The sequence below is a fragment of the Priestia filamentosa genome, from assembly GCF_900177535.1.
Lineage (GTDB): Bacteria > Bacillota > Bacilli > Bacillales > Bacillaceae_H > Bacillus_I > Bacillus_I filamentosa.
This window is the reverse complement of the sequence record NZ_FXAJ01000011.1, coordinates 1-57671: the sequence shown is the minus strand read 5'-3', so window position 1 is coordinate 57671 and position 57671 is coordinate 1. Positions and strand designations below refer to the sequence as shown.

The following is a 57671-nucleotide window of genomic DNA, read 5'->3' as shown; positions in this document are numbered from 1 at the left end:
GCTTAAAAGCTTTAAGGACTGATACAAGGCAATGAAAAACGGTGTTACTGTTATATACGTACCTATTAAAAAGGGATACTGCAAGTAGGCAGTCTCTGGATGTGCTTCTGCATCTTTAGTAGCTAACCAAGGTAACCAAAATATACACAAAGCAAGAACTGGAATTCCAATAATAAAAACAGCTATTTTTAAAAAGAGTGTTGAACTTTGTTTCATAAAAGCACCTCATTCATAATATTTCTAGTGTGATTCTAACAAAAAATTTATTGAAAAACAATAAATAATTATTCCTTTTTATTTAATTTTTATTGCTAATGATTATAAATATTAATTTTATATAAAGATAAAAAGTATTTCTCACTAAAAAGAAATGCTCTATAATTTGTTCAACTAACCTGATTTGTTAGCTCAATAAGCCTTATTCCATTAAGTGACTCAATACAAAAAGGCAGCGTCTTGAAGACGCTGCCTTTTTGTATTGAAACTTATTGATGACGAAGATTATTAATTTCCTCTTGAGTGAGACCCGTAAGATCACTTATCGTTTCATTGTCTATTCCTTTATGAATCATACCAAGAGCCATATTTTTAATGGTTTCCTTTCTTCCTTCTTCCCTACCTTTTTCTTTTCCTCTGCTCTCAGCTCGTTTCAGTGCAGATTTTTCATCCAATAAAGCCTTTCGTCTTGCTTCATAAGCTAGTAAAACTTCTGGATCTTGACTCACACGTTCCCATTCATCTATTGCTTTCTTTAATACTTGATCTTCTTGCATCGCAATCTCCTCCAGTACTTGAGTGATTTCTTCATCTTCCGATGCTTCAAGTAATAATAACCATCTTACTAATTGATCTTCTCGTGGATCGACTTCTTTTCTCCGCCACTTAATAAGCAGTTTGGGAAGTTCCATAAAATGAATTTCTAACATGTCCGTTAGCAACAATCTTTCTTCACGCTCATATAACTGAAAGATGGAATGATAATGATTGATATGAGATAAATAACGGAAGTTTACAATGTTAATGGTGATGGTTTGGCACAGCTCACCATAGTCCATTCCTTCCTTCATCTGACTGCTATACATCTTAGACCAATAGTAAAGCGTTCTTTTTTCCATATCATGTTTATTATTAAGCTGAATTTCAATGTTTATACGAGTTCCATCTTCTAATTGAGCATGAACATCAAGAATGGATCGTTTATCTTCCTGGTTTTCTTTATTAAAATGCGGATCTAATAAGTGAACGGTCGCAATTTTCTTTTCTTCTTGTAAATGTAGAGCTGCATTTAAAAAAGCAGCTAAAATGGATTCATTTCCATGAGTCCCAAAAAGAGATTTAAAGGCAAAATCGACACGTAAATCTAATCGCTTTGTCATTATACCCTCCGTGATTTCTTCTTTTCTTTTAGTATAACATGGGTTTTACTTTTTCCTCTTAAGTATACTTTTACACATGATTTATTCCAGAAACAAGCATTTACGATATATAGATTTCAAAAAAAGATGGTTTTTGAGAAATGTCGAGACCGATATAATTGCTTATAAGCATCCTTTAATATTTATGACTTCATGGCACCAATTACATGACTATTAAAATACCTCTATACACATTTCCCTTTTTTGCTTCACCAAAAAGATAAACAGCCAATCATGTTATAAATCAATCTACCTGTTATTATAATATTTATAAATAAATACCTATAAAAGGGAACCCTGAGATAATCCAAAACTGTAATTAATCTAAAATTTCTAGTAATATTAATTAGGAACGTATTATCTAGGAAAGGGAGAAGTATAGTGAATACAATTGATTTTCTAGAGTTTAATCTCAAAGAAACAAGAAGAAGAAGTAAAATTGTGTGGAACGCTATTCCTGAAGACAAACTTAATTGGAAGCCTGATAAAGAGGCCATGACATGTATAGAAATGGTACGTCATGTGCTAGAAGCAGAGCATTATTATTGTTTAGCTATCAAAAATAGGGCTAGTATTGAAAACTTTGATTCCCCCTTTGATAAACGTCCTTTTATTTCAATTAAAGATGAATTGGATTTTGCGGAACCTTATCACAGACAATTTATAAATAGTCTTCAATTTTTCTCTAGTGAAGATCTAGAGAATATTAAGATTGATCGTTCTGATGAAGGATACATACGTTCATTAGGCGATATGTTAATGCGTATTGCTTATCATGAAGCTGTTCATGTTGGTCAACTTTTAGATTACCTTAGAACAATGGGTGCTCCTAGACCTAAAATTTGGGATTGACCAAGAAAATCTCTATAACTAAGGTTATAGAGATTTTCCTATAGGATAACCATTAGATAACTTAACACTTAATTGCGGTTAACTTCCATTCTATTAGCTAATTCTTTGTATGAAATTGTACCTTCATTCATATATTCAAGGTTACTGTCCTTCATAATGTGACGACTTATCTCTTTTAACAGGGTCACTGTTGCCCTAAAAGGAGCAGAACCACAGCTTACTCTCTCAATCCCAATATTAGATAACTCTTCTAACGATGGGGAACCTGATTCAGCTAGTAGATTAATAGGACAAGAAATCTCCTGTCTAAGTTTTTTAATAGAATCTATACCTCTCAACCCAGGGACAAATACGCAATCGGCCCCTGCCTCTTGATAAGCTCTTGTCCTCTCAATAGTGGAGTTTAACCGTTCATTAGGATCACCAATATTTAGCCAATATAAATCTGTTCGTGCATTAATAAACAATGGCTTATTCATAGATTGAGAGATTTCCCTAATTATCGCTATTTTCTCTAACTGTAGGGAAAGATCCGTTATAAGGTGCTGAGGATCTCCTGTTCCATCCTCAATATTAATTGCTACTACCCCAGTTAGGATAACCTGTTTAATTTTCTCCGTTAATTCTTCACCAGTTATTCCATATCCTCCTTCTATATCTGCACTTACAGGTACATTTACCGAGTTAACAATTAACTTGAGGGCACTTAACATCATTTCAAAAGGTAAATTTTCTCCATCCGGATAACCCAACGAGATTGAAATTCCTGCACTAGTCGTACCGACTGCTTGAAAACCTTCCTCCTGATAAGTTCTCGCGCTCATAGCGTCCCATGCGTTGGGTAATACAAAAGTAGAAGGTTGCTGATGAAGTTCTTTAAACTTCTGAAACTTTTTAAATCGTTTTTGAGTATCCATAAAAATTTCTCTCCCTTGTTATTGGATGTAGTATCTATTGTTATATTAAGAATTACAAGATGAAATGAAACAATATTAGATCTTTAACATATTGAATGAAAAATCTGAATTTTAATATAACATTAAAATGAAAAACCACTCTTAGCACAGCTTATTCAAAATAAAACTAGCTAATACAGGGGATAGATATAGTGACTGTTTCCATGATTCAAAAGGAGATAATATAGAAACTTAGAAAGGTGGCAATTTAATTTTAAAAATAAAATAATTATGTATGAAATTGATTATTACTATCAATAATAATCAATAAGAGCAACCATATGGAAGATGGTTACCCTTATTGATTAAGCTTCTGGTACAAATGTCTTGCAATCTGTCTCTTCACTGTTGGACGCTTGTTTGCCTTTATGACTAACTACGTAAATAGCATCAGCCTTACATTTATTCCCTTGTCCCCAGTACTTACAGTTGTTTACTTCACAAAGAACATCTTGAGCCATAATATCACACCTCCTATCTTGTTATAATTAACAAATTGGGGGTTTTTAATACTGTTCTTTTATATAGTTTTTATGAATCAGAAGGTTCAAAAGTTTTACAGCCTGTTTCTTCGGCTTCAGATGTTTGTTTTCCATCAAAATTTACAACATAAATGAAATCAGCAGTACATTTGTTTCCATTCTTCCAATTCTTACAGGTATTTACCTCACACAATACACCAGTTGCCATAGTATTCACCCCCCTTCAAATCTCATATAATTTGTTTATTAAAAGTTATTTCTACTCACCTAACAAAAAACCTTTTTAATATAAGAACTTGATTTATATAAATGGAAACTCTGTGTGCTTTTAAGCGAACTACTCAAAATAAGTAAGAGGAATACTCTCTACCTCAATAGAAAGTTTTTCTTTTTTTAACTGTACCCCCTATACAAACTTAGTTAACATGATATCCGTTAGGGAAGTTGGATATTTTCTAACTTCTAAAATCTCATAAACTTCCCTTCGTTCTCCAACACAAAAAGAGTGCATAAAAACCAAATGTTTTATGCACTCACTAAATATAAAAACTTCTTCTAATAATGTACAGGAACACAATCTAATTTTTTCTTTTTTGCGACATAATAACGACTATAACTATCTAGAAGTTCATATGTTTCAGGATTAATAATAATTGGTTTATCCACCGTTCCATTCTTCTCAATACTTTCCTCTACTGCCTTTTGTTTTGCAATTCCTGGGGTAAATTGAAGAAAAGATTCTGGAACCTTAATATCATCTAAAGACATCCATTCCCTCGTCCCTTTTGGAACAAGAAGAGGCTTTGGCTCTGGCTTTTTCTCTTGCTCTTGTTTACTTTCTTCTTGAGGTTTACTTTCCTCTTGGTTGTTAGCCCTTGAACCCTTTTTGGGTGTTTGTTTTGGTTGTTTTTTCTCTTTCCCTTTATCCTCTATTTCCTGTATCTGCATACAGATGACACCAATCTCACCTGTGCATTGCTCAAACGGAATATCCAAACAAGGCTCTCCTTGGACAAGAAAACGTCGTTGAGAAAATTCCTCTTGGGTTATATTTAATTTATTAAACTGTTTTTGACTAAGCACAATTGTGTATGTAATTGCATTACTTTTAAAAGGAATACCTTTAGGGGCATTAGGACTTCCCTTTTCCTCCATATCAAAAGCTAGGTACTTACCATAGTCTTGAATGGAGCTAGTCGGACGGCCAGTTACACTAATTTTATGAGCCATCGTTCTCCCTCCTTCTCTCTATCTTTCTAGTATATATACCCTTATATAAACTTGGGTAGGGGTAAAGTGCAAAAAACAACGAAAAAAAGTGATTATTCCATGTTTTTATTAAACTTCCACATTATTAAATTACCCACTGTATGCTCTTATCACTAAGCTTTTCCAGATGATGTTTTTGAGTTATTTGTTTACGCAAAAAAGTCAGGGTTAAATTTGTTTTTTAAAAAATTCTTCTCGTTGTATTCTTTTCTCTCTTGCTATTTCATTAACCTTTTTCACCGCAACTGGATTTATATTTCTTACTTTAATTTCCCTTTCATTCATTCTCTCTCTAAATGAAGTGCACTACCTTTTGAAAACCTGAAGAAGAGCATAAGGGGTTTTTGCCCCCACATAACGTGTGGGGTTAGGCAAAGCCTAACAAAACCGTGGGTACATGAAAAAGCCGAAAGTGTCGACCTAGTGTCGATATAGTGTTGATATAGTGCCGACCTACTGTTGAGGTAGTGTCGATATTAAAAAACCTTAGTGTCAATATACGGTCGACCTGACTTTTTTTAATTTTAGTGAATATCCTGCTCCTTTTCGTTTAACTTTTTGAGCTTTTCTTTTAACATTTTCTTCTCCTCTTTATAGAGCTGTATGCTCTCTTCTTTCATCCGAATCTCATCTTCTTTTAAAGAAATTTGAGCTTCCGTTTCAGCTTTTTCTGTTTCAATTTGATACTCCATATCGGCTTTTAATTCGCCAATTTCTTTTCGTAAAGCTCTCTGATTTTTCATCTCAACTCCAATCGCTTTTTCATAGGATTTCATTTTCTTTTTGATTTCTTTTTGCTGAATGTCGACTACTAACAACCCATAAGCTTACCTATTCTGAGATGATCTTTTTGGACTCGTAAGTGTTTTTATTTAATCAGAAGAGGTCGCCTGAATAGATTCACCTTCTGTTTCTTCCTCCTCTTTTTTCACTTCTCTCACCATCCCCCCTTTCTGCTGCCATTGATTTTCGAGATAAATCAAGCGCTAAGACTTCCTAATCTAAAGATAAGCGTTTCACCCTTACCCAGGACTGATATAAAGCTTTAATCTGTAAGTCTACCCTTGAATAGACTTTTTCCGGTTCTTAAAAGGAAACGCCTCTCCATTTTATTCATTGAATTTTTTCATCTTATTCCCTTATAAAAAATAGCCCTCACCTGATGTGGGGGCTGCATTATATTCCTTAAAAGTCATCAAAAAATTGATTTCGGGTTAACCTTTTGATAATTAACTTTACTTTTAGCTTCTGATTTATTCGGTTCTTCACTTACACGACGTTCATTTTGTACAGAGGAAGACGGCTTCTTGGGCATAGATACATTTTCGCCTGGAGATCCTCCTGAAAGGAAACTCTCTTTTACCGTTAAGGCCTCTTTTCCTCTAAGGACCTCTAAAATAAACATATCTCGACTCATTTCTTTATCAACATGATGATTTAAAACGCTCTCCGTTCCGTACAACTCAATCATATGGTATACAATCTTGCGTAAAGAAAGCGCGATGTTATCCTGGTTTTCAAACCATTCATAAAACTCATCGGTTTCGTTGTTTTTAAACTTCCAGTTGTACTGAGTTTTTCTCTTTTTTTCGTTCGTCATACCTTTACATCACCACAGTTTCTTCGTATTCTTCTGTAAATAGCATGTTGCGATTTAAAATATCTAATCCTTTCACGTTCATATCTACCGCATATTGTTCCGGAATCCAAAGGACTTTTGCATCCACAGAATCCGCAAATTCTTTCAGATACTTATACATATCTTCTTTAAACTCAATAGACCCTCCACCATAGCAAGCTAGATATTCCGGTTCACTAGAGAGTGTTGTCGTATATTTACGTTCTACATCTTCCAGGATGAAATCCACTTGATTGATACGAGCCTCACGTAAATAATGAACAGCTAAATCATGATCTTTTGGATACTCATCTGGTCGCTCAATATATTTCGCAAATTGCTGACGATTAATATTAAGACCTTTACGTTCCTCTTTCATCAATTGAATTGCTTCTTCGACCGCATGCCCTACTCCTCGTCTTTCTCCTGTACATTGTTCTGGTTGTGGATTCACGCCTACAGAATAAATGTACTCGGATGTGCCACTTCCGATATCAATATGCATGATCTTCGAGTTCATAAAGTAAGAACCATCAATACCCTTCATTCCATATTCTTTACAAAACTCTTGAAACATATCATTAGGTGCTTCAAAGATTGCGTATAACGCTGGAATCCCTTCTTTCGTCACCTTTACTTGTGAGAAGTTTAGCTCTACCGTTACTTGCTCTTGACCAACATACACAATCACTACATGAGAAGTATCCATGAAACGTTCTTCCAATTGTTTTGCTGTCTCCACATTATGTTGACTCGCTGGAATCGCACTACTCATACCGACTTCTACTTTTAAGGATTGAGGCAGTTCTCCTTCTTCTTCATATTGTTTCTGTACAGCTCTTGCTGCAGCATAACCTAACGTATTAATTAAAGGTAGATCACTACTATGTTTTTCATGAACGGCGATATCCATGTTACTTACGCCTTCTGTAGTTTGAATTGCTCTCTCTCCAATCATATATAAACCATCACGACGAATGGATGAGCTTGAAATATGTACAAGTAATTGATCGATAAGATTAACTATATTTTTCTTGACATCATTTTCATGAACGGAAGGTTTTCGATTAATTCGTTTATAAGCACTCGGAATCTTGACGACTTTTTCCATGCCTGGTTCAAGAATCTTCATTTTATCGTTTCCAATATCATTCGCAAGGATTATTTTCATTATTAAATCCACTCCTTTTTGTTATTCTATATCTATTTTACCATAATTTATATAATAAGTTAATAATAATTATATAATTTAATAACCAAAAAGAGATTTGAAACTAACACCAAAACGAATATAACTTATTATATATATAAGTTATATTTAATTTATATAAATTTAGCTAAAGATATTAAATTGGTACACCAAATTCTTTTTTCGCACAAAAAATAAACCCTTATTATATAATTTATATATAAGTGGAATATAAACAAAAATACTAACTTATCATCTAAATAATGCAAACCACGTTATACAAAACTACATAACGTGTATTTTCCTAGAAGCCTCTATAAAATAGCTATTTTAAGTAGCGTTATATCTCTCATAACGCTATAAGAGCTTATAAACATTGATACTAAAGGGTTTTTCACAACACAAACTCTTTTATGACGCTACCCGTTACAGCCTGACTTACTTGTTTATAACGTTTTCTACAGCGTTATATATAAGTAAGTAAAGTATATCCTGGTTTATATAAATTTAATTGTCTTTTATCTATCCATAGATTTTGTTTATATTCAAATTGAATTAAAACATTGATAAAAATAATCTTTGATATACTGTTTTTATAAATATAGTTACAATCTTAGTTAAAGGTCCTATTTAGATTGTCCAGAATTAAAATTGATAGAAAGTCTTGTTGCATCACAAAACACGTTATATAAAATTATATAGCTCATGTTTTTTCAACCCCCTCTATAAAATAGCTATTTTAAGTAGCGCTATATCTCTCGTAACGCCATAAAAGCTTACAAACATTGATACTAAAGGATTTCTTATAATACAAAAATCTTTTGTGACGCCACCCGTTATAGGCTGACTTACTCGTTTATAGCGTTTTTTACAGCGTTATAAACAAGTTAATAAAGTGCATCCTAATTTATATAAATTTAATTATTTTCCTCTATTCATACATTATGGCTATGTTCAAGTTTAATTGAGAGGTTTATAGAAACGAGTTTCGACATATCATTTTTGTAAGTATATCTACAAACTTAGACAAAGGTGTTATTTAGATCGCCTAGAATTAAGATTAATAGAAAGTCTTGTTATATGATAAGACACGCTATGCAAAATTACATAACGCGTATTTTCTCAAGGGCCTCTACGAAATGGCTATTTTTATTAATTTTAAATAGCATTATATTTCCCATAACGTTATAAAAGCTTATAAACGTTGATAATAAAGAGTTTTCTACAATATATTTTCTTTTATGACGCTACCCGTTATAAATAAGTGAAGTATACACTAGATTATATAAATTTAATTATCCTCCCTCTATCCATACATTAGGTTTACCTTCATGTTTAATTAAAACATTGATAAAATAATCCCTGATCTATTATTTTTATAAGTGTAGCTACAAACTTAAACAAAGGTGTTATTTATTTAAAATGTTCAGAATTAAAACAGATGAAAAGTAGTATTGCACCATAAAACACGTTATACAAAACTACATAACGCGTATTTTTTAGAAGCCACTATAAAATAACTATTTTGATTAATTTTAAGTCGCGTTATATCTCTCATAACGCTCTAAGACCTTATAAACGTTGATGCTAAAGGTTTTTTATAACACTCAAACTTTTATGACGCTACCCGTTATAGTCTTCATCACTTATGTATAACGTTTTATACAGCGTTATACATAAACAAGTAAAGTATGTCCTGGCTTACATAAATTTAATTATCTTTTATCTATCCAAACATTGTATTTATGTTCAAATTGAATTAAAACGTTTATAATTATAATCTCTGATCTATTATTTTTGTAAGCATAGTTACAAACTTAGATAAAGATACTATTTAGATTGTCCAGAGTTAAAATCTATAGAAAGTAGTGTTACATCATAAAATACGTTATACAAAACTACATAACGCGTATTTTTTAGAAGCCACTATAAAATAACTATTTTGATTAATTTTAAGTCGCGTTATATCTCTCATAACGCTCTAAGACCTTATAAACGTTGATGCTAAAGGTTTTTTATAACACTCAAACTTTTATGACGCTACCCGTTATAGTCTTCATCACTTATGTATAACGTTTTATACAGCGTTATAAATAGAATAATTGAACACATTTCGAGTATTAAAAAACTAAGAAAAATAAACTATTTTTGATAATTGAATGACATTATAAGAATGGAGGAATATACTATGGAAAACAGTACACTTGATCAAGAAAAAGCTTACTGGACAAGAGAAGTAGCTGAATTATTAGATATAAAAGAGGGAACAGTGCGTAAGTATGCTCGTCTTATGGAGGAAAATGGATATAATTTTCATAGAAACGAGCATGATCAACGTGGTTTTTTCGAAAGAGATATTTTGCTTATGAAACGTATTAAAGCTCTTAGCAAAACAAAAGGTGTGACGCTAGAGGATGCTGTAAATACTGTTACAAAAGGAATTGTGGTGCCAGAGAGAGAGCCTATGACGCATACCGTCATGAATCTTCAAGAGGAATTAGAGCGTTCTATAGAACGTCATAAACAAACTATGGAAGCTTTTATTGAATTAAAAAATGAAAATACAGAGATGAAGGAATTGTTAATTAACTTATCAGAACAGATGAAACAACAACAAACATATATTGAGAATAGTTTAGAAAAACGGGATCAAGTTCTGTTAGAATCTATCCAGAAGACTTTAGAACAGAGAAGAGAAGAAGAGAATACTGGATGGTTTAAAAAATTGTTCAAGTCTAAATAAGGGTTTACTTATAAAGTATGAGGAGGCCATTTTCGCATTACATATAACAGGTTAGTCTTTTCTCAATATTTAAATAATATGATTATTGACTATAATAGTTTATATAGAAGGCATAGAAATCTTAAGAAAACAATTAAGATTTCTATGGCTTTTCGCTGCTTTATTAGTATGAGACAAAAAGGGCATAGGTAGCTAAGCATTCTTATAACTCACTTTTTCATCTTCAACCCAGAGTGAATTATTGATTTCTAAAATCAAATTTATCATTAGGAACATTAAGTATATGTCCATTAATGGATGCTGTATTGTTATCTATCCATATAATATCCGCAGTGTCCTCACGATAATTCCAGTAAATATTTTTTGTCTTTTTTCCTTTATTGTTAAATACTAATTCACCACGTACGGCAAACGAAGTTGTGGCACCACCATTTGTTACATATGCTTTTAAAGTATACACTCCATCGGGAGACTTTTCCTCTGTGAGATAATCTCCTGTGGGCAATCTATCCATATCAAAGAATGCCCAGTATACTCCATATCCTATAAAGCCGATAAACAATAGGAAAGCAAAGAAAAATACTTTCAATCTCTTTTTACAGCTTTTTCTCTTACTATTTATCAAATTAGTATTCAAAGAATCCTCCTTAGGTAAAGCAGGTATGTAGTAGGGGGATAGCCTATTGTTTTAGTTAAGTATATAACGCTAAAATGGCTTTCATTTTTGCTATCTCATCTTCTGATGACGTTTCATACATGTCTTGTGCTTGTGCTTCTGCTAAAGTATCTTTCTTTTGTTGCTCCTGGAACCAATCAGGTAACATCTCTTTACGAACAATCTTACGTGGTGATGCTACAAAGTCTAGGTTACTATTTAGGTCTTCTGTTTGAACTAAATCATTAAACTTATTTAAAGCGATACTATACACTAATTTACATTGATCCTCAAAACTCATAGAACGTGTTTTTATGTATGTAAAAAGAATTTGAATAGATTCATAAGCTATGGAATGAATATCGCTCTTTGAAAGAGTTGTAGATAAAGTTTGACATACTTTTTTAGACGCTAAACGGATACGTAAATAGAGTTCTCTTAAAGAGTCTTTAAAAATATCTTTAAAGGTTTGATTAATTAATTTTGGAACGCCTTTGATAAAAGGAATCGTTTTATACATAAAATGATCTTTAATATAATTATTAGGTAAATAATAGGTAGAAACTTTTTTGGGCTCTTCATTCTTACTCTCACAAGGGATTTCAGGATTTTCTGCTTGGACATCAGTTTGGACATCAAAGTCAAAATATTGTTGCCAGTGTTCAAAATAAGGATGATTTACGAAAAAATAAACGGCAGCACCTCGACCATTATGTTTAGAAGAAGAACGATGAGCCTTCACGATCTTCCCAGCTTCTTCTAAGGCTTTCATGACACGACGAATTGTACGAGTAGAAACATTGTGTTTCTCAGCAAAATAGGTGTCTTTGGCATAAACAAAGCCTTTATCTGTTGCTAAAAAGCAAATCATATCGATAGCATCACGTGTTTCTAACTTCAAACGAGCAAAAGTGTCTCCAAAAACAGATTCTACAATCTCTAATAATTTGTATTTTATTTGTTTCTGTTGATTTTTTGTTTTCGTATAAGATTCATAGTTTTGCATACGGGCAAAATCATCACTGAAAATTAGCATATTTTTTCTCTCCTCTTTTCCTGCGGAAAAAGAAAAAGGACATGTTTACCGTTTAAAAATTCGGTAAACACACCCTTTAAAAAGAGAGTACAATAAACCCTTGCAATAATTAAAGTTTTGCTGTAAAATGCAGATAGAAACTTTAATTATGTGAACAAGGTTTGAGGTAAGTGTTTACCGTGGTTAGGACACGGTGAGCCGTCGTAGGATGCTTCCAACATCTCTACGATTGCCTTGAACCTTTTTTCTGTTCCGAACTGTCTAATTGCTGTTATTATAGCAAACTATGGCAATGAACACAATGTCAATTCGACCGAATTTTGGCCAAATCCCTTTAAAATGCTATTATTTTTTTAATTATTATTATCTTTTAGAACATGGTTCTAAAAGATAAATAGTGTTTTTTCTGGGCTAGTTGGACTTGTTTTTGGTCTATGATTAGAAATATGTTTTTTGTAAAGTTTATAGAAAATAATTTTCAAGGTCTTCAATTGTAAGAATTTCTGCATCAACTTTATACTCTTTGCACCATCTTAATATCCTTTCTTTCCTCACTGGTGTGGTCGTATAAAAGATGAGTAAAGCTTGTTGATGCCCTAAAGCTTGAAAGAGGGAACGATACAATTTTATTTTCTTTTTATTTTCAAGCATCTTCTGTTTGAGATCGACTTCTACAAAGCAAATAATATCCTGAAGGGAAAAGCGAGCATCACTAATGAGCTTATACCTTTCTCCTTGGATTCTCCATTCATTCGGGCGTTCCACTTTCCAATCCTTTGGACACCCATAATACAAATAAATATCATTCCGTCTCACTTTATGTTCTAACTGTGTTAAATGAGGTTTATTCTTCTCCGATCCAATGTGTTGACGTCCTTTCTTCGATAGATAATAGACGTTTTCATAGAGACGTTTGTGGTTTAAGAAGGGACTCATATTATAAAGAACACGATTGGCATTACGGACACTCTTCAACTGAAAGAGAGTTTGAAGTTGGGACCGACTCATACACTCTAATTTATCCAAGGCGTACATAATCTTCTCCTGTCTCGTTTGGCACAACTGTTTGTTTTGCAACTTCATAGCCTCCAATCCGTTTCCAGATTTCCTCATGATTGAGGTAGGGGACTTGCACTTCTTTCACTTCATGCGTTTTAATCAACGCACGCCCTTTAATATCTGAAGGTAATGTTTCCGCCCCATAGGCATCAATAGCCACTTTAGACGCATAATCACTTCCTAAGCGAAAACTAATCTTTAAATCCGCATTTTGCTTGATGGAGCCATTCAAGACATTCGAGGTAGGGTATTGGGTTCCATACACCAATCGAACGCCCAGAGCGCCTCCTAGGCGGGCAATTTCACTAAGGATCGATTGACACTGCGCTAATGTCTTCTTTTCTTCTTTCTCCATAAATTTTTCAGGGGTCAGTTGGGCGGCTTCATCAATCAAAACAAACAGACGTTGAGAGAGGGGAGAGTCTACAATATTGGACCATCCTTGACGTTTAAAACGGTCCATACGTTCTTTCATATCCTTCTGGACTTGTTTCAAGGCGTACAAGGCTTCTATTGGATTACTGGCTATACACTTGACTTGTTGAAGGCTTTGATACCGATTAAACTCTAATCCACCCTTTAGATCAATGATGATGAATTGAGCATCCCAAGGGTGATGCTCGATAAGATACGTCATCATGACTTTCATCATCACCGTTTTCCCAAAACGAGTCGTCCCGGAAATCGTGGTGTGCGGCGTATAGTCAAAATGATGAAATTGCCATCCCTGATGGTTTCTCCCTAACGGAACCATCCATCCTTTACGATAGGGAACGTCTTGGTAAGACACATAGGAAGGCATTTTATCTTTGGAAATCTCAATGATGAGCCATTTCTTAAAGGATACGTTCACTTCTTGATCTAATGTGACAGATAAAATCTGTTGTAAGGTTCGTAAGTTTTTTTCTTCTAAGGCTAAAGGTATACGGTAAATCAGCTTAATTTGTTTTGTGCTTTTGCATTCTCGAACCAGCTGAGGATATCGGTTGTCTTTACCATCTTTGGTGTAGATATGATATTGTTTGAAAATATGTTGGACGATTCGATGTTCCTCACTGAATGTATTCTTTCCAAACCACAAAGCAGCAGCCCCCGTTAAAAGAGGAATAGTCATAAGCTCCCACATCGTTCTCACTCCTTCTTCCTTATCTTTTAGAAATAGTTCCTTAAAAAAGGAAGCTTCCAAATGCCATCCTTATAGTGACTAGCCTATTCCTTTTTTCCTTCCAGCCTGGTCGGAATCCTGGTCATAAGAAAGGAAGGAAAGCAGACAAGGTATATAAAAAATAAAGCAAGCTCCCTAAGATACCAGCGTTCATTCCAACCTGCATGACCACTCTTACTTTCTCTTTGTCCACCCATCCTTTTTTCTCTGCATAAATCAGCGCAAATAACACCATGCTTGTTCCCAAGACTGTAACCATATGGACCTCCTCCTAAGTAGGTATAGTCGATTGTATGTTGCATGGCTTGTTCAACTTACCTTGTTTTAAAAAACTTTTTAATAGGATTAAGAAAACTTTGTTTGTGGATTCAAAAAATTGTTCATACTGATTGATAAAGATTAATACAATGGAGTGAACAGTGATGGCAAAAAAGCGTAGTAAAATAGGTAAGTGGCTTGACCAAAAGGGATTAAAACAGGAATGGTTGGTAATTGAAACAAAACTTTCCCGTAACACCATTAGTGATATTTGTGCAGGACGTAGAACTCCTACAACTCCTACTTTGAAGAGAGTTATGCAAGCAGTTAGAAAAGTAGATCGGAAAGCCAGAGTCGATGACTTTTTTGATATCTAGAAATATAGACTGGAATATTGTCGTGAAAAAGCGAATAATCATAAGTCATAAATATACATAAGACCGCCTTATACACTAATGGATATTGGGCGGTCTTTGCTATGGGTATGACTATTGTTTAAAGAAAGCTATTTATATAGAGTAATAGCAATTGATTTATATGCTAAAGAGAACTAAAAGTACGATAAGGACGTTTGTAGAAAGGGTAAGGAATACTCCAGAAAGCATTAGTTGTTATTTCAAAGAAGATAATTAGAAAAAGGAATAATGTGAAAAAGATATCAAATTTTATTTCACCCCTAAAAGCAATTGAGAATTTTTCTAATGATCTAGGTCATACTAAAAAGAAAAGAGTGATGGATAGATTGTAAATAACATTTCTAGCAAAATACAGGAGGAAAAGATGAAGCAAACCATTGCAGACTTATTGATTGAATCATTATTACAAGCTGGGGTTAAAAGAATTTACGGTATCGTAGGGGATTCACTAAATGCTGTTTTGGATTCTATAAGACGTTCTGAAAAAATTGAATGGATTGGCGTTCGTCATGAAGAGGTTGCAGCCTTTGCTGCTGGTTCCGATTCTCTACTCAGTGAAAGCATTGCCGTTTGTGCAGGAAGTAGTGGTCCTGGGAACCTTCATCTAATCAATGGATTATACGATTGTCATCGCAGCCGTATTCCTGTTCTAGCTATTGCTGCACATATCCCAAGTAACGAAATTGGAAGTGAATATTTTCAACAGACACATCCAGAGCAGCTTTTTAAAGAGTGTAGTCATTTCAGTGAAGTTATAACGAGACCGGAACAAATGCCTCGTTTAGTAACAATTGCATTGCAGCATGCTATTTCTAAACAAGGGGTTTCAGTTCTTGTTCTCCCTGGTGATGTCGCAGCATTACCTGATGAAGAATCTGTTCCAGAACAAGTGATGCATGTGACTCAGCCAGTCGTTCGACCATCTGATACTGAACTAAAAAAACTTGCTGAGTACCTTAATAATGGAAAGAAAATCACACTGTTATGTGGAGCTGGTTGTGAAGGTGCACATGAACAGTTAATGCAGTTGTGTGATAAACTAAAGTCTCCTATGGTTATTGCTCTTAGGGGGAAAGAATACCTTGAGTATGATAATCCTTACTCCGTTGGACTGACTGGTCTCATCGGTTATTCATCAGGATTTCATGCTATGATGGACTGCGATGTATTGCTAATGCTTGGTACTGACTTTCCATACAGGCAATTCTTCCCTAAGAAAGCTGCCATTCTTCAGGTAGATATTCGACCTGAGCATCTTGGACGGCGAGCAGCTTTAACCTTAGGCCTTTGTGGTGATGTTAAGTATACAATTGAATCATTACTTCCTTATCTAACTGAACAGCATGACTCTCATCATCTAGATAAATTTGTATCAAATTATCAGGATGTTCGTAAAGATCTTGATAATCTGGCAATTGGAAAGCCAGGACAAACACCAATCCACCCTCAATACCTCACAAAAATGGTAAGTGACCTTGCTGATGAAGATGCTGTATTTACATGCGATGTTGGGACACCGACTCTATGGGCCGCCCGTTACCTTGAAATGAATGGGAAAAGGCGGTTACTGGGTTCATTCAACCATGGAACAATGGCAAATGCAATGCCACAAGCTATCGGAGCACAATGTGCCAATCCAGAAAGACAAGTGATTGCTCTATCGGGTGATGGTGGTCTTTCTATGTTAATGGGGGATTTATTGACACTACGTCAGCACAAATTACCGGTTAAGATTATTGTTTTTAATAATAGATCTTTGAGTTTTGTTGAACTTGAAATGAAGGCTGCTGGTTATTTGGAGACAGGAACTGGGTTAGAAAACCCTAATTTAGCGTCTGTAGCACAAGCTATGGGGATTGAAGGAATTCGTGTAGAGGATCCAGCTGATCTTGAGAGTTCCATAAAACAAGCTTTTCAACATAAGGGGCCCGTTCTATTAGATGTTCTTGTAAACCGTCAGGAGTTGGCTCTTCCTCCTAAAATTAAATTTGAGCAAGCTAATGGATTTACGCTTTGGATGCTTAAAGCAGTTCTTAACGGTAACGGAAATAAGCTGGTGGAACTTGCTAAAACTAATTTATTCCGGTAGATATTTTTTGTTTAAAGAAGAAAGGCATTGGTTCATCTCTAACTCTACGTGAACATTTAAATAAAGGCTTAAATAAAAAGCCCCGTTAAAAAGTCTCTAATTTTATTAGAGTTTTTAACGGGGCTCTTAATGTGTTAATTTAAATTTTCATGATACCACCAGTGCTAGCAGATGTAACAAGCTTAGAATAACGAGCTAAATAGCCTGTTTTAACTTTTGGTTCAAAGCCTTTCCAGTTTGCTTTTCGTTGCTCCCATTCTTCCTCAGGAACTTGAACATCCATTGTGCGCTTTTCAATGTCAATGACAATATGGTCACCGTTTTGAACAAATGCAAGTGGTCCACCTTCTGCTGCTTCTGGTGAAGCATGGCCGATAGATAGACCGCGGGAAGCACCTGAAAAACGTCCGTCTGTTACAAGCGCTACTTTTGCTCCTAAGCCCATACCCATAATTTGAGAAGTAGGTGCTAACATTTCCGGCATACCTGGTCCGCCTTTTGGCCCCTCATAACGAATGATAACAACATGTCCTTCTTTGACTTGTCCCCCAGCAATACCTGCTAAAGCTTCATCTTGTGAGTCAAAGACAATCGCTGGTCCCTCATGGGAAGTAATTCCGCCTTGGACACCACCTGTTTTGATAATTGCACCATCTGGAGCAAGGTTACCAAATAACACCGCAAGTCCACCCTTTTCTGAGAACGGATTATCAATTGAATGAATAACATTGTTGTCTTTCACATCACAACCAGCGATGTTTTCCCCAAGTGTTTTTCCTGTTACCGTCATAACGTCAAGGTGAAGGGTACCTTCTTTTTTGGATAATTCATTTAATGCAGCAGATACTCCACCTGCTTCATGCAAATCTTCAATATGAACGTCTGATGCTGGCGCAAGTTTTGAAAGATGCGGTACACGCGCTGCTACTTCATTGATTCGTTCAAGTGGATAATCTATACCTGCTTCGTTTGCAAGGGCAAGCGTATGTAAAACTGTATTTGTTGATCCACCGAGTGCCATATCAAGAGCAAATGCGTTATCAATTGCTTTCTCTGTCACGATATCACGCGGCTTTAAATCTAAATCAATTAAATTCATTAACTGAGTAGCTGAGCGTTTAACAAATTCTTTACGCTCTGGTGCTACTGCTAAAATTGTTCCGTTCCCTGGCAGAGCTAGCCCAAGAGCCTCAGCTAAGCAGTTCATAGAGTTAGCAGTGAACATTCCGGAACAAGATCCACATGTTGGGCATCCAAACTGCTCAAGCTCTAGAAGACCTTTTTCATCAAGGTTCCCTGACTGATAAGCACCCACACCTTCAAATACAGAAGAAAGGGAGATTTTTCGCCCATCACTTGTACGACCGGCTGCCATTGGGCCACCACTAACAAAAACCGTCGGAATATTTAAACGCATAGCAGCCATCATCATACCCGGTGTGATTTTGTCACAGTTTGGAATACAGACCATGCCATCAAACCAGTGTGCTGATACAACCGTTTCTACGGAATCCGCGATAATTTCACGACTTGGTAATGAGTAGCGCATCCCAATATGCCCCATCGCAATACCATCATCTACACCGATTGTATTCATTTCAAAAGGAACACCGCCAGCTTCACGAATTGCTTCTTTTACAATTTTCCCAAACTCTTGTAAATGTACATGTCCAGGCACAATATCAATATATGAATTGACAACAGCAATGAACGGTTTGTTAAAATCCTCTTCTTTTACGCCAGCAGCGCGAAGCAAGCTTCTATGTGGTGCTCGGTCAAATCCTTTTTTTATCATATTACTACGTAGTTCTGCCAAAATAAATCCCTCCATCTAAGTCTCACTATGATGTTTATAAATTTAAACTTTTCAATATTGTAACACTATTCTTAATATAATTGTATCCTTAATAATATTGTTCTGTAATTTATAAGTTTTTTAGATAGATATTATGGTTCCAATAGGTTGAAAATGTTACATAAATAGGTGTATACAAGTAATATTATGGATTTTTTAAGATGTAGTTATTGGCAATCTGGGTATGTTAGAGAAAATGCAGTTAGATTTTAAAACTCGTATGTAAAAGGTGAACTATGTGAAAAGACAAAGCACAAATCCGGTGGAAATTAACAGGTTTGTGCTTTTTTATTACCTCTATCATGTTTTAAGTAAATTGAAATTGTAGATATTATAAATAAAATTAACCTAATATTCCTTCGTTAAGAATAAAATATAACAATGAATATATATCCATTTACCCTCACTTAAAAATATCTCTAAACGCGATCTCTAAAAGGTGTAAGGCTAAATGATAACTTTTATGCAAGTGATTTTAGCAGTTTTTATTTTAATAGGAGGAGTTATAAAACTTTTTCGTATACCATTTCAAGTTGAACACTGGCAGCAATATCAATATCCATTATGGTTCGTGTCGGTAATTGGTCTTATTGAACTTATTGGAGCAATAGGAATGATTGTTGGTATTTGGAATCAATACTTGGTTTTAGGATCTGGCTTACTATTTATAATTCTTATGATAGGGGCCATACAGGCTCATACATTTCGAGCTCATCAAAATATTGTAACGGTTATTCCTGCAACAATCTGCTTGCTCCTATCCCTAGTGGTAATTATTTGAAACTTAAATGACTTTTCCTAAATCTACTGCAATTATCCTTTGAGGAGCCCAAAATCTTATTACATTTAAGAATCTATTTATGTAGGTTCCGTTAATTAACAGGATGATAACTACTCGCTGATGAATTTCCTGTAATAAAAAGAAACCCTTTGCTCAGCATTAGCATAGGGTTTCTATATATAGGGGAATACATTAATATTATGACCAATTTTGTAGCTTCATATACATATATAGTTATATGATTGGTCTTTTATTAAAGGGACGACAAGGATGTTTTAGGAAAAAATAAGTAATACCTCACAGACCTATAGTAGTTATTGCAATGAAAACGCACAAATATAGGATTAAATTTTGCAATTATTTTCTATTTTGCAAAGCATAATCCATTAAATGCAAAATTTGAGGCTTATAATCAAAAATCATGTTAACTAAGGATTAAATAAAGAACTTTTGTTCTTTATTCAATGAAATACTTTAGTTTTTTCCGATTATTGCCACGGTTATCTAAGTAAAACAAATGCTGATAAGATTCTTTGAGTTAATTATTTTTCAGATTAGAATTCCTGGATATTTTGAGGTTTTTGCACAATAATTCCTTTTTAAGGGATAAGGATTTCAAATAATACACTTAAGAAACTGTAAGGGTTTCTACTTAATTATAGAAATCCAACAGTTCAGTAAGAAATAGTAGAGAAATCTTAGTTTTTCTAATAAATAGTAAGTTTGTAAATAAAATTAAGTCAAATCGTCTACTTTTATTTACAAAATCATTATGTAGATGTAAATATAACTACATACTTCAACAACATTCTTTTTCTAAAATAATATTGGTATTCATATTTTAGATTGGGGATGAAAAAAGTGAACAAAAAATTATTGGCAGGTGCCGGATTAGCATTTACTTTGTTATTTAGTCCACTAAGTCAGGCTTTTGCAGGAGAAACAACAGGGGATTTAAGAAAGGTTGATAATGTTGCCCATCGCGGTGCCTCAGCATATGCTCCTGAAAATACGATTGCTGCTTTTGATAAAGCAGTAGAAATGAAGGCGGACTATATTGAAATTGATGTTCAAAGAAGTAAGGATGGCAAACTAGTTCTTATCCATGATACGACCGTTGATCGTACAACGGATGGATCTGGAAAGGTTGGAAATTTCACGTTTAAAGAACTAAGAAACCTAGATGCAGGTAGCTGGAAAGGTGAGCAATTTGCCGGGGCACAAATTCCAACATTTGATGAGATACTTGATCGTTACCATGGGAGAATTGGAATATTAATAGAATTAAAAGCTCCAGAACTTTATCCTGGAATTGAAGAAAATGTAGCTAAAGAATTAAAAGAACGAAATCTTGATAAACCACAAAATGAAAAAATAATTGTCCAATCATTTAATCATGAATCAATGAAAAAAATGAATGAGCTTCTTCCCAAAGTTCCAATTGGCGTTTTAACATCTTCAAGAGCAGACGCAACAGAACAAGCCTTACAAGAATTTTTAACTTATGCTGATTATTTTAACCCAAGCTATGGAATTGTTACTGAAGATTTAGTAAATCAAGTTCACTCCCTTGGTATGAAAATTGGATCATGGACAGTACGTAGTCAAGAAGCCGCGGATTTTTTATTAGATGTGGGAGTTGACGCAATAATTACGGATTATCCGGATTATGTAGATCCAAGAAACTAGTATTCCTGTATAATTGTTAGAGAAAAACATTTCAAGGTTGCTTCTTCGATTCTGCTGTAAATACATACTACTTTCTAGATGTAGCTTTGTAATGAAATCTGATTAAAAACACTTCATAAATCCATGTTTTTTGATAAATAAAAAGAACAATTATCCTCCTCAAAGAAAAGACTCCTATTTTATAAAAGCGCTAGGAGTTTTTTCTTTTTTAGTATGTATATTATATATGTAAAATCAAAACCTTATTTATTAAAAAATAAATTTTATCATTTATTCTTACTAGAAATAAATATGTGATAAAGGTATTTCCGTAATTTAAACCATTTTCAAAAACCCTTATTCTTCTACCTTTTAGAATTTAGGTATTATATACACAGTCACTCTTATCGGGTTTTAAATAAAAAACTGCTGGGTACATAATATACATAAAGAAAGTGGAATTAAATGTAAGTGATAGTTTGCGTTTAATTAAATTTTAAGGGGATGGGATAATGGGCATAAGAAAACGAGTTGTGGGTACCTTTTATTCGGAGCAAGAAGTAATACATGCAATTAAGGGGTTAAAACGTCAAGGGTATCGTGAGACAGATATAATAGTAGTAGCAAAGGATAGGTATAATACTCTGCGGTTAAGAGCCGAAACTGATGTAATGATAGAGGCCGGCACACCGGCTATAAGTTCGTTGGCAGGTGTCATGATGGACAGCTTTCTTACCATGATGACAGGTGGAATGACTAAAACACAGGCTGGGGGTCTAACTTCAAAACTTGTTAGAATGGGCATTCAAGATTTTACCGCGAAACAGTGTGAAACGGATGTAGATCAAGGGAAAATCCTTGTCTTAATTGATGTGGATAAAACTCAAACAATTCCTTCATATACCACGGTTAGGGAGGCTCCATATGAGACAGAGGAGCATAAGGCAGTGCAACTTCGCGAAGAACAACTTGATGTAAGGAAAGAACTTGTTCAGACTGGGGGAGTACAACTTCGTAAGGAAATTGTAGAAGAACAAAGAACTATCCAAGTTCCAGTTATCCGTGAGGAAGCCTATGTAGAACGCCGCCCAGTCGTAGACGGTCAGCACGATGGCAGCCCATTGACAGAGAATGAGATCATTCGTATTCCGATTATGGAGGAACGAATTGAAGTAACCAAAAGACCTGTAGTTGTGGAAGAAGTGATTATCGGCAAGCGTAAAATTCAAGAGATTAAAGAGATGAAAGATACTATCCGAAAGGAAGAAGCGCGAGTTGAACAATCAGAATCTACCGCGGTTCCCGAACTTGCTGACTCTGAAATGTATCAAAACGTGGCTAAGTCCGTAGACCAAAGTCAGCAAGAAGCTGCTACTGCACTTGCTCCTAAGGCTCCAAAAGAGGAAAAGGTTACACTTTCAACCAACAACAAGAAAAGAGAAGCCCACCTTAAAGTGAAAACTTCCCCTGTTATCGAAGAGCTTGAAAAGGTTGCAGACTCAATAGACGATCAGAAACCAGATAATCAAGTCAAAGATACAGATATTACTGCTTCTGAAAAAGAGGAAAATAATAAGAATTCAACAAATAAGAAAAAGAAATAAGGAAAGCTCCTCTACAGATATACTAAAGAGAATAGTTGAGAAAGTTTAAAGAAGGGCTGCCCAGCTTTATTGGCAGCTTTTTCTTGTTTTCCTTCATCATACAAATCGTAAGCACCATTTGTTCAACAAATAAAAACCCTCGATTTTTACTAATTAATTGAGCTCCTAACCATTTATAAAAATCTACTTAACAGAAAAGATACAGCACAAACCTTTGTCTATAGCCTTAAGGCTATATAACATTTAAATTTTTATCTATCAATCTCGTATTAAAACAGTGTAAAAGGGAAATACTTTTTACAAAGAAGAAAAGATAAAGGGGTTGACGTTGGGTGGAAAATAACGTGTTTAATGAAACAAACCAAGTTGAAATAAATATACATGACGAGGTAATGGCTGAATTATTTTTGAATCAAGTTATGAAGGATTTCAAAAAAGGGAAGATCCTTGCAGAAATTGACCAATCATTAAAAAATAAAGATAAAGAAACTTTTTTACGTTTAACAGAAGAACTTCAATCTGTTTCTTGATAAGAGCCTACCCTATTATTATATAAAAGACTCTTTAAATAAAATATCACTTCATATCTAAAAAATAAGGACTTCAACTACGAATCAGTATCTGTCGTCATTATCTAAAGTCTAGATTAAGAATAAGTAAAACTTAACTAACCTTTATATAGCAAATAAAAGAGAAACCCTTTGTTTAGCATTAACAAAGGGTTTCTACATATAGGGAATACATTAGTTAAATTTACAGCATCTCTATTAAATCCAAATGGGAAATGCAAAGCGTTTAATCTTGAAACAAAAAATCACTCATAGTGGTTTTTTAATCACGCATTGATCCTGCTTCTCGGGATGTCATTGCTCCTTGTCCTTCGCTTACATCTTTTTCAATTTCTTGTTTTACTTTTTGTGCATCAGTTCCAGAAAATTCTGGTTTCATAATAGAATTAAAATTCTCTTTAGCTTGTTGATCCTGTTGCATACAAGTCCTCCTCAGGTTATTGTTTATCAATCTTATTATTTACAAAGAAACACTCGGTATATGCCAAGTATTTCAGCAAATTTCACTTAAAGTAAAGGGGGATAATGCGAAAGATCGTTATTAATATTACCTTGAGATCAAGTATACACATTGTACTAACTAAATTTTCAACGCTTTCTTCAATTCCATATCCTCCTTCTATAGATTATTTAGCAGAAATACGCCTCCTTAACGGCATGCCCTCAGGAATTTCAGAGTTAGCAAATTCAATAATTCCCCTAACAAATTTGGTTAAATCTTCTCCATACTCACCTTCTCGTTTATTCGTTAGAGCTTTACAAATTAACTCTTGATAAAATAACATTTTGTTAGAGTATTCTTAGAAGAAATCAGTTATAAAATGAGATTGTTGATTTTATATTTTACTCAGTCTCTCGCTGACAATTATATTTAATAATTGGATTAATCAACATGCAGATTTATAGTAAAAAGTATAAAGAGATAAGAGGAGAGATTAGTTAAATGGTAAAAATTCGTAAGGCTTTAGATCATGAAAGAGACATGATTCGAGAACAAAGAGTGAAAGCATATGAAGAACATGCACAAATCATTCCAGAAACACATTGGAATGCTCTTAGAAAAGCCATATCGTCAGATGCTGATGAACAAATCAATGTTGAACATTTAGTTGCCGCAGTAGATGGGGAAATAGTAGGTAGTGTTGCTTTGTTCCCTGCAAAATCAGATGCTTATGAAGGCCTTGTTGATATGTTAGATTATCCTGAAATAAGAATGCTTGCTGTCACACCACATTCACGAGGAAAAGGTATTGCTGAGTTATTGATAAAAGAATGTATTCTTCGAGCAAAGATAAGTAATTCAAAGTATATTGGCTTACACACCGGAGAATTTATGAAAACGGCTATGCGACTGTATGAGCGTATGGGCTTTATACGAATGCCACAATTTGACTTTCAACCTGCCAATGACGGGATTATTGTAAAAGCGTATCGACTATCTATTGATTTATAACCATATCAATACTTACGAGTAGTCGTAACACTTCATATCTTATATACAGAAATACAAAAGAACCGTACTTTATAAGATACTGGTCGGTCTTTGCTATTGGTATGACTATTATTTGAGAAAGTTTAATCATAGATGCTGTAGAAAAAGAGAAGGTTTTAACCTTCTCTTTTTCTATGTAGTTGTGTTTACTCACTTTTAAAATCTGAGTAGTGAAGTAAGATTGGCTATCTACTTCTGACTAGATAGTGATGGAATATATCCTGTTTTTTGAATTTGGGTCCTCGAAAGACGTTCACCTCTCTCATTTCTGTAAATAAAGAGATTAAAAAATAAATGATGAAAGGTAATCTAACAAAAGGGAAGATGTTATATAAAATGGTTAGTATGCTGTTATAAATGACAAAGGAAAGGAATGATAAATATGAAAATATTTATAAATACTTTAAAAAAGAATACTTCATGTATTCTTGAAGTCATTTATTTGTATACATTGTTCTCTTTCGTAGTTCTGGTGCAAAAACTTCAAGATACCTCCAGGTAATCTCTAAACCTTGGACATACCGACACTGGCATTCTAAAGAAGAATGTGATCAGTATGCAAAATCGATTCATGTTGGAACATTATCAACCTGATTTGGCCTTATTTTACTAACTGTGAGAGGGTACCTACACAGGCCTTATCTCTTGATAAATTTAATTCTTTTTAATCATATGCGTTGCTTCTATTTCTGAAAGGATAGATTTAGCTATAGACACAGATTTCAACCCTATTATCCCAATATTTTATTTTACTTAATTAGATGCTCACAGACACTTTTTTTCTTTAATTCTCCAATTTCTATAGGGTAAGGTTGGTTCAAATTCAGCTAGCCCAATCCTTTATACTAATTAATGAACCATTGACACTGGGAGAAGTGAGATAAAAAAGAAAAAAGCACAAACCCGTTGGTTAACAATGGATTTGTGCTTTTTTACTACCTCGAAAATGTTTTATATAAATTCCTTTTAGTAAAAAATTTATTTATACAAAATATAGGTGTGAATTTGGCATTTATCTTTTAGTTGGTTGGAATGAATTTTTTCTCATTTTCTTTTAGAAAATGCATATATTAGTAGAAGATAATCATATTGTTGAAAGGAAAAATGGGCTTATGATTGCGTCAAGGGCTAAATTTGCTGCCTCGTTATATGCAACGATGTCTATTAGTTTTTGGGGGATTTCCTTTGTCTCTACCAAAGCTGTTTTGGATAAACTTGATCCATATACACTCCTTGTTATTCGGTTCGGAATTGGAGCACTTTTTTTATTGGTATTATTAGTGTTGAAGCGATATCCATTAAAGATTCCATTCACATATATTCCTCATCTGATTGTGTTAGGCATTCTTGGAGTATTCGTTCACCAAGTTATTCAGGCAACGGCTCTTCTAACAATAGATGCCTCCGCAGCAGGGTGGATCATTTCGTTTTCCCCTGTATTTACGGTCATTCTTTCAGTACTCTTTCTACATGAAAAGATGACCGTATTAAAAGCAGCAGGGATGATTGTAGCTATCATTGGAGTTCTTCTGGTGACCACTTCTGGCAGTCAGCAGTCTTTTCAGTTCCCAATCAACATTGGTTACCTGTTAATGATTTTAAGTACACTAAACTGGGCGATCTATTCTGTACTATTAAAAAGATTGCATATCCAACTTCCCTCTCTTGTTATTACATTTTATATGTGTTTGTTAGGATTTGCTCTAACGACCCCGTTTCTCATAAGGAATAAAGGATGGGAGATCATGCCTCTTTTAACAGATGTGGAGTGGGCTCATTTGTTATTCCTCGGTGTATTTGTATCAGGTGTTGCTTATTGGTACTGGGCAAAAGCATTAGAGGTGTTAGAGGCGTCCCAGGTTTCTGTGTTCCTATATTTGGAACCAGTCGCGACATTGATAACAGCTATTCTACTATTACAAGAAAAGATTATTCCCATAAGCATATTAGGAGGCATCATAATTATAATGGGAGTCATTTTAGTTAATGGACGACTATTCACTTTTTTAAATTCCTTACCATGGAGAAACAAGGATTCATAACCATATCGAAACCATCAAAATCGCCCTACTCATAAGGAGGGAATCGTTGTATGACTTTAATTGAACAGGCAAAGCATATTTTAGATGAATTAAATTCACCTACTCGATTTGAATTACGAGAGGCGCTTTTGGCTTTGGATATAAATTTTGATGAATTAAAGCCACTATTGCAGTCAGCCGAGGACAAACCCTACTATCGAAAGCTTCTCTATCAAAATGACGAAGTAGAATTACTTGTTATGAATTGGTCGGGAATAGAGTGTGCTCCTCACGATCATGGTCATTCATACGGCTGGATTCAAGTAGTGAATGGTATAACTATAAATACGGTTTACGAAGTGAAAGAAAACCAGCTTCCAGAAGAGTTGTTTTCTCAGTATCAGGAAGAAGGAAAGATTTTCTTCGCTCCCCAAAAAGGGGTGCATAAAATGAATAGTGCAGGAGGTACGGATCTCGTCACCCTTCATCTCTATTCTCCACCAATCAAAGGGATGATGGTTTATGATTTAGAAGCATGTGCTGCTTGCGTTGTATCGGATGATTGTGGAGCATGGTGGCCAGATCATCTAAGTCAAAAGGTGAAAGAGATTCAATTAAAGAAGAGAGAATGATGTTTGTTGTTCCTCGGATTGTTTCTCATTTAGAAACCTGGATAATCTTACAGTTAATCTCTAGGTTTCGAACACACGAATATTACTTTTCTAAAGAAAGAATGGAAAGGTGTCTATAATCAACATCATACAAATTAGGATTATATACTGTATAAAAAAAGAAGGCGCATAAGGCCTTCTTTTTTTATAATTTCAATCTAAAAAACTTGATTAGCGAGGTTATAAAGCAGATTTCCTAGGTATAAGTTGAACCTATCGTATACCTATACAAATTTTTGTTCCGGGAAACCTCTGTTTTTGTTCGCTTTTATTTTCAGATAGTCGAGTCCAAATAGAGCAATTGACGCAACAATTAGGGTGACAATCATGAATAAAAACCCGTAATTAAATGATCCTGTTGATTTCACCAGATAACCAACTACCAAAGGGGATACAAACCCACCAATCTGCCCGCCAAAATTGGTAAATCCACTAAGAGTTCCGTGAATCTCACTTGGAAATAAATCAAGAGTGAGTCCCCAAAATGGTCCGTACGCACCAAATATAAAGAAGGATGCAATAGATAAATACATTATACTGCCGTTAGTTGTCTCCGCACTAAAAGCGAAATATAAACCTACACCTGCTAATAAATAAATTACCCCTATAAGAGAAGCACGGTGTTTGACCCGGTTACCCAACCAACCAAAAAACAACAAACCAAAAAATCCTAAGATATAGGGTATTGAAGATGCCAAACCTAAATCCTTAAAGTCAATATTTCGACTTGTGTTCAGATAGGTGGGGATCCAACCCAAGAGACCCCATGCTGCGACGCTTTTTGTTAAATAGGCGGTGAAGATAAGCCAACTGCTGGGATATTTAACAATATCCTTTAGTGCAAAACGTTTCTCTTTCTTACCTGATTTCCCTGCACTTGGACTATCTTCTCTAGAGTCATTTGGTAAAAACCAATACAATAAGATAGCTATTACAATTCCAGGGACCGTAAACCAATAGAATAGACCCTGCCATCCTACTTTTCCCATAATCCATACGGAGAGTGGAGCACAAAGAGCCGGACCTAACGGAATGGCTGTATTATACAGACTTGATGCTAGGTTTCGGTCTGATCCCTGAAAAAATTGACCAAGCATCTTCCACTGAGACCCTGTTCCTAATGCTTCACCGGCCCCAAATAATGCTCGCATAGCAATTAACATACCAACTGATGCAACCATTCCAGATAATCCTGTAAAAATGGACCACCAAATCACTCCAAAAATCATCACTTTTTTTGCTCCAAAACGATCAGCAAGCATTCCTCCAGGTATTTGCATTAATCCATACCCTAATGTAAACGCTGCTAGAATCCAACCAAAACTATCAGCATCCATATTAAGATCTTTCATCATCAATGGTCCTGCTGTAGATATATTTACACGATCTAGATAGGATACCATATAAGTGAGCCATAATAATAATAAGATAATCCATTTATTTCTCATTATTTACCCATCCCCATTACTGTTTTGCAACCAATTTTATCTTTATAAACAAAACGCTAAAAACTACTTTATTTTTAGCGTTTTTCGAATACAATCCTCCTTTGAACTGGGCGCAAAAATTACCCTTCCATGATTGATATGGATACTCGGATTGTATTGGATATGACCAGTAATAATGTCTCCTTCTGAATCCGAATATTGAACTTCAGAATGATCTGCCTGCAAAACAAGGACATGGTTTACATAGTCAAACTTCAGATTCATAAATCGGCTTGTGGTATTTAGTACAGAGGCAAAAACCTCATCCCTTGAAAGCCCACCTGCAATAAATCTCGAGATGATATAACTCATATCACTAACCGGTGGTTTCTTCCATGTATTTCTTACAATATCCGAGCTAATGAAGTGGGGCTTGATTCCCTCTGTTAGGGCTGCCTGCTGAAATACTTTCCAAGCGAAATGTTTGCTACCCTGACCAACGTCTAACAATAAACCTTTTTCAACCGCATCTTTAAAAGAAGTAGATACTTTTCCATACTCATCCAAAACATGGCCTTTTTGACCGTGATAAGGGTGTGTTAATACATCACCAGGTCGTAAAATTTCTACAACTTCGTCAATGGATAGTTCGGAACCCGTTAGATGAACCATTACTTTTAAGCCACTTTTTTCTGCAGCAGCACGTGCAATGTTCAATAATGCTCGATCTGTTTTTGCATCCACTTGACCTAATCGAACTTTAAAACCATATAGTCGATCTCCTGCATTGGACGCGGTTTCTACTAAACGCTCTAGTGATATGTTTTCAGGCTTTGTTGGATTCGGGTTTGGGTGGATGGTAAGACCTTCGGGAAGGACTGAAAGCCAAGAGCGAATCTCCATTTGACTATTCTGCCATAATCGGTCTGCATTTTCCCACCCTTCATATCCAAATGTTCCTGCATCAACAGATGCCACCACTCCTGAGGAAATATATTCGGTATCAGTTACAGCAACAGGAGCACCTGGTGCCCAAATGTGACAATGAAAATCAATTAAACCTGGGACTAATAAATGGGATGCAGATAGATGAATTTCTCGATCCTCTGCATTAGTTACATCTATATCCAGATAATTGTTTTCTTTAAAAGTGTCTCCCTTCCAAATTAAACCACCATGTAAACGCCATGTTCCCAAGATATAATCACTCCACTCAATGTTAGTCTGCCAAGTATATAAACTGTGCTCTCTATGAAATATTTGAACTCTTTTTATTTGTATCCTCAAATGCCGTGATTACATCCAACCAATTTTCTGGGGTCTTTCCTTGAAACTTTTCTTTTAGATTCAATTCTGCTAATAGCTGAAGCTTATCTTTTGCTGCATTTGACATCAAAGAACTTAAATTTGAGGACTCTAGCATTTCTATGGAACCTTCTAATTCTATGGATCTTCTTAGTGCATGAATTGAAGTTCCTGTAACTAAACGATTCATAGTCTCCTCAAAAATCTTCGAATTCATTGTCTCACTTATAGAACTAATCACCAGATTTTCTACGCCAAACTTGTGCGCTGCTTCTAACATTTCAACCAAAAGAGCAGGTAGCCCTTTCATAAAAATACTACGAATCAACTTAACTGCCGATGCATCTCCAGGCTTTTCACTTACTTTTGAAATATCCATTCCATATCGAGACATGATATCAATAAATGCATCTGTACCCTCACCACTTGCTAGAATCGGGACTTTATGCTTATAAACTGGTAGAGGTCCCATCATAGATGCATCGACGAAGCTAACACCTTTCTCCTTGAGGCTATTGCTAATTTTTCTTTTTATATCTGGCGTTGATGCAGATACATCAATATAAATGAGTTCTTTTCTCAGATAAGGTTTTAAAGAATCGCTGACTTCGTATGCTTTATTTGCTGGCACAGCGACAATTAGCATCGCCAGATCTTCTCTCATTAATAACGATTCGGGTGTATATTCCAGTTCCACTTGTGCTTGTTTAGCTCGTTCCTTAATTTGCGGACCAAAAGTAGGGTGATCTAACATGACATCATGAGCACAAATAGTTTCTAACCCCTCTTGTTTTAATCCGATTGATAATTCAAAAGCTGCCTCCCCAAACCCAATAAAACCTAATTTCATTGTGAAATTCTCCCCTTTTCTTATAATCCATACGCTTTCATTTGTTCTCTTAGCCAATGAGGTTGAATGTTTCCTCCAGGTCTACCTTCCGTACGTGCTTTTTCATAGGCTGCAATATTTTCTAGACGTGTTTTCTCGTAATCTAGTTTTTTCTCTGCTTTGGAAAGAACCTCTTCAATTTTGTCTTTTGGAACTACCACAACTCCATCATCATCGCCAATAATTAAATCTCCAGGAACAACGGAGACTCCCCCACAAGAAATAGGCTTATGAAGTTCTCCTGGACCGTCTTTTAGGGGACCATTAGGAATAAACCCTTTTGCAAAGATAGGGAAGTCTGATTCACTAAGTGTCTCCTTATCACGAACTAATCCATCAATAATAATTCCTTCAATTCCCATGGCCTTCGCTGCTCCTGCCATCAATTCACCAAGATAGGCATTTGTAGTGTGTCCCTTTCCATCCGCAACCAAAACATACCCTTCTTTTCCATCATAGATTGCCTGGTGAAGAAATAAATTATCTCCAGGTCTCAAACTTACAGTTAGAGCAGTTCCAACTACCTTCATACCTGATGCTACCGGCTTTATTTTGTAATCCATAGAACCTGTACATCCCATCGCATCCGATATAAGAGTCGTGTTAAGAGATTCTGCTCTCTCGATAATATCCTTAGATAATAGTGGTGCTAATTTACTCACTTTTATACACTCCTTTTCTATTTTGGTAGTTAAACGATTAATTAGATATAATTCTCAAAGATTATGTTTTGTTTACACGCCCCAAAGATAACGCTTTCAAAACTGGTTAATTTAATAAAATTATTGATGTAATCCACTATCCCTTCATAACTTTATTGCTTTGCTTTTAGACTAAAAAAATAAAAGAAGATTCTTATAAAATGAAGTATTAAAGTAATAAAAATTACAACAAGTTTAAATATAGTAATATTTATTACTAACAATATAGATGTATATTATCACTAATACTTAATAAAGTAAACCTTATTATTGAATAGAAGAGGAGGCGAAATTGTATTGTAAACCTTATCATTTAAGGAGATTTTTTTTTACATAAAAAAATTAGCATGATAAAATTCAATTAAATATTGTAATAAATATTCTTCAATAATTTAAAAATGTAAAATTTACAATATAATCTGTTCAATTGGAGCGAATATATGGAAAATCCACTCTTAAAATTAAAAAATAACATCTCACAACTAACAGAAACCCAGCGAAGAGTTGCAGACTATATTCTTAAAAATCCTGTAGATGTAGCCTTCTTAACAGTTGATCAATTGGCCTTAACTGTAAAAACCAGCACCACTACCATAATGAGATTAACGTTTAGTCTAGGTTACTCCGGATATACAGAGTTTCAAAAAGGTCTTCAAGAGCTTTTACGTAATAATGCTGCTCCTCAAATCCGATTAGAGACAAATTTAAAAGATTTAGATGATAGTGATTTATGGATGCGCTGTGCAGAAAATCAATTTAATAACATTCAATCCACGGTAGAAATGATTTCCACAGAGAGTTTAAATACAGCTCTAGAGATGATTATTTCTGCAGATCGAATATTTTGCACGAGCGTAAGGAGTGGTTTACCAGTAGCACAACATCTATCTTTTGGGCTTAATCGTTTACTGGGAAACTGCGAATTAATTGTATCCGATTTAAGTGATTGGGTTGATAAAGGCATTACTTTAACTTCTAAAGATTTAGTGATTGCAACTTCTTTCCCAAGATACGCTAGAAGAACTGTTGAATTTGCAATAGCTGCTAAAAATAATGGTGCTCAGGTCATTTCAATTACTGACAGTTATTCTTCTCCTTTAGTTGAGTACTCAAACTTAGTACTACCTTGTAGTTCTACTAGTATTGCTTTTCATAATTCTCCAGTAGCATCTATGCTTGTAGCCGATTATCTGATAAGTTCTATAGCTATAAACTACCCAGAAAAGACAAAAGATCGTCTTGATGAAATTAATTCCATTCTTACACAAATAAACTATCATTATACGGATTAAATTTATAAAGGTGATAGGGATATGAAATATTGAATTGGCAAGTTAATTCGATACCTCATACCACTATCACCTTTTTATTTGTTTTGGTTAATATCTTACTCTATCTCATTCAATGCCAATTTAAAAAAATATTTACTTTTAACAAGTAACCATGGTAGTATACATTTAAATAGTCAAAATTATTACAACATTAAATAATAAAGTAATAATTATTACTTTATTATTGTTTTTATTGATGAAATTAATTAGCTTTCTAAAATGGTTGCTTTTTTAGATATCATCCGGAAGATATCTTACTCCTGCATTCCTGAGAGCCTATAAAGTGACTATAAATTTATGAATTCTAGGATTTAAGATATTTTGACTTACATAGTTATGAAAACGTTATCTTGAATATTTTTATTCCAAGTAAGAACACCATATTTTAAGTAAAGGAGGGATTCATTAAAAATGAAAAAAGAGACCTTTTTTATGAATAGCATCAATAAATCAGTGCAGGTAAAGGGAAGATATAGATAATTTTATTTTTTGTAAGGGTTTACAAATGTGAACCTATTACTGTTTAGCTATTAATATTTATTTATAGTTAAATGCCAGGGAATGATATGGGAAAATATAGAGGGGGTATAGTATGCTAACATTTCTAGGATTTTCAATGATTGTAGTTTTTATGTATTTAATTATGAGTAAGCGTTTGTCCGCATTCAGTGCGCTTACAGTGGTACCAGTTATTTTTGCCCTAATTGCTGGATTTACTGATTTGGGACCAATGATGATGAAAGGCCTTGAAACCATTGCTCCAACGGCAATTATGATTATCTTCGCCATTCTTTATTTTGGTGTATTGATTGATACAGGTTTATTTGACCCACTAGTAGCGAAAGTCATAAAAGTGGTGGGCGGTGACCCTTTGAAAATTGTAGTGGGTACTGCAGTCCTATCCTTAATAGTAGCTCTGGATGGGGATGGTACCATTACATATTTAATTGTAGTAACTGCATTTCTTCCACTATACAATCGACTAGGTATGAATAAACTTATTCTAGCCTGTATGCCTGCATTGGCAATGGGGGTTATGAACCTAACTCCATGGGGGGGACCTGCTGTACAAGCTACGGCGGCGGTAAAAGCAGATGTAACAGATTTACTTCTACCACTTATTCCTTCTATGATTGCAGGAACGCTATGGGTTTTGGCAGTTTCTTATTTTCTTGGGCGCCGTGAACGTAAGAGACTAGGAGTTGTAACTATTGATACAGCATTTAGTAAAGAAATTGCTGCCGATATTGATATGGGTATGGATGCATCAATAAAGCGTCCTAAACTATTTTGGTTTAATTTAATTTTAACTATTTTAATACTAACAGCTCTAGTTATGGGACTTTTACCTTTACCAGCTCTATTTATGATTGGGTTTGCTATTGTAATGATTGTAAATTATCCAAATTTGCAGGATCAAAAGGATCGTTTACACGCTCATGCGGGAAATATACTAACTGTTGTTTCTATGATATTTGCAGCTGGTATATTTACTGGAATTATAGATGGAACTGGAATTGTTAAGGCTATGGCAGATACTTTAATCGCTGTTATACCAGATGCTCTTGGACCAAAGTTAACAGTAATTGTTGGACTGATAAGTATGCCATTTACCTTTTTCATGGCAAACGCTCCATTTTATTTTGGGATTATTCCAATTATGGCTGAAACAGCTGCTCATTTTGGCATCCAGCCACTAGAAATAGGGCAAGCTTCCCTATTAGGACAACCATTGCACTTATTAAGTCCATTACAAGGTTCTATTTACGTATTAATGGGGCTGCTTGGTATTGATATAGGAGACCATATTCGCTTTACGGCCAAGTATGCAGTCGGAACAGCATTAGTTATGATTATTGTTGCAGTTCTGTTTGGAGTATTATCCATTTAATCTATTTATAGAAAAATGATAATGATTGGAAACGTTCTTAAAATTACATCTAAGCAGAATATAAAAAGCGCAAACTCGTTGTTATGGAACGGGTTTGCGCTTTTTACTACCTGGAACATGTTTTACATAAACTAAAATTATATTTAAATTCTAAACTTATAGCTGCAAAGGGATCAACATAACAACATAGATTGTCCTATAACAATCCAATCCATTTTTGCTATTATTTATTCAATTCAATCGTTTCATTAACATCTGTCGATTTAGAACTTTGCCCTGTTATGCGTTTATAGAAAAAGACAATTTTCTTCGTGAAATTACCCGTTTCCCAATATTCGGCTGCTTCAGCTTTTACCTTTATCAAGACAACATTAGGATTATCATAAGAAGTTTGCATAATTTTTTCATATGCTTTGCTCCACAATTCCTTTTTCTTGTCTAAATCATCAACAATTTCTGCTCTTCCACGTACAGAAACATAGGATTTACCTGCATAAGTCACATTAACATCTTGATCATGTAAAATTTCTTCATATTTATTAGTCTCTTTTTTAGTAAAAAACCATAAGTCCCCATCAAACTCTACTTCCTGTGTTTTCATAGGCCGAGAAACAAGCCCTTCTTCAGTTACCGTAGTCAGCATGGCCGTGTCTATGTCTTTAATTAACTCTCTTAATGTTTCTACTTCTTCTTGTTTCATCATGTTAGACATTTCCATCACCTCATTAATGTTTATAGAGGTATACTACCCTTTACACCAACTTTTATTCAGGTGTAGCGGATTACTAAATGAACTCTAAACATACCTCTTCTTCACTAACAGATGAAGTTTCTTTTTATATAATTCATAAAATTCAGATATATATTACGATTGTCCGTAAAAATATATATAAGCGAAAAAAACGCAAACTCGTTGTTATTAAACGGGCTTGCGCTTTCTTACTTTCTGTAATAAAAAAAACCCTTTGCTCAGCATGGGGTCGGTCCCGATTGGCATCAGTCTTTTAACTTTGTTTATAATAAGGAACTACCTAAAATTGAATATTATTCGATTTTAACTTTAATATGGTCTATAGCATTGTAACCATAGCCCTTTCTGTTCCAAATTGGTTCTAATGGTTGAATATTTCCCTTAGAATCAGTAGCTTTTGATTTTATCGTGTATTCGCCTTTTTTTAATGCATTCCATTTATAATTCCAACGAACCCATGAATGTTTCTCAGCTGAAGAGGTTAGTTTACATTCATTCCAAGTTTGACCTCCATCAATACTGATTTCTACCATTGTAATTTGTCCTTCACCTGTCCAGGCAATCCCCTTTATTTCATAAACTCCCGAATGCAATAATTGCATATTAAATGGATATTGGATTGTTGAGTTAACGTTAATAGTAGTTACGGGAACTTTTCCATTGTCGTTTTCTTGGTTTGGATAGTAAACGTAATCAACATCTTGAAAAGGACCTTTAAATTCCTTATCAATTACAATAATTTTTTTAATCCATTTTACAGAAGCCATTGCATACCATCCGGGGACAATTAATCTTAGGGGAAATCCATGTTTGAAAGATATGGGATGACTGTTATATTCATAAGCAATAATGGTATTTGGATCAAGAGCTTTTTCTATCGGTAAACTTCTAGAGAAATTATATAATTTGTTGGAATCAGGTCTTTGACCATTATCATAACCCTCAAAAACAATTTCTTTTACATTATCAAGCAATCCTGTGTACTGCAGTAGAGTTTTCAAAGATACTCCTCTCCAAATGCCTTGACTTATTGCTCCCTTTTCCCATTGCTCCCCATACACTTTTGGTTTAAATAATTCTCGCTTATTACCAGAACATTCTAAGACCACTTTTATTGTTTTTGCTGGCATGGAGTAAATCTCCTGTAAAGAAAAAACTTTAGAAGTATGCACTTGTCCCTCTATTGGGAGAAAATAAAAGGATGATGTAAAGTTTGGATAAGGAAAATGATTCCTTCTATAAAATAGTTTATCACTTATAATATCATCAGGAACAAGATGAATAGGCGTTTCTTGGTTTTCAGGAACTAACGTTTTTGTAATTAGGTAAGGTCTTAATTTTTGGAAATCAGAATTTCTCATATGAATACCTCCTTTAAAAAGAAGTTGCTATGTAATCCTATGTAAACTATAAGAAACGATTCCACAATCTAATACTTTTTTAAAGTAAAACATCACTCTTTATTAATATAAGGAATCAACATGTAGCAGTATGAGTTTTATATTAACAATTAAGTTTTTCTGTAGATAATAAACAAATACCCGTAAATATATATAACTGAAAAGAAAAAGCACCAACTCGTTGCTACTGAACGAATTTGCTCTTTTTTACTGTCACGAACATGTTTTTTATCATTTAAAGTAAAATAACAATCAATTTAATGTGAAAGTATTGTAAGAAATACAATAACGGAACCTCTCTATCTTTTAAAATGTAAAATATAAGTGCATAGTATTAAACAAAAAGGAGAGAAATAAAAAGGATGAAAAAGGATGTATTTTTAATAACTGTAGTATTGATATTGTCTTTACTTATGGTTTTTGGAATGATTATGGGCGCTCAATATTTAACAAGTTTTGTGTTAAATTTCAAATATGAAAGTCCTTTATCATCCTTGCTAATAGCAATTAATTCAATGGTAGCTCTTATCATATTAGTACCAATTAGCCTTGTATCTGAGCCTATTATTAAACATTTTTTTAAAAAAACTAAGTTACCTCTCTTTTTGCTACATATACTCGAATTTATGTTATTCTTACTTTATATGAAATGGAGTATGGAACATTATAATCTTGCTAAGTTTAATTCATTTTCTTCGGAACTAACTTTTTGTATCTTTACATACATTTTTTTGTTCAGTCTCTATATATGGGGTAAGGTAATTGAGAAAGAAGAGAAAGAAGATAAAAAAGAGCAAGCTCGTTGCCAATGAACGAATTCGCTCTTTTTTACTTCCTGGAAGCAACATTAAGTTAACTAAATATGGATATGGTGTGGGAAATAACAAAATTCCCTTTAATATTCGGGATAGAGTTATGCTATAAAAAGTTATGAACCTATTAACTAATGTAAAAGTTTATCTACTGCATCTTTTAGCTTTCCATAAGTTTTCAATGTGCTCATATCTATCCCTAATTGAACAGCTGTTAAGGAAATTTCTGGGCGAATACCTGTAATGGTTGTCTCAATTCCAAGTAAGTCCAACATCTTGATAACTTGGAACAATTCATTGGTCATCATGGTATCAATGAAAGATACACCTGATAAGTCCATGATTAAGCAAGACAGATTGAGCTCTTTTGCTTGCAACATAACTTTCTCCGCAAAGTTACTGTTCTTATAATCATTAATCTGACCAATGAGTGGGAGCACTCCTACTGTATCGGAAATACTAATAACAGGGGTACTAAGCTTAGAAATCAGCATTTTTTGAGCATTAGATTGTGCATCTGAAACTTGTTCATAATAAACCGTAAATAGTTCTATCGTTCGGTCAAATGCTTCATTCACTAACTTATTCCATAAAAAAAGATCTTCATATGTAATGCTAGACGGATAAAGGTAGAAAAAGGATTCAATTTGTTTTAAAAAAATTAAACGAAACTTTTTAAAATGTTTGATACTCTGATAAAGGGGATCACCTCTCTGAGCCCTATTTGTTGCAACTTTCTGTGCCCAATCATTAAGATTTTCTAGTGATTTTCCGGTAAGAACTTTTGCAATTGTACAGATAAAATATTGATTCTGTTCTCGAAGATATTCGGTTGTCTCTGAGGAAGCATCAGCTGTATAAATAGAATTCTCTTCTACTTCTCGCGAGTCTAGCCATTCTTGAGACATTTCATTGATATGTTGTAGTAAAAAGTCATGTAGTTTTTTCGTCATTTCATCCATAGAACGTTCTCCTTTATTGATATCTAACGTTCTCTTTCCCCTTTTGCGTAAAAGAGAAACTTTTACTAGTATGATGAACAAGGGTTTCCGTTCATTTACCGACCTTTACTTAAAAGGGATTCAAGCAAACGAAAATCGTATGACGGAATATATGGAGAAAAGTGTTGGAACTATTACAGCTGTTAACCCACATCTTGGTTATGAAACAGAAGCAGGAATTGCTGGGAAGTCTTTAATATAGTATGAAAAATCTCACTTGATGGAGTAGGGTTTTTACTTCCTCAAATTTATTTTATGTAAACTAAAGAATTGTTGATAGTTTTTTTCAAGACATAGGGTGCTCAGAGAGATAGAAGAAAAACCTAATCTTCCTGTTATAGAAAATTAGGTTTTTCTCCATACTATCGGAACACAATTAATTATGACCTACGATTGGATGTGGTACGTATGGATCTTCGAGAAAGGCAATTTCTTCAGGGGTTAACTTAACGGATAAAGAATCTACAGCACCTTCGATATGGGAAATTTTCGTCGCACCGATAATCGGAGCAGTTACGGGTTCTTTTTGTAATAGCCAAGCCAGAGCAATATGAATACGAGGAACACCACGTTTTTCCGCGATTGCTGCGACTCGCTCTACAACTAATCGGTCAGCATCAGCCGTTGCATCATATTTAGATTTTTGAACTTGGTCGGTTTCAGAACGTTGTGTGGTTTCGGACCAATCACGAGTTAATCTCCCTGATGCAAGTGGACTGTACGGAGTCACCCCGATTTTTTCTTCCCTACAAAGGGGCAACATTTCTCTTTCCTCTTCACGGTATAAAAGATTTAAATGATTCTGCATAGAGACAAACCTTGTCCATCCATTTTTCTCTGCTACATGTAACGCCTTTTGAAACTGCCATGCGTACATGGCGGAAGCACCAATGTATCTGGCTTTCCCGGCCTTCACAATGTCATGTAATGCTTCCATTGTTTCTTCAATTGGCGTATTGTAATCCCAACGGTGGATAATATAAAGGTCTACATAATCGGTTCCAAGACGTTTTAGACTCTTATCGATTTCGCTCATGATGGCTTTTCGAGAAAGACCAGCGCCATTAGGTCCTTCATGCATTTTTTGGTGTACCTTAGTTGCAATGACCACTTCATCACGATTGGCATAATCATTTAGAGCTCGTCCAAGAAACTCCTCGCTAGTTCCCATTGAATACACATTCGCCGTATCAAAAAAATTTATTCCGAGATCAAGTGCTTTTTTTAATAATAGAGCGACTTTGTTCTTCATTAAGTACCCATTGATGAATCCATTTTTCTGCATCACCAAAACTCATACAACCAAGACAAAACTTAGATACATCCAATCCTGTATTTCCAAGTTTCACATATTCCATTGGTTTACGCCTCACTTTCTTTTATTAGCGTTTTTAGTTTCAATTCAATTTATCTTCACCTATTATCTCATAGATAATAAAGAAACCTTTAACCTATAAGTATCAAGTTTTTGCCTAATTCTCTCAATACTCTTTCTATCTTTATAAGTGTCAAGGAGAATGAATGTGTCGAAGATGTAGGAAAAGGAGAATAACATATGTCTGAGGACATCTACAAACAGCAACATGAAATTTCCAAACTTATTGAGCAATACTCAGGTCGGGACAGTGTTCACGCTACCTCTATTCCATCTTTATTTCTCATCCGTGAATCCATTACTATTGAACCTATCTCGAGGGTTAATGAGCCTTCTTTTTGCCTCATCTTACAAGGAGAGAAGGATGTATGGTTGGGAGAGGAACTCTTTCGGTTTTGCCCTGGTAAATATATTGTGGCCTCTGTTGACCTACCAGTAACAGGTCAAGTTATCAAGGCTTCAACAGACTCTCCCTATTTGGCTTTTAAACTTGAGTTTACCCCCGGAGAAATTTTAGAGCTTTTAAACGACACTACTCTTCAAACAGCACAGAAGAAAAATACAAAAAGAGCTATGTTTATAAGCGAAGTAACACCATCTTTGTTGGACGCAGTAGTAAGGTTAGTAGGTCTGTTAGATAATCCAAAACATATCCCAGTACTTGCGCCTTTATTCAAGAAGGAAATACTGTATTGGATTTTACAGGGTCCGAATAGAGACGCTCTGGAACAAATGGCATTGAAAGGTAGCAATGCTGTCCGAATTAGAAGTATAATAGAGCACATTATCCATAACTATGAAAGATCTTTTCGAATAGAGGAGCTTGCGGAAATAGCAAACATGAGTGTCGCTTCCCTTCATCGGCATTTTAAATTGGTAACGGCCATGAGTCCTATTCAGTTTCAAAAACAATTGAGATTGCAGGAAGCTAGACGTTTGTTATTAGTTGACTCATCAGATGTAGCTGATGTTGCCTTCAGGGTGGGGTACGAAAGTCAACCGCAATTTAGTCGAGAGTATTCCCGCATGTTTGGTCTTCCACCTAGAGACGATATAAATCGAATAAAAGAGAATTACGTTTAAATAAACCAAGTAGAAAATATGCTAGATTGAAATTTGTCCGTAAAAGGTATATTTTTACGGACAGTTTTTTATATCTATCTATAATATACATAGATTGCAAATAACTATAGCTTAAGAAAAGTGTAAATCAATAAAAAGATAAGCATAGGTCCAGATATCCACTTTTTGGCCCTATAGTCTTTACTTCTATAAAATGGACGAGAAATTGAAAGATATCCTCTACATCCACTTATTATTTATTTGATTCTAAAGCTTCATAAACAGCTGTGACCACACTCCCGTAGCTTCCTGTTGTGAAAAGATCACCGAAAAATTGATTGGAATTTACAGCAGGATTCACAAGCGGCGAATGCTTTTTATTAGTGAGCAGGACGATTCCTAAGTTCTGCTCAGGGTCAATAATTGTCACCGTTCCCGTCCAGCCTGTATGACCATATGCACTGTCGCTTGCATATTTGCTGAACATCCAGTCCATGCTGTCATCGCCGTTTAATCTCCAGCCGAGACCGTATGTTGAGTTCATCTCGGAAGGTGCTACGAATTCTTCTATCGTTTCTTTTTCAAAGAATGATTCATTACCGTAACTGCCGCCATTCAGCATGACTTGCAGAAGAACAGCGAGATCACTAGTTGTAGAGAATAAGCCGGCATGTCCAGAAACACCTTCCATTGAATAAAATGCTTTTTCATCATGTACTTCACCTTGTAATGTATATGTCCGAACATTCGGGAAGCTGATGACACCATCACGCGTATTCCCCATTAATTCAGTTGCAGCAAAATCTTTTGGTTTAAAACCCTTTTGAAGAGGATTGAACATAGTGTGCTTAAGACCTAAAGGTTTGTAAATAGCATTTTCAACATAATCATCAAGTTTTTGTTCGGTGACCTTTTCAACTATATACCCTAAAAGCATATAATCTACATCGCTATATATGTTTTTGGTGCCCGGTTTATATTCCAGCGGTGTTTTAGTCAGCATTTTCAATGTCGTTTCACGATCTTGGGAATATAGATCGCCGGCTACTTCAGGATTATGATATGCGGGATCGGCCGGAAAACCAGCACTGTGATGCAGAATGTCGACCAAACGTATAGTATCCTTTCCTTTGATCTTGTCTGTCGGTTCATCTTTAAATTCAGGAATATATTCTTGTACCCGTGAATTTAAATCAATTTTCCCTTCGCTGACAAGTTTCTGAAGGGCAAAATTTGCTGCATACATCTTAGTATTTGATGCGATATCAAACATGGTGTCCTTTTTCATTTTCAAAAACTTATTAAGTGGTGTATGTCCCTCAAACTTTTGTTTATAACCGTAGCTTTCATTCTTCACGATTTTACCGTCTTTTATGACAATCAGTGCTGCTCCAGGAAAGCCGGCGGCCACTTCTTTTTCAATCAACTGATCCACTTTTTCAAGTTTTTCAGACGAAAACCCGACTTCCTCCGGCTTTTTTGCTTTTGTTAAAGTAGGATATTCAACGTGTGCTTGAGGAGATGTTTTTTCATTTGACTCCGCAAAAGAAGCAGAAGGTACAAGTAATGAGATAGCCAAAACGGAAGTTAGTGCACAGCTTGTCCATTTTTTCATCATGTTTCGTTTCCCCCTCGAAATCGTATTTTGATAACTTATGTAACAACCAATCAATTTACTTTAAATAATTATGAATGCGTTTACATTATAATCTTATCAATTATAAATATAGTCGTCTATACCATTTATGGTTCTAGTGTGAAAATAATGCAATAGAAACATAGAATGGTAATATCCTGTTAAACTTAAGATGATGCAGCTACTCAAAATAATTTATGAATGAATTCAGCCTCATTTTGAACAAACTTTTCCCCGTGATGAGGTTGATCCTTTTTAACCGTATTCATGGCTTCGATACCATTCAAAATATAGGTGGCTTTTCGAAACGACTTCAATCCTAACGTGGAACGAACACGCTTCCTGATAAAACGTTTCTTCATCATTTCTACCAAGTCAAGGAAACTTAAATTGTACCTTAGGTACCATCTGACAGTTAACAAAATGATATTAGGTTGATAGTGTTTCCACATAAATAAGTTTTGCTTTTCCACACTGATCACGCCCTTCTTTTAGAATACTAGTATCAGTATGTCCAAAATTTAGAGATTAGTTTCAAGTCGGCTGCAATTTTGCACCAGAGCCAAAATATTTAACCTTCATCTGCAAGCTTCATTTTTAATTGTTTACCCGGAAATGATAACAGGTTATAATCAGAACTATGTATTTTCGGGTATCGAATTAAATCTACATTTTGGTCCCTTTGTGCTTAATGTAGGATGGGAGCTTGTAGCCTACATTTCTGTAGTGAAATGAAATACAAACTATATAGAAAGGCGAGGAAAAATTGAATACATTTAGTGGAAAAAAAAGAATTCAACTTGCGATACTTTTGGGATCACTTGGACTCTTAGGTCCTTTTACAATTGATACATATTTACCTTCCTTCCCTACAATCGTAAAAGATTTTCATACTACGGCATCACTCGTACAAATTAGTTTGACAGCATGCTTATTAGGATTGGGAGCAGGACAATTATTTATTGGCCCATTGAGTGACGTGAAAGGCCGTCGTAAACCTTTACAATTGTTTCTTTGTTTATACTTATTAGCTTCTTTAACTTGCTCGTTTTCACCGAATATCTATTTCCTTATTGTGGCTCGTTTTGTCCAAGGATTTTCCGCAGCAGGCGGACTTGTGGTTTCAAGAGCTGTCGTCAGGGACCTTTTTAGTGGAAAGGAACTGACCAAATTTTTTACTTTAATTGTATTAGTCGGTAATCTCGGCCCAATCGTTGCACCGATTGCTGGAGGAGCCATTCTTTCGTTTACCAAGTGGAATGGAGTTTTTATTGTTTTAGCTTGTATTGGAGCTATATTAATCTTCATGGTTTCTCTAAAACTACCAGAAACGTTACCACCTGAAAAACGTGTACCTAGTAATCTGCCACAGCTCATGAGCAATTTTGGATCCTTATTCAAGGAACGGGAATTCATGGGATACGCATTCACACAAGGATTCACGACAGCTGGAATATTTGCTTATGTATCTGGTGTTCCATTTGTCTATCAAAATATTTATCATGTTTCTCCGCAACAGTTCAGTCTACTCTTTGGAGTTAATGGTTTAGGCTTGATTATTGGAAGTCAGTTGGTTGGACGCTTGGCCGATCGCATTTCGGAGCGGACATTTTTAAAGATAGGACTGGGAATTTCTATGGCAGCAGGAGCAATCCTACTCATCGCTCTTCTTTTAAAAGCTCCATTAATTGCCGTGGCGATCCCGATTTTCTTTTTTGTCTCATCAATCAGTATTATTGGTACTACGTCCTTTGCATTAGCCATTGAATCACAAGGACATATTGCAGGCAGCGCCTCCGCATTATTAGGCTTATTGCCATTTGTACTCGGATCGCTATCATCCCCTCTTGTTGGAATAGCGGGATCGTATACCGGTGTTCCAATGGGCATTACGATCTTTGGTGCTAGCTTGTTGGCATTTCTTTCCTATTTTATTTTAGTTCGAAAGCGTTCGGTTAGGATGCGGAGGCCCAATGATGCTGAACAAGGTTCTAGGCTATAATGTGGATTTAAGTCAATTGGACAGTTGACATGTAAGAAGAAAAAAACATTAACGTTATTAACAACACGCCCCAAGTGATGAGTCATCACTTGGGGCTGTTTTCGTTTTGATGCATTGTTTCTATAACTAAAATGAGCCAAACTATACAACTATTGCATACAAGTTTGCGTATTTTAAGCTCTTTTATTGTTTTCTTTTGTGCACTAAAGCCAATTCGTTGAATAAGAAAAGGGACATATACTTCACAAACTGGCCCTTTTGTATTATAAGGTCAACAGGAAAAATCAATACAAAAGTTTATCATACTTTATTTTAAATCTACATTATGAGAAAAATAAGGGATATAAAACGCCCGTAAAAGTATACCTAAATGAAAAAGCACAAACTCGTTGTCACTCAACAGGTTTGTGCTTTTTCCACTTCTTATTTTTCATCGATAGCTTATTTTGGGTTTCAATTGTATAATTGAACGGTTAACCTGATTGGTTTTAATCGCATTTAATAGTACATCAACAAGGTTTTGTGCAATGATGTGAGATGGTACACCAACAGAATAAATTGGGGTATCAATTGATTTAAATTGATCAATATTATCATAAGAAAAAATGGTATGTGCATTTACATTGTCTTTCAGATTATGAAGAAGTCCCCTTGTGATATCATAGCTACCACAAATAATCCCTCCATTAAGTTTATTATTAACTAAGAAAGCTTTTATAGCTCGACTAGCACCCTCTTCTGATAACCCTCCGGAATGAATCATACGATAGGATATATTTCTTTCTTGACAATGACTTATAAAGGTGTCTTTTTTAACAATTTGTCTCATATCATTGGTGTGAATATCACCAATATAATCAATTTGTTGGTATCCTTGGTTAATTAGTGCGTCAATGGCTTGTTTCATTGCTAAATCGTGATTGACATTGATTGTTGGATAGTCTAATTCTCTTTCGACTCCATAAGCAACTACTGGTATGTTCTTAGTAATCTTTGTTGGTAATGTCGTATGTTCACCTTCATCGAAAATGATAACTCCATCAAATCGTAATTCCAAAAATTTTTGTGCTGCAGTTATAGGGTCTTCAATAGAAATTACCATAAAATAGCCCTCTTTTTTTAATGCCTGATTAATCTGAGAGGCTAGGGTTGTTATTGCCACTCTGTCTACAGCCGGCCAAATTAATCCGATGGTATTACTTCGATTGGAAACTAGGGATCTGGCTGAATTGTTAGGTATATAATTCATTTCCTCGGCTTTTTCTTTAATTATTCTCTTTGTTGCTTCGGTAACCAGTGGGGAATCTTTTAAAGCCTTACTTACCGTTGAATAGCTCACACCACATTCGCGTGCGATATCTTTTAATGTTACTGCCATCGTTTTTACTCCTTGATAAATCTCTATTGATTTATTATTATGATAATTATATCATAATATATAGATGTAATGAAAAAATTGCACACAAAAATAACAACGTTGTTATTTTCCTTAAGGAGGGAATTAATGGACTAATGAAAGTATTATTTTTGACGATATGGATTGGTGTAGATATGTAGAAAAGCTTAATGATAAAGGGGGAGAGAGGATGGGGAAATTTCTAATACTTATTGTAAGCGTTTTAATAATCTTAGCTGGTTGTTCTAACTCTAAAGCAAATGGAACAGCAGAAGGAACAAAAGAATTAGTCCTCGCACATAATCAACCGACAAACCATCCAGTGCATAAATCGTTAGTAGATTTTAAAGAACGTTTAGAGAAAAAGTCTAATGGGAGACTCAAACTAAAAATTTATGCAAATGGACAACTAGGTAGTGAACGTGAAGTAATTGAAATGACACAAACCAATGCAATTCAATTTACAAAAGTATCTGCCAGTGCTTTGGAAAGTTTCTCAGAATCCTATTCATTATTTAGCATGCCTTATCTTTTTGAATCGCAAAAAAGTTATCGAGCTATTATGAAAAAACCAGAAATCCAAAAAGCGTTTTTTAATACAACGGAAGATAACGGATTTATAGGTGTTACTTACTATGACGCCGGTGTAAGAAACATGTATACAAAAGATCGTATCATCAAAACAAACGCTGATATGAAAGGATTAAAAACACGAGTTCAGCCAAGTAAGACAAGTGTTCAGATGATTGATGCCCTCGGTGGTACCCCTACGCCAATGTCTTTTAGCGAAGTATATACAGCTCTGCAATCAGGAATTATTGACGCAGCTGAAAATAATGAAACCGCCTTAACAGATAATAAACATGGGGAAGTTGCAAAACATTATTTCTATACAGAACATGCGATGGTTCCGGATATCTTAATCATGAATAAAGATGCTTATGATCAATTAACTAATCAAGAAAAGAAGTGGCTAAAAGAGGCAGCAGAAGAATCTACCGTCTTACATGAAAAGCGATGGGATAAACAAGTAAGAAAAGCGATTGAAACAGCTAAGGAAGATATGGATGTGGAATTTCATGAAGTTAATAAAGCCTCGTTTTTGAAAGCTGTAAAGCCTTTGCAAGAACAATTTAAAAATAACAAAGAAACGAAGGAGCAATACGAACTAATAAAGGAGGTGGAGAAAAATGAGTAAAATAAAAAATTTAATCGATAAGCTTCTTCTTATAGTTACCGGTATATTGTTAACCGTTATGGCTATCCTATCTATTTGGCAAGTTATAGCAAGGTATGTATTAAATACACCAAGTACGGTAAGCGAAGAAATCATACGGATGTTATTAATATGGTTTTCCTTAACTAGTGCAGCCTATGTTTTTGGTCAAAAAAAGCATATTGCTATTCTCTTTATTCGAGAGAAATTTCACAAGAAAACACAGCGAATGATTGAAATATTGTCAAATATTATTCTATTAATTATTGCCATTGTTCTCATGATAGGGGGAGGGATACAAGTTGTTAATTTAACACTTTCCCAAGTAGCCCCTGCAACGGGTATATCCATGGCAACAATGTATGGAGCACTTCCTGTTTCAGGAGTATTTGTTGCATTTTATGCCATTCATAGTTTAACTACAAGTGATATAACACGGTCAGAGAATGGAAGTGAAGTATTATGACTATCATCGCTGGTTTCGTCTTATTTATTTCTTTTTTCATTTTACTTGCTTTAGGTATCCCGATAGCTATATCCATTATCATTAGTGCCATTTGTACATTGTTTTTAATCCTACCATTTGATGTCACTATTATTACTGCAGCACAGCGTATGGTAACAGGTATTGATAACTTTACAATGCTCTCCATTCCCCTATTCGTCTTAGCAGGCATATTAATGAATAATGGTGGAATCGCATTTAGACTCGTAAACTTTGCAAAGGTACTGGTGGGGAGAATGCCTGGTTCATTAGCTCATACAAATATCGTTGGCAATATGTTATTTGGCTCTATTTCAGGTTCAAGTGTAGCAGCAGCTGCTGCTATGGGGAGGATTATGACACCCTTGCAAGTAACTCAAGGTTATAAAAAGAGTTATTCAGCTGCAGCCAATATCTCTTCTGCCCCAGCAGGATTATTAATACCACCAAGCTCATTATTGATTGTTTATTCATTAGTCAGTGGTGGTACCTCTATTGCTGCATTATTTATGGCAGGTTATATTCCAGGAATCTTATGGGGATTGGCATGTATGGGTGTTGCATATGTTCTGGCTAAGAAAGAAGGATATCCCATTTCGGAACGCATTTCTTGGGGAGATAGAATTTTTTTAATTATTAACGCAATTCCAAGCTTATTACTAATTGTTATCGTAATGGGTGGTATTGTAGCAGGAGTCTTTACTGCAACTGAAGGTGCTGCGGTAGCTGTATTATATGCCATGATACTATCACTCTTCTATAAGAGTTTAAAATTAAAAGATATACCAAACATCTTAAAGGAAACTGTTGAAATTACAGGAATGATATTGTTATTAATTACAGCCTCTGCCCTGTTTTCATTAGTTATGAGTTTTACAGGCTTACCAGAAGCTATCTCAAATGGAATCTTATCATTAACGGATAATCCTATCTTACTCTTATTATTAATGAACCTTATTTTATTAGTGGTTGGTACGTTTATGGATATTACACCTGCAGTTTTAATATTCACACCCATTTTCTTACCAATTTCAGAAGCCATCGGTTTAGACCCTGTGCACTTCGGTATTGTAATTGCATTTAATCTATGCCTGGGTAATATCACACCACCAGTAGGTAGTGCATTATTCGTAGGTGCTAGTGTAGCGAATGTGAGAATTGAAAATGTCATTCGTACGCTCGTTCCGTATTTTGTTGTCCTAATCGTTATGTTACTGATTATTACATTTATTCCACAATTGTCATTGTTTTTACCAGAATTATTTGGGATTTAATGAATAAACCAACTAGGGAGTGATTATATGGAGTTAATCAAAGATAATTTTTTACTTACAACGGCTAAATCTAAACATTTGTATCAAACAATACAAAATGTACCTATTTATGATTTCCATTGCCATTTAAGCCCGAAAGAGATATATGAAGATAAAAACTTCAGTAATATAACAAAATTATGGCTTAGCCATGACCATTATAAGTGGCGATTAATGCGCGCGTATGGCATTGATGAATCATTAATTACTGGTAATGGCGATGATTATGAAAAGTTTAAAGCTTTCATGGACATGTTACCCAAGACAATTATGAATCCTATGTATCATTGGTGTTACTTGGAACTAGCTAGATATTTTAACTATTATGAGCCTGTTCAACATACCACTCCAGAGAAACTATATAACTATTTAAATGCTAAATTACAGGAATCATCCTATTCACCGCGTCAATTAATTGAACGAAGTAATGTAAAAGTCATTTGTACCACTGATGATCCATGTGACAATTTGAAATACCATCAACTTATAAAGGAAGATTCAACATTTAATGTCTCGGTCCATCCAACTTTTAGACCCGATTCATATCTCACTCTTAACGAGAAGACAATTCATACGTCCATCGAAAAGTTAAATAACGCGACTAATCAAAGAATCCAAACACTAGATGATTATATAAATGCATTGCTCATAAGAATTGAGTATTTCCATCATCATGGTGCAAGAAGTTCGGATCAAAGTTTTTCCGAGTTAATCTTAACTGGACTGGAAAAAGAAAAAGCTGAATCTTATTTTAGCTCATTAAAGCTTGGAGAATCTCTAGACAGCCAATCGCTAAAATTACTATCTGGTTATATATTAACGGAACTATCCAAAGCGTATAAGAAACATGGATGGGTAATACAGTTACATCTTGGACCTTTACGAAATAATAATTCTATTCAACTCACTAATATTGGAAAGGATGCTGGCTTTGATAGTATAGGTGATCCACTTAATGCAAAAGAATTAAATGCATTATTGGATCATTTAAATGTCAACGATGCATTAAGCGATACTATTATTTATCCAAACAATGCTAATGATCATTTGATGGTTCAAGCAACAGCAGGAAACTTTACGTCAAACAAGGTGAAAGTTCAACTAGGCGCTGCATGGTGGTACAACGATACAAAAGAGGGAATGAAACAACATCTAATTGATTATGCAAATGTGGGTTTATTATCTCAATTTGTTGGAATGTTAACTGATTCTAGAAGTCTACTTTCCTATTCACGTCATGAATACTTTCGAAGAATTCTATGCCAACTGCTTGGAAAATTAGTAGAAGACGGTGAAATCGAAGATAATCAGGAATTGCTGACTGGAATATTGAAAGATATTTGTTTTAACAATGCTGTAAGGTTATTTAATATTGAGAATATTGAGGAGGTAAAATAATGAAATTATCATTTAGATGGTATGGAGATAATGATCCGGTGAAACTACAGAATATTAAACAAATCCCCGATATGAAGCATATCGTTTCCGCCATTTATGATGTACCTGTGGGGGATATTTGGCCAAAGGAAAGAATTGCTGATCTAAAATCATCAGTCGAAAAGGAAGGGCTTTCATTATCAGTTATTGAAAGTTTACCAGTCCATGAATCTATTAAACTGGGCGAAGGAAGTCGCGATCAATTAATAGAAAATTACAAGGAATCTTTAAAGAATTTAGGAGAAGTGGGAATCAAAACCGTTTGCTACAACTTTATGCCTGTATTTGATTGGACGCGTACCGATCTTAATTACGTGTTAGAAGATGGGTCGGAAACACTTATGTATGATAATGATGTGGTGAAAAATCTTGATCCTATTACAACGAATCTCCATCTACCAGGCTGGGATGAAAGTTATACAAAAACGGAAATGTCTTCTTTAATTCGAAAATACCGGACAATGACAGATGATGATTTATGGGATAACCTTACTTATTTTTTAAATGAGGTCCTGCCAGTTGCAGTAGAGTGTGATATTAATCTTACTATTCATCCAGATGATCCACCTTGGTCAATCTTTGGAATTCCGAGAATAATTAAAACAAAAGAAAGTTACGAGAAACTTTTAAACATAAATAATGTGAAGAATAACGGGATTTGTTTTTGTACAGGTTCACTTGGTTGCTTAGAAGAGAACAATTTACCCGAAATGATTCGAACATTTGGAGATCATATTCACTTTGTTCACATGCGCAATATTAAACGTCTTGGCAATCATTCATTTGTAGAAACTGGACATTTATCCAAAGAGGGTTCTGTTGATATGAAAGAAGTAATTAAAGCACTGAAAGATATTAATTACAAAGGTACCATTCGCCCTGATCATGGTCGTATGATTTGGGGAGAAACAGGCAAGGCTGGATATGGTCTATATGATAGAGCCTTAGGCGCCACGTATATCAATGGACTAATTGAAGGGGTAGATAAATAATGGAACAGCAATTTAATGGTTTAAATGTTGTTATAACTGGTGCAAGTGGTGTTATTGGCAAAACATTTGTCAAAGCCCTAGTTCATGCAGGTGCAAATGTGGGGTTAATAGGGCGAAACATAGAGAAGTTAGAGGATGTTATCGCTGATATAGACCCTAATAATAACCAGACAGTTGCTTTAACAGCAGATGTGTTAGATAAAATATCATTAATAGAATCAAAACAGAAATTCAATCAGCAATTTGGTAAAGTAAATGCATTAATTAACTGCGCAGGTGGTAATCACCCTGACGCTACGACAATGGATGAGCACTTTAATCGGCAATCTGAAAAGAGCTTCTTTGATTTAAGTGAAGAAGGCGTTGAACATGTCCTTAAACTGAATTATACAGGGAGTTTCTTACCAACCCAAGTATTTGGTGAAGATTTAACGGAAGGTGAAGGCAATACCATTATTAATATTTCTTCCATGAATGCATTTCAACCACTTACTAAGATTCCAGCATATAGTGGAGCAAAAGCTGCAATTAGTAACTTCACCCAATGGTTAAGTACTTATTTTGAGGGAAAAGTACGTGTGAATGCTATTGCACCAGGTTTTTTTGAGACTTCCCAAAATAAAGAATTATTAAGAGATAAAGATGGTTCTTATTCTGAACGTGCCCATAAAATTTTAAGTCAAACACCTATGAAACGTTTTGGTAATCCAGAAGAGTTAATTGGTACGTTATTTTGGTTGCTTGATAGTAACGCCAGTCGTTTTGTAACAGGGGTTATTGTCCCAGTTGATGGTGGATTTTCATCGTATTCAGGAGTATAAAAAATGCCTGTCCTCAATAGTCTTGTATAAGACATTTGAGGACAGGCATTTTTCTCTCCAAGAACTGTGTTATTAATTAATGAAAATCAAGCCATTTTTAGGCATACACCTAAAAAATGGCTTGATTTTTTTATCATGAATAAACTAGTCCGTCTATTGAATTTTCCCACTTGGAATTACATCTTATTCGAAATAATAGCTTTTCACTTCCGTCAACTCATGGTTATACATTGGTATGGAGGAAGACTTTCTAATGAATAATGGAATGTGTTCAAGCGTTGTCGGTACTGTAATAGTCTGGCCACCTTTATAGGATTCATTGGTATGATAATTTACCCATCCTTCTTCATTTTTAGGTAAATAAACGTTTCTTTCTGTTTGACCTTGTTCAACAATAGGACAAACAAGTATTTTATTTCCTAACATAAAATCATCGGTATCAAGATACGTGTTCTGATCATTATAAAAGTCATAAAATGTCGGTCTAATAATTGGTTCAAAATGAGAATGGGAATATTCTACAAGCTCTTGTAAATAGGGAGTTAATCGCTCATGGAAATGCATAGCACTCTTCACTTCGTCTATAACTTCAGGGTGCATCCAAGCTTCATTAACCGAACCATCACTATTCCACGAATGAATAGAAAATCGTGGATAAAATACCCCACATTGAACCCATCTTAGAAATAACTCTGGAGCTGGTTTTGGTCCAGAAAAACCACCTATATCATGCCCGAAATTGAAAACACCTGATAAACTTAATCCTATGGCCATCTTATTATTAAACTTTAATGTATGCCAGCTTGTATGGTTATCTCCAGTCCATGTTTGCACATATTTACCCATACCAGCACATCCGGAGCGACTAATAACATAAGGCATGTTATCTTGATGATAATTCATTTGAATTTCTCTTGACGCTTTCATCATAAGTAATGGCATGATTGCTTTGTATTGATTAAATTTGCCTCCCTGACCAAATCCATAAACTTGAGCTTCATCATCCCAAATTTCAAATTCATTATTATCGTTCCATGTACAATTAATATGGTTATCAAGAAGCGTAGTCTTTATCTTATCCTGCCACCACGTTATTGTGTTTGGGTTAGTAAAGTCTAAATAGTATCCTTTATCATCCCAGAATTGAATAAGCAAAGGTTCACCATGTTCATCTTTGACGAATCCATCAAATGCTAAAACTTCATGCAAAAGTGGATGATTAAGCATAAGTGAGGGTTTAATGTTAGCAACTATTTCAACACCCCGAGCTGTGAAAGATTTTCCAAATGCTTTAGGATCAGGAAACTTATCATAATTCCAATTAAACACATAACGCTTATCCTCAATAGATGTGTAACCAGATGACAAGTGGAATGAGCGTACAGATATTTGATGTGTTTGGCATTGTGATAGAAAATGTTTCATTCTTTTATGGGAATTTGGTTCATCCGTATACTGCATGGTGGAACCAGAATAAGATAGACTCCATTGAGGCATCATAGTTGGTCGCCCTGTTAGCCAACTGAATCTTTGGGTGACATTTTTCACTTTAGGTCCAGCAATTACATAATAATCTAGAAAACTACTTTTCGTTTCATAATAACGATAGTGACCATGATAATTATCTAATTCTTGACCAAAATCAAATACCGAATCTTGATAGTCATCGTAGAATATACCAATCGCTTGGTCTACATCAGGTTTATAGGTGATATAAAAAGGGATATGTTTATACAAGGGATCCGTTGCTTCAGCATTATAACCCATAGCATCAATATTCTTCATACGAAAGCGCCTTCCGTGTCTATTAGCAACCCCTGTTTTTTCCCCCAAACCAAAATACATCTCATTTTCATGTCGTTGTAAATAGTGACATGTTGGATGATTTGGACTAATGTGATGTTTGTAACTTTGTGTACGGCGGTCAGTAAGTACTTCCACATATTCTTCTGTTTTATCCTTTTGAAACCAGGAAAGGTAAAAATCTTCTTTCTGAATAACTAATTTAATTTGAGATGTACATATCTCTAGCGTATCTTCCGTTTCAGTAAACGTATAATTCGGACAGGAGAATGGTGACATATCTTGACGTGAAATACCTTCAAAAGGCAAGGGCGTATCTCCAGGAGTAACTGTCCAAGTTGGGAAATTAATTTCCTTTTGTTCGTTCATGCTTATATTAATTATATATGGTTCTAGTACCCGAATATTGCAATAAATACGATCTACATTATCATATAAAACAATTTGATTATGTTTATGTTCAATTACTTGAAAAACACTCATTTTATCACTCCCATACTAATAACAACGTTGTTATTATAAATATGACATAATATCGATGAAAAATAAAGAATTAATATAGGAATATTTTAAAATGAATATTTTGTAGTGAGTTTTTATCTGACAATTAACTTCTAGTGTAAAAAATTCAAGAAAATTGCAAGTAATCCTTAAATCGCGGACATATTGTTACTATCAGTCTAAAAAAGGAAAACTTGTTCAGGGGACCCTTAACCTTCATGCCTTTTTTGAAAGGAAAGGCCCCCCTTTCTTTTATAGAGCATGATACTTTGTATATCTCTTGAAGATAAACAGATATTATTTTGCCTTTTGAGCAAACTACTCGAGATAAGTAAATTATCATTCTTAAAAGCTGATGTGTAATGAAAAAACCTACTGTTCAAAACTCAGTAGGTTTTTCTATTTTTAGACTATACCTGACATCCAATTTTATTTGAAACAAAGCATTGTATGTCATTTTTTAATGTCACAATTTTTTTATCAATATTGTAACTCTTATTTTAAATTCATAGTAAATGATTCAATGTTACAGTAAGTAGTCCTTTAAAGATTGCTGTAGTGTTCCTTTTGTGATGGCTTTTTGATTGAAATTAATGCCAAGGTGAATCATCTCTCTCACCAGTTCTGGTCTCAACCCGGTAATAACCGTTTCACATCCCATCATACTAATTCCCTCTAGTACTTTATGGAAATGATCGATAACGATCTCATCCATATCAGTAATACCTGATAAATCCATAATTAACGTCTGAATTCGGGTCTTTGCAATATCCATTAGTACCTTTTCTTCAATGATGTCCATTCGATACGAATCAATATTTCCTATTAAAGGAAGAATTGCAACAGTAGGACTAATTGGGATAATCGGTACAGATAGATGTTCTACGTCTTTTCTTTGTCTATAGATTAATTGGTCTTTAAAATCCGAATAGCTTAGGAAAAAGGTATTGAGAAACTGATCAATGTTATTATTAATTTGTTTCTCTAACTCAAAAAAATCCTCCCTAATACTAGGTAAGTTGAATTCGGATTGGTATTCATAAATGGTTTTCCACAATGATCTTCTTATCGCCTGAACCCATTCCAGCTTAAAAGCTAAAGTAAGGGAATGCTGAGCCCAGGCAACACCTTCCTGTTTAGCAAATTCAACAATATCTTGGTGGTTGTTCTCCAAGATATAAACCACTAATTTTTCAGCATTCTTTAAGAGATCAATATTACCTTGCCTTAGAATATCGTGAATAACCTCTGCCACATTTACGGCTTCTGATAACAACTTCTGTTGAAAATCTTCTCTTTTATCCTCAACGTAATGAATCATATCGTGAATCTCAAGTCTGCCATTCTCCATTCAACATACTCCTTTCAGAATAAATCATCCAACTTATGAACTATAATAAAGAATCTTATTTTTATAATATAATTAAGATAGACTATATGGCAACTATTTTAAGGGAGTTAGAATAACCTACCATACTTCTCTAATTCGGTATTATAACTCGAGTATATAAAATGCTGCTAATTCTAATATGCTCCTATTGGAGAAAGAGGCCTGACAAACAAGATTTTTAATCAAACATCATTACAAATTATCATTACTTTAAATAATCGAACTCTATTTTAGATGTACACTCTTACAGATTTACCACAAAATCATTATACTAATAACATATTTTTCCTATTCAAAAGATCTTTACTGAGGATAAGCAAGGATCTTTTTTTAACATATGAAGTTTAATATTAATTAGTTTACAAAATGTTGATTATAAGAAATAAATATGACAGATCTACCTTAAAGGTATTTTTTTATCATCTAGTATGATAAGGCGAGAATAAATTACATTATTTGGTTCCTTTGTACCTAAGGTTTCCTTATAATGAGAAAGAATGTATGTATGAATGAGCATAACCGAACTCAAAAAAATGCTTCATAATCTGATTGAATATGAAGACTGCACGATTATACATACTATCCCTGGTTTAATAGAATTGTGTTATTGCAAAGAATCTAGCGCTTTTCAAGTTACTACATTTGCTGATAGAAATGTTTTCTCATATTATGATGTAGAGACGGCTTCTGATGCATTATATAGAGCTTTAAATCTTGACCAAAAAGAAGACCTTTAAGGGGGTCTTCTTTCTGATATATAGTAGATGAAATTAGTTTAGTCGGGTAGGCAGGCACTCTCACGAGCGCCCGCCCCCCTAAGAACCGTACGTGACAGATTTCCCGTCATACGGCTCAAGCCTTCTTTTTATCCG

At 34.7% G+C, this 57671-nt stretch carries 49 protein-coding genes and 4 pseudogenes (1 of these 53 running past the window's edge); 23 read left to right on the top strand and 30 right to left on the bottom strand.

From position 1 onward, the window contains the following. A protein-coding gene (locus B9N79_RS23280) for a DUF2975 domain-containing protein (RefSeq protein ID WP_040060124.1) crosses the window boundary here: on the bottom strand, positions 1-216 show its start. It extends 273 nt beyond the left edge of the window; the window shows 216 of its 489 coding nt (coding positions 1-216); it begins with the start codon at positions 214-216; the stop codon falls past the left edge of the window. A gap of 269 nt (positions 217-485) precedes the next feature. Beyond that, on the bottom strand, positions 486-1376 hold the full coding sequence (locus B9N79_RS23275; protein WP_085119083.1) for an Rpn family recombination-promoting nuclease/putative transposase: 891 nt from the start codon (positions 1374-1376) through the stop codon (positions 486-488). Positions 1377-1796: 420 nt separating this feature from the next. Between B9N79_RS23275 and B9N79_RS23270 the strand changes: the two genes are divergently transcribed. Next, a complete protein-coding gene (locus B9N79_RS23270; protein ID WP_085119081.1) occupies positions 1797-2267 on the top strand; it encodes a DinB family protein in 471 nt (156 codons plus the stop codon). 68 nt (positions 2268-2335) lie between these two features. Here B9N79_RS23270 and B9N79_RS23265 read toward each other — a convergent pair whose 3' ends face one another. From B9N79_RS23265 to B9N79_RS23235, 7 genes are all read right to left on the bottom strand, one after another. Continuing rightward, positions 2336-3184, bottom strand: a complete 849-nt coding sequence (locus tag B9N79_RS23265; RefSeq protein ID WP_085119078.1) for an isocitrate lyase/PEP mutase family protein — start codon at positions 3182-3184, stop codon at positions 2336-2338. 344 nt (positions 3185-3528) lie between these two features. Continuing rightward, complete coding sequence (locus B9N79_RS23260; RefSeq protein ID WP_019392431.1) at positions 3529-3684, bottom strand: DUF1540 domain-containing protein; 156 nt, start codon at positions 3682-3684, stop codon at positions 3529-3531. A 70-nt stretch (positions 3685-3754) separates the two neighbouring features. Further along, on the bottom strand, positions 3755-3913 hold the full coding sequence (locus B9N79_RS23255; RefSeq protein ID WP_019392430.1) for a DUF1540 domain-containing protein: 159 nt from the start codon (positions 3911-3913) through the stop codon (positions 3755-3757). A 347-nt stretch (positions 3914-4260) separates the two neighbouring features. Beyond that, complete coding sequence (locus B9N79_RS23250) at positions 4261-4935, bottom strand: ParB N-terminal domain-containing protein (RefSeq protein ID WP_085119075.1); 675 nt, start codon at positions 4933-4935, stop codon at positions 4261-4263. A 563-nt stretch (positions 4936-5498) separates the two neighbouring features. Then, entirely contained in the window at positions 5499-5792 is a 294-nt protein-coding gene (locus tag B9N79_RS23245; protein ID WP_085119072.1) for a hypothetical protein, read from the bottom strand. 377 nt (positions 5793-6169) lie between these two features. Further along, on the bottom strand, positions 6170-6574 hold the full coding sequence (locus tag B9N79_RS23240) for a hypothetical protein (RefSeq protein WP_085119070.1): 405 nt from the start codon (positions 6572-6574) through the stop codon (positions 6170-6172). A 4-nt stretch (positions 6575-6578) separates the two neighbouring features. Beyond that, positions 6579-7763 (bottom strand): ParM/StbA family protein, encoded by a 1185-nt coding sequence (locus B9N79_RS23235; protein WP_085119067.1) that lies wholly within the window; start codon positions 7761-7763, stop codon positions 6579-6581. Between the two features lie 2206 nt (positions 7764-9969). On the opposite strand from B9N79_RS23235, the gene B9N79_RS23230 reads away from it, so the two are divergent. Next, positions 9970-10524 carry a MerR family transcriptional regulator gene (locus B9N79_RS23230; RefSeq protein ID WP_019392423.1) on the top strand — a complete coding sequence of 185 codons (555 nt, stop codon included), beginning with the start codon at positions 9970-9972 and terminating at the stop codon, positions 10522-10524. A gap of 238 nt (positions 10525-10762) precedes the next feature. Here B9N79_RS23230 and B9N79_RS23225 read toward each other — a convergent pair whose 3' ends face one another. From B9N79_RS23225 to B9N79_RS26295, 5 genes are all read right to left on the bottom strand, one after another. After that, a complete protein-coding gene (locus B9N79_RS23225) occupies positions 10763-11113 on the bottom strand; it encodes a DUF5412 domain-containing protein (protein WP_085119144.1) in 351 nt (116 codons plus the stop codon). Positions 11114-11216: 103 nt separating this feature from the next. After that, positions 11217-12215 carry an HTH domain-containing protein gene (locus tag B9N79_RS23220; protein WP_085119065.1) on the bottom strand — a complete coding sequence of 333 codons (999 nt, stop codon included), beginning with the start codon at positions 12213-12215 and terminating at the stop codon, positions 11217-11219. Between the two features lie 462 nt (positions 12216-12677). Next, complete coding sequence (locus B9N79_RS23215) at positions 12678-13250, bottom strand: replication-relaxation family protein (protein ID WP_085119063.1); 573 nt, start codon at positions 13248-13250, stop codon at positions 12678-12680. After that, positions 13234-14400: an FtsK/SpoIIIE domain-containing protein gene (locus tag B9N79_RS23210; protein ID WP_085119141.1), complete on the bottom strand. Its 1167-nt coding sequence runs from the start codon at positions 14398-14400 to the stop codon at positions 13234-13236. The genes B9N79_RS23215 and B9N79_RS23210 overlap by 17 nt, the downstream gene beginning before the upstream one ends. A gap of 121 nt (positions 14401-14521) precedes the next feature. Then, a complete protein-coding gene (locus B9N79_RS26295; protein ID WP_167555146.1) occupies positions 14522-14698 on the bottom strand; it encodes a hypothetical protein in 177 nt (58 codons plus the stop codon). A gap of 163 nt (positions 14699-14861) precedes the next feature. Here B9N79_RS26295 and B9N79_RS23205 point away from each other — a divergent pair, with 163 nt between their 5' ends. Together B9N79_RS23205 and poxB are read left to right on the top strand one after the other, a co-directional pair. Next, positions 14862-15074 (top strand): helix-turn-helix domain-containing protein, encoded by a 213-nt coding sequence (locus B9N79_RS23205; RefSeq protein ID WP_019392554.1) that lies wholly within the window; start codon positions 14862-14864, stop codon positions 15072-15074. Positions 15075-15477: 403 nt separating this feature from the next. Continuing rightward, positions 15478-17202, top strand: a complete 1725-nt coding sequence (poxB, locus tag B9N79_RS23200; protein WP_085119060.1) for a ubiquinone-dependent pyruvate dehydrogenase — start codon at positions 15478-15480, stop codon at positions 17200-17202. Between the two features lie 139 nt (positions 17203-17341). Here the strand turns inward: poxB and ilvD are convergent, their stop codons facing one another. Then, positions 17342-19018, bottom strand: coding sequence for a dihydroxy-acid dehydratase (gene ilvD, locus B9N79_RS23195; RefSeq protein ID WP_019392552.1), 1677 nt, complete (start codon positions 19016-19018; stop codon positions 17342-17344). Between the two features lie 490 nt (positions 19019-19508). On the opposite strand from ilvD, the gene B9N79_RS23190 reads away from it, so the two are divergent. The 4 genes from B9N79_RS23190 (at position 19509) to B9N79_RS23175 (ending at position 23640) form a co-directional block, all read left to right on the top strand. Then, the gene (locus tag B9N79_RS23190; RefSeq protein WP_085119058.1) at positions 19509-19838 is read left to right on the top strand and encodes a DoxX family protein; all 330 of its coding nucleotides are present in this window, start codon (positions 19509-19511) and stop codon (positions 19836-19838) included. An 861-nt stretch (positions 19839-20699) separates the two neighbouring features. Next, entirely contained in the window at positions 20700-21527 is an 828-nt protein-coding gene (locus B9N79_RS23185; protein ID WP_040060042.1) for a glycerophosphodiester phosphodiesterase, read from the top strand. Positions 21528-22018: 491 nt separating this feature from the next. After that, positions 22019-23110: a YsnF/AvaK domain-containing protein gene (locus B9N79_RS23180; protein ID WP_085119056.1), complete on the top strand. Its 1092-nt coding sequence runs from the start codon at positions 22019-22021 to the stop codon at positions 23108-23110. Between the two features lie 332 nt (positions 23111-23442). After that, entirely contained in the window at positions 23443-23640 is a 198-nt protein-coding gene (locus B9N79_RS23175) for an IDEAL domain-containing protein (protein ID WP_040060046.1), read from the top strand. A 301-nt stretch (positions 23641-23941) separates the two neighbouring features. Here B9N79_RS23175 and B9N79_RS26290 read toward each other — a convergent pair whose 3' ends face one another. Beyond that, positions 23942-24100: a hypothetical protein gene (locus tag B9N79_RS26290; protein ID WP_019392548.1), complete on the bottom strand. Its 159-nt coding sequence runs from the start codon at positions 24098-24100 to the stop codon at positions 23942-23944. Between the two features lie 208 nt (positions 24101-24308). Continuing rightward, a pseudogene (locus B9N79_RS26630) lies at positions 24309-24431 on the bottom strand (NADPH dehydrogenase); the annotation flags it as partial. A 191-nt stretch (positions 24432-24622) separates the two neighbouring features. Between B9N79_RS26630 and B9N79_RS23170 the strand changes: the two are divergent. From B9N79_RS23170 to B9N79_RS23160, 3 genes are all read left to right on the top strand, one after another. Further along, on the top strand, positions 24623-25132 hold the full coding sequence (locus B9N79_RS23170) for a GNAT family N-acetyltransferase (protein ID WP_085119053.1): 510 nt from the start codon (positions 24623-24625) through the stop codon (positions 25130-25132). A 1151-nt stretch (positions 25133-26283) separates the two neighbouring features. Then, positions 26284-27213, top strand: coding sequence for a DMT family transporter (locus B9N79_RS23165; protein ID WP_085119051.1), 930 nt, complete (start codon positions 26284-26286; stop codon positions 27211-27213). A 50-nt stretch (positions 27214-27263) separates the two neighbouring features. Then, positions 27264-27824: a cysteine dioxygenase gene (locus B9N79_RS23160; protein ID WP_040060050.1), complete on the top strand. Its 561-nt coding sequence runs from the start codon at positions 27264-27266 to the stop codon at positions 27822-27824. A gap of 263 nt (positions 27825-28087) precedes the next feature. Here the strand turns inward: B9N79_RS23160 and B9N79_RS23155 are convergent, their stop codons facing one another. The 4 genes from B9N79_RS23155 to B9N79_RS23140 all read right to left on the bottom strand — a co-directional run bounded on the left by B9N79_RS23155 (position 28088) and on the right by B9N79_RS23140 (position 32146). Then, positions 28088-29311 carry an MFS transporter gene (locus B9N79_RS23155; RefSeq protein WP_085119048.1) on the bottom strand — a complete coding sequence of 408 codons (1224 nt, stop codon included), beginning with the start codon at positions 29309-29311 and terminating at the stop codon, positions 28088-28090. Positions 29312-29374: 63 nt separating this feature from the next. Further along, entirely contained in the window at positions 29375-30487 is a 1113-nt protein-coding gene (locus B9N79_RS23150; protein WP_085119045.1) for an amidohydrolase family protein, read from the bottom strand. Positions 30488-30539: 52 nt separating this feature from the next. Beyond that, positions 30540-31445, bottom strand: a complete 906-nt coding sequence (locus B9N79_RS23145; protein WP_085119043.1) for a DUF1932 domain-containing protein — start codon at positions 31443-31445, stop codon at positions 30540-30542. Positions 31446-31465: 20 nt separating this feature from the next. Beyond that, on the bottom strand, positions 31466-32146 hold the full coding sequence (locus B9N79_RS23140; protein WP_040060053.1) for an S-adenosylmethionine--2-demethylmenaquinone methyltransferase: 681 nt from the start codon (positions 32144-32146) through the stop codon (positions 31466-31468). 479 nt (positions 32147-32625) lie between these two features. On the opposite strand from B9N79_RS23140, the gene B9N79_RS23135 reads away from it, so the two are divergent. Together B9N79_RS23135 and B9N79_RS23130 are read left to right on the top strand one after the other, a co-directional pair. Further along, entirely contained in the window at positions 32626-33477 is an 852-nt protein-coding gene (locus B9N79_RS23135; protein WP_040060055.1) for a MurR/RpiR family transcriptional regulator, read from the top strand. A gap of 631 nt (positions 33478-34108) precedes the next feature. Further along, a complete protein-coding gene (locus tag B9N79_RS23130; protein ID WP_040060056.1) occupies positions 34109-35407 on the top strand; it encodes a CitMHS family transporter in 1299 nt (432 codons plus the stop codon). Positions 35408-35630: 223 nt separating this feature from the next. On the opposite strand, the gene B9N79_RS23125 is transcribed toward B9N79_RS23130, so the two are convergent. Both B9N79_RS23125 and B9N79_RS23120 read right to left on the bottom strand, forming a co-directional pair. Further along, positions 35631-36119 (bottom strand): pyridoxamine 5'-phosphate oxidase family protein, encoded by a 489-nt coding sequence (locus B9N79_RS23125; protein ID WP_040060058.1) that lies wholly within the window; start codon positions 36117-36119, stop codon positions 35631-35633. Positions 36120-36451: 332 nt separating this feature from the next. Beyond that, a complete protein-coding gene (locus tag B9N79_RS23120) occupies positions 36452-37519 on the bottom strand; it encodes a sulfite oxidase (RefSeq protein ID WP_040060059.1) in 1068 nt (355 codons plus the stop codon). 401 nt (positions 37520-37920) lie between these two features. Between B9N79_RS23120 and B9N79_RS23115 the strand changes: the two genes are divergently transcribed. Further along, positions 37921-38370, top strand: a complete 450-nt coding sequence (locus B9N79_RS23115; protein WP_085119041.1) for a hypothetical protein — start codon at positions 37921-37923, stop codon at positions 38368-38370. Positions 38371-38501: 131 nt separating this feature from the next. Here B9N79_RS23115 and B9N79_RS23110 read toward each other — a convergent pair whose 3' ends face one another. Continuing rightward, positions 38502-39332 (bottom strand): STAS domain-containing protein, encoded by an 831-nt coding sequence (locus B9N79_RS23110; protein ID WP_085119038.1) that lies wholly within the window; start codon positions 39330-39332, stop codon positions 38502-38504. Positions 39333-39342: 10 nt separating this feature from the next. Here B9N79_RS23110 and B9N79_RS23105 point away from each other — a divergent pair. Then, a pseudogene (locus tag B9N79_RS23105) lies at positions 39343-39570 on the top strand (hypothetical protein); the annotation flags it as partial. 177 nt (positions 39571-39747) lie between these two features. Here B9N79_RS23105 and B9N79_RS23100 read toward each other — a convergent pair. Continuing rightward, positions 39748-40729 (bottom strand): annotated as a pseudogene (locus B9N79_RS23100) (aldo/keto reductase). Positions 40730-40926: 197 nt separating this feature from the next. Here B9N79_RS23100 and B9N79_RS23095 point away from each other — a divergent pair. Beyond that, positions 40927-41829, top strand: coding sequence for an AraC family transcriptional regulator (locus tag B9N79_RS23095; RefSeq protein WP_085119035.1), 903 nt, complete (start codon positions 40927-40929; stop codon positions 41827-41829). Between the two features lie 232 nt (positions 41830-42061). On the opposite strand, the gene pbp4b is transcribed toward B9N79_RS23095, so the two are convergent. Beyond that, on the bottom strand, positions 42062-43423 hold the full coding sequence (gene pbp4b, locus B9N79_RS23090; protein ID WP_085119139.1) for a penicillin binding protein PBP4B: 1362 nt from the start codon (positions 43421-43423) through the stop codon (positions 42062-42064). Positions 43424-43794: 371 nt separating this feature from the next. Next, a pseudogene (locus tag B9N79_RS27025) lies at positions 43795-43917 on the bottom strand (IS6 family transposase); the annotation flags it as partial. Between the two features lie 293 nt (positions 43918-44210). Between B9N79_RS27025 and B9N79_RS23080 the strand changes: the two are divergent. After that, positions 44211-45446 (top strand): Bcr/CflA family multidrug efflux MFS transporter, encoded by a 1236-nt coding sequence (locus B9N79_RS23080; RefSeq protein ID WP_085119029.1) that lies wholly within the window; start codon positions 44211-44213, stop codon positions 45444-45446. A gap of 430 nt (positions 45447-45876) precedes the next feature. Here B9N79_RS23080 and B9N79_RS23075 read toward each other — a convergent pair whose 3' ends face one another. Then, complete coding sequence (locus tag B9N79_RS23075; protein ID WP_040060069.1) at positions 45877-46824, bottom strand: LacI family DNA-binding transcriptional regulator; 948 nt, start codon at positions 46822-46824, stop codon at positions 45877-45879. Between the two features lie 208 nt (positions 46825-47032). Between B9N79_RS23075 and B9N79_RS23070 the strand changes: the two genes are divergently transcribed. From B9N79_RS23070 to B9N79_RS23045, 6 genes are read left to right on the top strand one after another with little or no spacing between them, the layout of a single operon-like run. Then, the gene (locus B9N79_RS23070; RefSeq protein ID WP_085119027.1) at positions 47033-48040 is read left to right on the top strand and encodes a TRAP transporter substrate-binding protein; all 1008 of its coding nucleotides are present in this window, start codon (positions 47033-47035) and stop codon (positions 48038-48040) included. Continuing rightward, positions 48033-48524, top strand: a complete 492-nt coding sequence (locus B9N79_RS23065; protein WP_085119024.1) for a TRAP transporter small permease — start codon at positions 48033-48035, stop codon at positions 48522-48524. Before B9N79_RS23070 ends, B9N79_RS23065 begins: the two co-directional genes overlap by 8 nt. Continuing rightward, entirely contained in the window at positions 48521-49816 is a 1296-nt protein-coding gene (locus B9N79_RS23060; protein WP_085119021.1) for a TRAP transporter large permease, read from the top strand. Before B9N79_RS23065 ends, B9N79_RS23060 begins: the two co-directional genes overlap by 4 nt. 27 nt (positions 49817-49843) lie before the next feature. Then, on the top strand, positions 49844-51253 hold the full coding sequence (uxaC, locus tag B9N79_RS23055) for a glucuronate isomerase (RefSeq protein WP_085119019.1): 1410 nt from the start codon (positions 49844-49846) through the stop codon (positions 51251-51253). Further along, positions 51253-52284, top strand: coding sequence for a mannonate dehydratase (gene uxuA, locus B9N79_RS23050; RefSeq protein ID WP_085119016.1), 1032 nt, complete (start codon positions 51253-51255; stop codon positions 52282-52284). Before uxaC ends, uxuA begins: the two co-directional genes overlap by 1 nt. Beyond that, on the top strand, positions 52284-53105 hold the full coding sequence (locus tag B9N79_RS23045; protein WP_085119014.1) for an SDR family oxidoreductase: 822 nt from the start codon (positions 52284-52286) through the stop codon (positions 53103-53105). The genes uxuA and B9N79_RS23045 overlap by 1 nt, the downstream gene beginning before the upstream one ends. 183 nt (positions 53106-53288) lie before the next feature. Here B9N79_RS23045 and B9N79_RS23040 read toward each other — a convergent pair whose 3' ends face one another. Continuing rightward, positions 53289-55391: a TIM-barrel domain-containing protein gene (locus B9N79_RS23040; RefSeq protein ID WP_085119012.1), complete on the bottom strand. Its 2103-nt coding sequence runs from the start codon at positions 55389-55391 to the stop codon at positions 53289-53291. A gap of 544 nt (positions 55392-55935) precedes the next feature. After that, complete coding sequence (locus B9N79_RS23035; RefSeq protein WP_085119010.1) at positions 55936-56760, bottom strand: STAS domain-containing protein; 825 nt, start codon at positions 56758-56760, stop codon at positions 55936-55938. Positions 56761-57671: the final 911 nt, after the last annotated feature.

Coding starts and splice junctions, on each gene's coding strand:
- B9N79_RS23110 (WP_085119038.1), bottom strand. CDS start 39,332: ATGGATGAAATGACGAAAAAACTACATGACTTTTTACTACAACATATC.
- B9N79_RS23260 (WP_019392431.1), bottom strand. CDS start 3,684: ATGGCTCAAGATGTTCTTTGTGAAGTAAACAACTGTAAGTACTGGGGA.
- B9N79_RS23035 (WP_085119010.1), bottom strand. CDS start 56,760: ATGGAGAATGGCAGACTTGAGATTCACGATATGATTCATTACGTTGAG.
- B9N79_RS23095 (WP_085119035.1), top strand. CDS start 40,927: ATGTCTGAGGACATCTACAAACAGCAACATGAAATTTCCAAACTTATT.
- B9N79_RS23230 (WP_019392423.1), top strand. CDS start 9,970: ATGGAAAACAGTACACTTGATCAAGAAAAAGCTTACTGGACAAGAGAA.
- B9N79_RS23115 (WP_085119041.1), top strand. CDS start 37,921: ATGAAAAAGGATGTATTTTTAATAACTGTAGTATTGATATTGTCTTTA.
- B9N79_RS23120 (WP_040060059.1), bottom strand. CDS start 37,519: ATGAGAAATTCTGATTTCCAAAAATTAAGACCTTACCTAATTACAAAA.
- uxaC (WP_085119019.1), top strand. CDS start 49,844: ATGGAGTTAATCAAAGATAATTTTTTACTTACAACGGCTAAATCTAAA.
- B9N79_RS23125 (WP_040060058.1), bottom strand. CDS start 36,119: ATGTCTAACATGATGAAACAAGAAGAAGTAGAAACATTAAGAGAGTTA.
- B9N79_RS23250 (WP_085119075.1), bottom strand. CDS start 4,935: ATGGCTCATAAAATTAGTGTAACTGGCCGTCCGACTAGCTCCATTCAA.
- B9N79_RS23275 (WP_085119083.1), bottom strand. CDS start 1,376: ATGACAAAGCGATTAGATTTACGTGTCGATTTTGCCTTTAAATCTCTT.
- B9N79_RS23145 (WP_085119043.1), bottom strand. CDS start 31,445: ATGAAATTAGGTTTTATTGGGTTTGGGGAGGCAGCTTTTGAATTATCA.
- B9N79_RS23075 (WP_040060069.1), bottom strand. CDS start 46,824: ATGGCAGTAACATTAAAAGATATCGCACGCGAATGTGGTGTGAGCTAT.
- B9N79_RS23135 (WP_040060055.1), top strand. CDS start 32,626: ATGGAAAATCCACTCTTAAAATTAAAAAATAACATCTCACAACTAACA.
- B9N79_RS23265 (WP_085119078.1), bottom strand. CDS start 3,184: ATGGATACTCAAAAACGATTTAAAAAGTTTCAGAAGTTTAAAGAACTT.
- B9N79_RS23165 (WP_085119051.1), top strand. CDS start 26,284: ATGATTGCGTCAAGGGCTAAATTTGCTGCCTCGTTATATGCAACGATG.
- B9N79_RS23205 (WP_019392554.1), top strand. CDS start 14,862: ATGGCAAAAAAGCGTAGTAAAATAGGTAAGTGGCTTGACCAAAAGGGA.
- B9N79_RS23255 (WP_019392430.1), bottom strand. CDS start 3,913: ATGGCAACTGGTGTATTGTGTGAGGTAAATACCTGTAAGAATTGGAAG.
- B9N79_RS23155 (WP_085119048.1), bottom strand. CDS start 29,311: ATGAGAAATAAATGGATTATCTTATTATTATTATGGCTCACTTATATG.
- B9N79_RS23040 (WP_085119012.1), bottom strand. CDS start 55,391: ATGAGTGTTTTTCAAGTAATTGAACATAAACATAATCAAATTGTTTTA.
- B9N79_RS23045 (WP_085119014.1), top strand. CDS start 52,284: ATGGAACAGCAATTTAATGGTTTAAATGTTGTTATAACTGGTGCAAGT.
- B9N79_RS23215 (WP_085119063.1), bottom strand. CDS start 13,250: ATGTACGCCTTGGATAAATTAGAGTGTATGAGTCGGTCCCAACTTCAA.
- B9N79_RS23065 (WP_085119024.1), top strand. CDS start 48,033: ATGAGTAAAATAAAAAATTTAATCGATAAGCTTCTTCTTATAGTTACC.
- poxB (WP_085119060.1), top strand. CDS start 15,478: ATGAAGCAAACCATTGCAGACTTATTGATTGAATCATTATTACAAGCT.
- B9N79_RS23190 (WP_085119058.1), top strand. CDS start 19,509: ATGATAACTTTTATGCAAGTGATTTTAGCAGTTTTTATTTTAATAGGA.
- B9N79_RS23235 (WP_085119067.1), bottom strand. CDS start 7,763: ATGAAAATAATCCTTGCGAATGATATTGGAAACGATAAAATGAAGATT.
- B9N79_RS26290 (WP_019392548.1), bottom strand. CDS start 24,100: ATGCAACAGGATCAACAAGCTAAAGAGAATTTTAATTCTATTATGAAA.
- B9N79_RS23130 (WP_040060056.1), top strand. CDS start 34,109: ATGCTAACATTTCTAGGATTTTCAATGATTGTAGTTTTTATGTATTTA.
- B9N79_RS23160 (WP_040060050.1), top strand. CDS start 27,264: ATGACTTTAATTGAACAGGCAAAGCATATTTTAGATGAATTAAATTCA.
- B9N79_RS23240 (WP_085119070.1), bottom strand. CDS start 6,574: ATGACGAACGAAAAAAAGAGAAAAACTCAGTACAACTGGAAGTTTAAA.
- B9N79_RS23210 (WP_085119141.1), bottom strand. CDS start 14,400: ATGTGGGAGCTTATGACTATTCCTCTTTTAACGGGGGCTGCTGCTTTG.
- B9N79_RS23180 (WP_085119056.1), top strand. CDS start 22,019: ATGGGCATAAGAAAACGAGTTGTGGGTACCTTTTATTCGGAGCAAGAA.
- pbp4b (WP_085119139.1), bottom strand. CDS start 43,423: ATGAAAAAATGGACAAGCTGTGCACTAACTTCCGTTTTGGCTATCTCA.
- B9N79_RS23060 (WP_085119021.1), top strand. CDS start 48,521: ATGACTATCATCGCTGGTTTCGTCTTATTTATTTCTTTTTTCATTTTA.
- B9N79_RS26295 (WP_167555146.1), bottom strand. CDS start 14,698: ATGGTTACAGTCTTGGGAACAAGCATGGTGTTATTTGCGCTGATTTAT.
- B9N79_RS23220 (WP_085119065.1), bottom strand. CDS start 12,215: ATGCTAATTTTCAGTGATGATTTTGCCCGTATGCAAAACTATGAATCT.
- uxuA (WP_085119016.1), top strand. CDS start 51,253: ATGAAATTATCATTTAGATGGTATGGAGATAATGATCCGGTGAAACTA.
- B9N79_RS23170 (WP_085119053.1), top strand. CDS start 24,623: ATGGTAAAAATTCGTAAGGCTTTAGATCATGAAAGAGACATGATTCGA.
- B9N79_RS23070 (WP_085119027.1), top strand. CDS start 47,033: ATGGGGAAATTTCTAATACTTATTGTAAGCGTTTTAATAATCTTAGCT.